The sequence below is a fragment of the Streptomyces sp. MspMP-M5 genome, from assembly GCF_000373585.1.
In the GTDB taxonomy this organism is placed as follows: Bacteria; Actinomycetota; Actinomycetes; order Streptomycetales; family Streptomycetaceae; genus Streptomyces.
In genome coordinates this window covers 57,672-115,342 of the sequence record NZ_KB891866.1, presented here as the reverse complement: position 1 = coordinate 115,342, position 57,671 = coordinate 57,672, and the positions used below count along the sequence as shown (strand labels likewise).

The 57,671-nt window shown below is 71.3% G+C and carries 44 protein-coding genes and 2 pseudogenes (2 of these 46 cut by a window edge); 21 read left to right on the top strand and 25 right to left on the bottom strand.

The genetic code is table 11. From position 1 onward, the window contains the following. The 5 genes and pseudogenes from B073_RS39305 to B073_RS0106740 all read left to right on the top strand — a co-directional run. Positions 1 to 1,864: pseudogene (locus B073_RS39305) on the top strand (FAD-binding and (Fe-S)-binding domain-containing protein); it begins 1,264 nt to the left of the window's first position. A gap of 51 nt (positions 1,865 to 1,915) precedes the next feature. Continuing rightward, a complete protein-coding gene (locus tag B073_RS0106755; protein ID WP_018537325.1) occupies positions 1,916 to 3,709 on the top strand; it encodes a thiamine pyrophosphate-requiring protein in 1,794 nt (597 codons plus the stop codon). A gap of 13 nt (positions 3,710 to 3,722) precedes the next feature. Next, positions 3,723 to 4,913: an enolase C-terminal domain-like protein gene (locus tag B073_RS0106750; RefSeq protein WP_018537324.1), complete on the top strand. Its 1,191-nt coding sequence runs from the start codon at positions 3,723 to 3,725 to the stop codon at positions 4,911 to 4,913. A gap of 227 nt (positions 4,914 to 5,140) precedes the next feature. Then, positions 5,141 to 5,467: a hypothetical protein gene (locus tag B073_RS0106745; protein WP_018537323.1), complete on the top strand. Its 327-nt coding sequence runs from the start codon at positions 5,141 to 5,143 to the stop codon at positions 5,465 to 5,467. 140 nt (positions 5,468 to 5,607) lie between these two features. Next, a complete protein-coding gene (locus B073_RS0106740; protein WP_018537322.1) occupies positions 5,608 to 7,251 on the top strand; it encodes a cytochrome b in 1,644 nt (547 codons plus the stop codon). 25 nt (positions 7,252 to 7,276) lie between these two features. Here B073_RS0106740 and B073_RS0106735 read toward each other — a convergent pair whose 3' ends face one another. Both B073_RS0106735 and ctaD read right to left on the bottom strand, forming a co-directional pair. After that, positions 7,277 to 7,666, bottom strand: a complete 390-nt coding sequence (locus B073_RS0106735) for a cytochrome c oxidase subunit 4 (RefSeq protein ID WP_018537321.1) — start codon at positions 7,664 to 7,666, stop codon at positions 7,277 to 7,279. Further along, positions 7,663 to 9,381, bottom strand: coding sequence for a cytochrome c oxidase subunit I (gene ctaD / locus B073_RS0106730; protein ID WP_018537320.1), 1,719 nt, complete (start codon positions 9,379 to 9,381; stop codon positions 7,663 to 7,665). The genes B073_RS0106735 and ctaD overlap by 4 nt, the downstream gene beginning before the upstream one ends. A gap of 201 nt (positions 9,382 to 9,582) precedes the next feature. Between ctaD and B073_RS0106725 the strand changes: the two genes are divergently transcribed. Together B073_RS0106725 and B073_RS0106720 are read left to right on the top strand one after the other, a co-directional pair. Then, complete coding sequence (locus B073_RS0106725; RefSeq protein ID WP_018537319.1) at positions 9,583 to 11,382, top strand: glycoside hydrolase family 15 protein; 1,800 nt, start codon at positions 9,583 to 9,585, stop codon at positions 11,380 to 11,382. A 47-nt stretch (positions 11,383 to 11,429) separates the two neighbouring features. Then, positions 11,430 to 12,476 carry an SDR family oxidoreductase gene (locus B073_RS0106720; RefSeq protein ID WP_018537318.1) on the top strand — a complete coding sequence of 349 codons (1,047 nt, stop codon included), beginning with the start codon at positions 11,430 to 11,432 and terminating at the stop codon, positions 12,474 to 12,476. A 287-nt stretch (positions 12,477 to 12,763) separates the two neighbouring features. On the opposite strand, the gene bla is transcribed toward B073_RS0106720, so the two are convergent. Then, complete coding sequence (gene bla, locus B073_RS0106715) at positions 12,764 to 13,687, bottom strand: class A beta-lactamase (RefSeq protein ID WP_018537317.1); 924 nt, start codon at positions 13,685 to 13,687, stop codon at positions 12,764 to 12,766. A 180-nt stretch (positions 13,688 to 13,867) separates the two neighbouring features. On the opposite strand from bla, the pseudogene B073_RS47580 reads away from it, so the two are divergent. Both B073_RS47580 and B073_RS0106705 read left to right on the top strand, forming a co-directional pair. Then, a pseudogene (locus B073_RS47580) lies at positions 13,868 to 13,993 on the top strand (helix-turn-helix domain-containing protein); the annotation flags it as partial. Positions 13,994 to 14,871: 878 nt separating this feature from the next. Then, on the top strand, positions 14,872 to 15,843 hold the full coding sequence (locus B073_RS0106705) for a serine hydrolase (RefSeq protein WP_018537315.1): 972 nt from the start codon (positions 14,872 to 14,874) through the stop codon (positions 15,841 to 15,843). 151 nt (positions 15,844 to 15,994) lie between these two features. Here the strand turns inward: B073_RS0106705 and B073_RS0106700 are convergent, their stop codons facing one another. The 7 genes from B073_RS0106700 to B073_RS0106670 form a co-directional block, all read right to left on the bottom strand. Then, a complete protein-coding gene (locus B073_RS0106700) occupies positions 15,995 to 16,291 on the bottom strand; it encodes a hypothetical protein (protein ID WP_026247130.1) in 297 nt (98 codons plus the stop codon). 156 nt (positions 16,292 to 16,447) lie between these two features. Further along, on the bottom strand, positions 16,448 to 17,530 hold the full coding sequence (locus tag B073_RS0106695) for an LCP family protein (RefSeq protein ID WP_106731781.1): 1,083 nt from the start codon (positions 17,528 to 17,530) through the stop codon (positions 16,448 to 16,450). 100 nt (positions 17,531 to 17,630) lie between these two features. Further along, positions 17,631 to 19,727, bottom strand: a complete 2,097-nt coding sequence (locus B073_RS0106690; RefSeq protein WP_051093941.1) for a bifunctional polysaccharide deacetylase/glycosyltransferase family 2 protein — start codon at positions 19,725 to 19,727, stop codon at positions 17,631 to 17,633. A gap of 223 nt (positions 19,728 to 19,950) precedes the next feature. Continuing rightward, a complete protein-coding gene (locus tag B073_RS0106685) occupies positions 19,951 to 20,190 on the bottom strand; it encodes a hypothetical protein (protein ID WP_026247129.1) in 240 nt (79 codons plus the stop codon). A gap of 336 nt (positions 20,191 to 20,526) precedes the next feature. Continuing rightward, positions 20,527 to 21,936, bottom strand: coding sequence for an MFS transporter (locus B073_RS39300; protein WP_018537310.1), 1,410 nt, complete (start codon positions 21,934 to 21,936; stop codon positions 20,527 to 20,529). Beyond that, positions 21,933 to 23,981 carry a PEP/pyruvate-binding domain-containing protein gene (locus B073_RS0106675; RefSeq protein WP_018537309.1) on the bottom strand — a complete coding sequence of 683 codons (2,049 nt, stop codon included), beginning with the start codon at positions 23,979 to 23,981 and terminating at the stop codon, positions 21,933 to 21,935. The genes B073_RS39300 and B073_RS0106675 overlap by 4 nt, the downstream gene beginning before the upstream one ends. Further along, on the bottom strand, positions 23,978 to 25,363 hold the full coding sequence (locus B073_RS0106670) for an ATP-grasp domain-containing protein (RefSeq protein ID WP_018537308.1): 1,386 nt from the start codon (positions 25,361 to 25,363) through the stop codon (positions 23,978 to 23,980). The genes B073_RS0106675 and B073_RS0106670 overlap by 4 nt, the downstream gene beginning before the upstream one ends. Positions 25,364 to 25,702: 339 nt before the next feature. Between B073_RS0106670 and B073_RS0106665 the strand changes: the two genes are divergently transcribed. Then, positions 25,703 to 26,986, top strand: a complete 1,284-nt coding sequence (locus B073_RS0106665) for a PAS domain S-box protein (RefSeq protein ID WP_026247127.1) — start codon at positions 25,703 to 25,705, stop codon at positions 26,984 to 26,986. A gap of 79 nt (positions 26,987 to 27,065) precedes the next feature. Here B073_RS0106665 and B073_RS0106660 read toward each other — a convergent pair whose 3' ends face one another. Genes B073_RS0106660 through B073_RS0106630 form a run of 7 tightly spaced genes read right to left on the bottom strand, consistent with a single transcriptional unit; the run spans position 27,066 to position 35,446 of the window. Continuing rightward, a complete protein-coding gene (locus tag B073_RS0106660) occupies positions 27,066 to 28,073 on the bottom strand; it encodes a lysylphosphatidylglycerol synthase transmembrane domain-containing protein (protein WP_018537307.1) in 1,008 nt (335 codons plus the stop codon). After that, complete coding sequence (locus B073_RS0106655) at positions 28,070 to 28,681, bottom strand: hypothetical protein (protein ID WP_018537306.1); 612 nt, start codon at positions 28,679 to 28,681, stop codon at positions 28,070 to 28,072. Before B073_RS0106655 ends, B073_RS0106660 begins: the two co-directional genes overlap by 4 nt. 12 nt (positions 28,682 to 28,693) lie before the next feature. Beyond that, on the bottom strand, positions 28,694 to 31,312 hold the full coding sequence (locus B073_RS0106650) for a PEP/pyruvate-binding domain-containing protein (protein ID WP_037811077.1): 2,619 nt from the start codon (positions 31,310 to 31,312) through the stop codon (positions 28,694 to 28,696). After that, positions 31,305 to 32,357, bottom strand: a complete 1,053-nt coding sequence (locus B073_RS0106645) for a Rieske 2Fe-2S domain-containing protein (RefSeq protein ID WP_018537305.1) — start codon at positions 32,355 to 32,357, stop codon at positions 31,305 to 31,307. The genes B073_RS0106650 and B073_RS0106645 overlap by 8 nt, the downstream gene beginning before the upstream one ends. Continuing rightward, a complete protein-coding gene (locus B073_RS0106640; RefSeq protein WP_018537304.1) occupies positions 32,354 to 33,415 on the bottom strand; it encodes a Rieske 2Fe-2S domain-containing protein in 1,062 nt (353 codons plus the stop codon). Before B073_RS0106640 ends, B073_RS0106645 begins: the two co-directional genes overlap by 4 nt. Continuing rightward, positions 33,412 to 34,506, bottom strand: a complete 1,095-nt coding sequence (locus tag B073_RS0106635) for a Rieske 2Fe-2S domain-containing protein (RefSeq protein WP_018537303.1) — start codon at positions 34,504 to 34,506, stop codon at positions 33,412 to 33,414. Before B073_RS0106635 ends, B073_RS0106640 begins: the two co-directional genes overlap by 4 nt. Before the next feature lie 4 nt (positions 34,507 to 34,510). Continuing rightward, positions 34,511 to 35,446, bottom strand: a complete 936-nt coding sequence (locus tag B073_RS0106630) for a polyprenyl synthetase family protein (RefSeq protein ID WP_051093936.1) — start codon at positions 35,444 to 35,446, stop codon at positions 34,511 to 34,513. Positions 35,447 to 35,812: 366 nt separating this feature from the next. Here B073_RS0106630 and B073_RS0106625 point away from each other — a divergent pair, with 366 nt between their 5' ends. The 5 genes from B073_RS0106625 to B073_RS0106605 all read left to right on the top strand — a co-directional run bounded on the left by B073_RS0106625 (position 35,813) and on the right by B073_RS0106605 (position 40,488). Further along, positions 35,813 to 36,664, top strand: coding sequence for a hypothetical protein (locus B073_RS0106625; protein WP_026247125.1), 852 nt, complete (start codon positions 35,813 to 35,815; stop codon positions 36,662 to 36,664). Beyond that, positions 36,661 to 37,389 carry a hypothetical protein gene (locus tag B073_RS0106620; protein WP_018537300.1) on the top strand — a complete coding sequence of 243 codons (729 nt, stop codon included), beginning with the start codon at positions 36,661 to 36,663 and terminating at the stop codon, positions 37,387 to 37,389. The genes B073_RS0106625 and B073_RS0106620 overlap by 4 nt, the downstream gene beginning before the upstream one ends. Before the next feature lie 35 nt (positions 37,390 to 37,424). Beyond that, positions 37,425 to 38,654 carry a cytochrome P450 family protein gene (locus B073_RS0106615; protein ID WP_018537299.1) on the top strand — a complete coding sequence of 410 codons (1,230 nt, stop codon included), beginning with the start codon at positions 37,425 to 37,427 and terminating at the stop codon, positions 38,652 to 38,654. Positions 38,655 to 38,766: 112 nt separating this feature from the next. Beyond that, a complete protein-coding gene (locus B073_RS0106610) occupies positions 38,767 to 39,192 on the top strand; it encodes a protein-tyrosine phosphatase family protein (protein ID WP_026247124.1) in 426 nt (141 codons plus the stop codon). A gap of 684 nt (positions 39,193 to 39,876) precedes the next feature. Continuing rightward, complete coding sequence (locus tag B073_RS0106605) at positions 39,877 to 40,488, top strand: CAP domain-containing protein (protein ID WP_018537297.1); 612 nt, start codon at positions 39,877 to 39,879, stop codon at positions 40,486 to 40,488. An 89-nt stretch (positions 40,489 to 40,577) separates the two neighbouring features. On the opposite strand, the gene B073_RS42690 is transcribed toward B073_RS0106605, so the two are convergent. Further along, on the bottom strand, positions 40,578 to 42,587 hold the full coding sequence (locus tag B073_RS42690) for a bifunctional serine/threonine-protein kinase/transporter substrate-binding domain-containing protein (RefSeq protein WP_158690096.1): 2,010 nt from the start codon (positions 42,585 to 42,587) through the stop codon (positions 40,578 to 40,580). 181 nt (positions 42,588 to 42,768) lie between these two features. On the opposite strand from B073_RS42690, the gene B073_RS0106595 reads away from it, so the two are divergent. Then, the gene (locus B073_RS0106595; protein WP_037811101.1) at positions 42,769 to 44,430 is read left to right on the top strand and encodes an amidase; all 1,662 of its coding nucleotides are present in this window, start codon (positions 42,769 to 42,771) and stop codon (positions 44,428 to 44,430) included. A 45-nt stretch (positions 44,431 to 44,475) separates the two neighbouring features. On the opposite strand, the gene B073_RS0106590 is transcribed toward B073_RS0106595, so the two are convergent. Further along, entirely contained in the window at positions 44,476 to 45,018 is a 543-nt protein-coding gene (locus tag B073_RS0106590; RefSeq protein ID WP_018537295.1) for a GNAT family N-acetyltransferase, read from the bottom strand. Between the two features lie 205 nt (positions 45,019 to 45,223). Here B073_RS0106590 and B073_RS0106585 point away from each other — a divergent pair, with 205 nt between their 5' ends. From B073_RS0106585 to B073_RS0106565, 5 genes are all read left to right on the top strand, one after another. Then, entirely contained in the window at positions 45,224 to 46,000 is a 777-nt protein-coding gene (locus B073_RS0106585) for a methyltransferase domain-containing protein (protein ID WP_018537294.1), read from the top strand. A gap of 143 nt (positions 46,001 to 46,143) precedes the next feature. Continuing rightward, positions 46,144 to 46,605, top strand: coding sequence for an SPW repeat protein (locus tag B073_RS0106580; protein WP_018537293.1), 462 nt, complete (start codon positions 46,144 to 46,146; stop codon positions 46,603 to 46,605). A gap of 37 nt (positions 46,606 to 46,642) precedes the next feature. Then, on the top strand, positions 46,643 to 46,990 hold the full coding sequence (locus B073_RS39290) for a DUF3040 domain-containing protein (protein ID WP_037811075.1): 348 nt from the start codon (positions 46,643 to 46,645) through the stop codon (positions 46,988 to 46,990). A gap of 244 nt (positions 46,991 to 47,234) precedes the next feature. Then, positions 47,235 to 47,471: a DUF2180 family protein gene (locus B073_RS0106570; RefSeq protein ID WP_018537291.1), complete on the top strand. Its 237-nt coding sequence runs from the start codon at positions 47,235 to 47,237 to the stop codon at positions 47,469 to 47,471. A gap of 284 nt (positions 47,472 to 47,755) precedes the next feature. Beyond that, the gene (locus B073_RS0106565) at positions 47,756 to 49,567 is read left to right on the top strand and encodes a chloride channel protein (RefSeq protein ID WP_037811073.1); all 1,812 of its coding nucleotides are present in this window, start codon (positions 47,756 to 47,758) and stop codon (positions 49,565 to 49,567) included. A 113-nt stretch (positions 49,568 to 49,680) separates the two neighbouring features. Here B073_RS0106565 and B073_RS39285 read toward each other — a convergent pair whose 3' ends face one another. The 6 genes from B073_RS39285 to B073_RS0106535 all read right to left on the bottom strand — a co-directional run. Further along, a complete protein-coding gene (locus B073_RS39285) occupies positions 49,681 to 50,205 on the bottom strand; it encodes a MarR family winged helix-turn-helix transcriptional regulator (RefSeq protein WP_051093934.1) in 525 nt (174 codons plus the stop codon). A 179-nt stretch (positions 50,206 to 50,384) separates the two neighbouring features. Further along, the gene (locus tag B073_RS0106555) at positions 50,385 to 50,861 is read right to left on the bottom strand and encodes a (2Fe-2S)-binding protein (RefSeq protein ID WP_018537288.1); all 477 of its coding nucleotides are present in this window, start codon (positions 50,859 to 50,861) and stop codon (positions 50,385 to 50,387) included. Positions 50,862 to 50,922: 61 nt separating this feature from the next. After that, the gene (locus B073_RS0106550) at positions 50,923 to 53,313 is read right to left on the bottom strand and encodes a molybdopterin cofactor-binding domain-containing protein (protein WP_018537287.1); all 2,391 of its coding nucleotides are present in this window, start codon (positions 53,311 to 53,313) and stop codon (positions 50,923 to 50,925) included. A 90-nt stretch (positions 53,314 to 53,403) separates the two neighbouring features. Further along, complete coding sequence (locus tag B073_RS0106545; RefSeq protein WP_018537286.1) at positions 53,404 to 56,331, bottom strand: ATP-binding protein; 2,928 nt, start codon at positions 56,329 to 56,331, stop codon at positions 53,404 to 53,406. A 100-nt stretch (positions 56,332 to 56,431) separates the two neighbouring features. Next, positions 56,432 to 57,196, bottom strand: a complete 765-nt coding sequence (locus B073_RS0106540) for an SDR family NAD(P)-dependent oxidoreductase (protein ID WP_018537285.1) — start codon at positions 57,194 to 57,196, stop codon at positions 56,432 to 56,434. Between the two features lie 122 nt (positions 57,197 to 57,318). Beyond that, positions 57,319 to 57,671: the 3' portion of a TetR/AcrR family transcriptional regulator gene (locus B073_RS0106535; protein ID WP_037811099.1), read on the bottom strand. It continues 139 nt past the right edge of the window; only the last 353 of its 492 coding nucleotides appear in the window; its start codon lies off the right edge, out of view; its stop codon occupies positions 57,319 to 57,321.

Below are 57,671 nucleotides of genomic sequence, written 5' to 3'. Positions count from 1 at the left end.
GCGACTATCTGCGGGATCTGAAGGAGCTGTTCGCGGAGTTCGACTACGATCACCCGTCCCTGTACGGGCACTTCGGTCAGGGGTGTGTGCACACCCGTATCCCGTTCGCCCTCAAGCAGGCGGAGGGGGTTGCGGAGTTCCGCAGGTTTCTGTCCCGGGCGGCCGACCTGGTCGTCTCGTACGGCGGTTCGCTCTCCGGTGAGCACGGGGACGGGCAGGCGCGCGGCGAGCTGCTGCCGAAGATGTTCAGCGGTGAAATCATCGCGGCGTTCGGTGAGTTGAAGGCGCTGTTCGATCCGGACAACCGGATGAACCCGGGCAAGGTCGTCGCGCCGCACCGGGCCGACGAGCACCTCCGGCTCGGCTCGCGCTGGCGCCCGTTCGCCGGCCCGACGCACTTCGGGTTCCCGCAGGACGACCACTCGTTCCGGCGGGCCGTGCTGCGCTGTGTCGGCATCGGCAACTGCCGCTCCCACACCGGCGGGGTGATGTGCCCGTCCTATCGCGCCACGAAGGAGGAGGAGCACTCGACGCGGGGCCGTGCCAGGCTGCTGTCGAGATGCTCGACGGTCACGCCGACGCGACGGTCACCGGCGGCTGGCGGTCCCCCGAGGTCCGTGACGCGCTCGATCTGTGCCTGGCGTGCAAGGGCTGCAAGTCCGACTGCCCCACCGGTGTCGACATGGCGACGTACAAGGCGGAGTTCCTGGCGCACCACTACGCCGGCCGGCTCCGGCCCGCGGCCCACTACTCGATGGGCTGGCTGCCGCTCTGGGCGAGCCTGGCCCAGGCGGCCCCCCGCCCGGTCAACGCCCTTCTGCACGCACCGGTGTGGGGGCGGTTGGGCAAGCGGCTGGCGGGGGTGGCCACCGAGCGCGACGCGCCTCCGTTCGCCGAGGAGTCGTTCACGCAGTGGTGGTCGGCCAGGGACGGCACTCCGCCGGACCCCGGGGACGAACGGGCGGTGCTGCTCTGGCCCGACACGTTCACCAACCACTTCCACCCGGGCATCGCACGGGCGGCGGTGCGGCTGCTGGAGGACGCCGGGTTCCGGGTGGCGGTCCCCGCCCGCCCCGTGTGCTGCGCACTGACCTGGATCTCGACGGGCCAACTCGCCACCGCCGCCCGTGTATTGCAACGGACGGTGGATGTGCTGCGGCCCTGGATCGCGGCCGGTACGCCGGTCATCGGGCTGGAGCCGTCCTGTGCGGCGGTGTTCCGGTCCGACGCGCCGGAGCTGTTCCCCGAGGACCTGGACGTCGAGCGACTGGCCGGGCTGTTCCGGACGCTGGCCGAGCAGCTCGTCGGGCACGCCCCGGAGGGCTGGCGCCCGCCGGTGCTGAACCGGCGGGCAATGGTGCAGACGCACTGCCATCAGCACGCGGTGCTCAAGGACGACGCCGACCGGGAGCTGATGCGGCGGGCCGCCCTGGACGCCGGGGTGCTCGACGCCGGATGCTGCGGCCTGGCCGGCAACTTCGGCTTTGAACGGGGTCATCACGAACTGTCCATGGATATCGGCGAGTTGGGTGTCCTGCCCGCCGTCCGCCGGGCCTCGCCACCGGACCTGGTGCTGGCCGACGGCTTCAGCTGCCGCACCCAGATCGACGCCGGCGGGACCGGCCGGACCGCGATGCACCTGGCCGAGGCCCTGGCCCTGGGGCTGGACGGGCCGCTGCCGGCGGAACACCCGGAGCGTGCCGTCGAGCGGCCGGCGGTACCGGCCCGCGATGCCCGGCTGGCCGGCGGTGCCGTGGCCGCGCTGGGCGTCCTGGGCGGCGCCACCGCCGGCGCCGTACTGCGTCATCGACGTTCCGCGGTCCGCGGTCCGGCAGGAAAGGACCGTGCCATGCGCTGCCCCTGACCACTCTCCCTGCACAGGAAAGCTTCACAGGAAAGAGGAAGCACCGTGTCGATGAAGGTCTCCGACTACATGCTCCGGCGCCTGCGCGACTGGGGCGTCGAGCACGTCTTCGCCTACCCCGGCGACGGCATCAACGGGCTGCTCGCCGCCTGGGAGCGGGCCGCCGACAACCCACGGTTCATCCAGGCCAGGCACGAGGAGATGGCCGCGTTCCAGGCGGTCGGGTACGCCAAGTTCTCCGGCCGGGTCGGGGTCTGTGCGGCGACGTCCGGGCCCGGCGCGATCCATCTGCTCAACGGCCTCTACGACGCCAAGCTGGACCATGTGCCCGTGGTGGCGATCGTCGGCCAGACCAACCGCAGCGCCATGGGCGGCTCCTACCAGCAGGAGGTCGATCTGCAGAGCCTGTACAAGGACGTCGCCTCGGACTTCTGCGACACGGTGATGGTGCCCGAGCAGTTGCCGAACGCCATCGACCGCGCCATGCGCACCGCGTACGGGCGGCGTTCGGTCACCGCGGTCATCGTCCCCGCGGACGTCCAGGAGCTGGACTACGCGCCGCCGACGCACGCGTTCAAGATGGTCCCCTCCAGTCTGGGCCTGTGCTCCTACGCGCCGGTGCCGACGGACCGCGAGCTCTCCCGCGCGGCGGAGGTCCTCAACGCGGGCGACAAGGTGGCCATGCTGATCGGCCAGGGCGCGCGCGGCGCCCGCGACCAGGTCGAGGAGGCCGCGGACCTGCTCGGCGCCGGTGTCGCCAAGGCACTGCTGGGCAAGGACGTCCTGCCCGACGACCTGCCGTATGTCACCGGGGCGATCGGCCTGCTGGGGACCCGGCCCTCGTACGAGATGATGCGGGACTGCGACACCCTGCTCGTGGTGGGTTCCAACTTCCCCTACACGCAGTTCCTGCCGGATCTGGACCAGGCAAGGGCAGTGCAGATCGACATCGATCCGCACATGGTGGGGATGCGCTACCCGTTCGAGGTCAATCTCGTCGGGGACGCCGCCCAGACCCTCAAGCACCTGCTGCCGCTGATCAGGCACAAGAAGCACGGCAGTTGGCGTAAGAAGATCGAGAAGGACACCGCGCGGTGGTGGGAGGTGATGGAGCGCCGGGCCGCCGTCGAGGCGGATCCGATCAACCCCGAGTACGTGGCGCATGCGCTCGACGCGCTGCTGCCGGACGACGTCATCCTGACCGCGGACTCCGGGTCGGCCGCGAACTGGTACGCCCGCCATCTGCGGATGCGCGGCCGGATGCGCGGTTCGCTGTCCGGGACGCTGGCGACGATGGGCCCGGGGGTGCCGTATGCGATCGGGGCGAAGTTCGCCCACCCGGGCCGGCCGGCGCTGGCGCTGGTCGGGGACGGCGCGATGCAGATGAACGGCATGGCGGAGCTCGTCACGGTGGCCAAGTACTGGCAGGAGTGGGAGGACCCCAGGCTGATCGTCGCGGTCCTGAACAACCTCGATCTCAACCAGGTGACGTGGGAGATGCGGGCCATGTCCGGCGCTCCCCAGTTCCTGGCCTCCCAGTCACTGCCCGACGTGCCCTACGCCGACTTCGCGCGGTCCATCGGCCTGGACGGCGTCCGGGTGGAGGAACCGGGCGGGGTGGAGTCCGCCTGGCGCCAGGCGCTGCACGCCGACCGGCCGTTCGTGATCGACTTCCGTACCGATCCCGCCGTCCCGCCCATCCCGCCGCACGCCAGTCTCGACCAGATCGAGGCCGCGGCGGCCTCCGTCCTCAAGGGGGACAGCGACCGCGCCGCGATGATCCGGCAGGGATTCAAGGCAAAGGTGCAGGAGATGCTGCCCGGACACCACCACCGCGGCTCCTGACCGGGAATCCGGCATGCCCGCTTCCCCGGCCGGGGCCTCGGGGCCGCTGGTGGACGAGGTGACCACCGCCGCCTACACCGTCCCCACCGACGCCCCGGAGGCCGACGGCACCCTTGCCTGGGACTCCACCACCCTGGTGGTGGTGCACGTCCGCTCCGGCACCACCACCGGGCTGGGCTACACCTACGGCGCACCGGTCACGGCACACGTCGTCGACGACCAGCTGTCCGCCGTGGTCGTCGGCCGGTGCGCGCTCGACGTCCCGGCGGCCAACGAGGCGATGAACCGCGCGGTGCGCAACGCCGGCCGCCCCGGCCTGGTCGCCGGTGCGCTGAACGAGGCGATGAACCGCGCGGTGCGCAACGCCGGCCGCCCCGGCCTGGTCGCCGGTGCGCTGTCCGCCGTCGACACCGCGCTGTGGGACCTCAAGGCCAGGCTGCTGGAGCTGCCCCTGGTCCGGCTGCTCGGCGCCGCCCGCCCTGAGGTACCGGTGTACGGCAGCGGCGGCTTCACCACCTACGACGTCCGGCGCCAGGATCACCAACTGCGGGGCTGGGTGGCCGATCAGGGCATTCCGCGCGTCAAGATCAAGATCGCCGAGTCCTGGGGAACGGCGGAGTCCCGGGACCGGCGGCGGATCGCCCAGGCACGACACAGCATCGGCGAGGCGGCCGAGCTGTACGTCGACGCCAACGGCGGCTACACCCGGAAACAGGCGATCCGGCTCGACAGCTACCTGATGGAGCATCAGGTGACCTGGTTCGAGGAACCGGTCTCCTCCGACGACCTCACGGGCCTCGCCCAGATCCGCGCGGCGACCGCCGTCGACGTGGCCGCCGGGGAATACGGCTACACCCTGCCGTACTTCCGGCAGCTGCTGGGCGCGGAGGCGGTCGACTGCGTCCAGGCCGACATCACCCGCTGCGGCGGCCTCACGGTCTGGCTGCGCGTCGCCGCGCTGGCCCAGGCGTCCGGGATGGAGATCTCCGGTCACTGCGCCCCACATCTGCACGCGCACGCCGCGGCCGCGGTCCCGAACCTGCGGCACCTGGAGTGGTTCCACGACCACGTCCGCATCGAGAACCGCCTCTTCCACGGCACCCTCGATCCGACGGGCGGAGCCGTCCGGCCGGGCACCGACGGCGCCCCGGGGCACGGCCTGTCGCTCCGCGACGAGGAAGCCGAGCCGTACCGGGTGGGCTGAGCCCGAGTCACCGTGAGCACCCGCCGGCCGGCCGCCGGGCCCGGTACACGCCGCCAGCCCCACGGACCACTCCGGGTAGCGCCACCCGGGCACCCGAGCTCAACTGAAACGGGCGGGCGACTCCCGGGCAGTCGGCCTCCCCCACGGCCGACGGCCCCGACATCCGGCCCGGCAGCCGCGTCGTCAACCACCCCAGACAACACCCCCAACAGACCGAGGAGGTCCCCGTGCCCGCAGGTTCCAGCAGGAAGCGTGAGCGCCAGTACGAGCACATCAAGGAGGGCGCAGAGAAGCGGGGCGAGTCCACCGAGCGAGCCAAGGAGATCGCCGCCCGGACCGTGAACAAGGAGCGGGCCCGCTCCGGCGAGTCCCGCACGGCGAGCCGGGTCTCCCTCCAGGACCCCAAGTCCGCCCCGCAGCGCGGCGGCGAACGCTCGCACCGCGGCGCCCAGGGACCGACCAAGGACCAGCTCTACGAGGAGGCGAAGAAGCGCCACGTCGAAGGCCGCTCGTCGATGAACAAGGACGAACTGCGCAGGGCCCTCGGCCGCTGATCCCCTGGGGGCGTCTTCCGTCCGGCCGTGCCTTGCCCCCGTTCTGCGTAATGCCCGGCGTCCGGCGAACGGCCAGGCAGGGTGCGATGCAGCGAGCACCACCGGTGTGCCATGGACCGCATCGCCGAGGAGGGCCGGACATGCTGTTCCGGAGGACGACGGAAAGGGCGGAACGGAAGGCCCGCCAGGTCACCCTTTCCGCCTACACCGCGGTGGACGGCCGCGCCCCGGTCTCGGAGGCCGCGCGGGCCCTGTTGCGCAAGGCGTTCCCCGACCACTGGTCGTTCCTCCTGGGCGAGATCGCCCTGTACAGCCTGGTGGTGCTGGTGCTGACCGGCAGCTACCTGACCATGTACTTCGAGCCGAGCATGTCCCGGAGCGTCTACCACGGCTCGTACGGGCCGCTGCGCGGACTGACGGTGTCGGACGCCTACAGGTCGACGGTGCACATCAGCTTCGACGTCCGGGGCGGCCTGCTGATCCGCCAGATCCACCACTGGGGGGCCCTGGTCTTCGTCGCCGCGCTCGGGGTGCACATGCTGCGGGTCTTCTTCACCGGCGCGTTCCGCAGGCCGCGCGAGGGCAACTGGGTGATCGGCGTGACGCTGTTCATGCTGGCCCTGCTGGAGGGGTTCGGCGGCTACTCCCTCCCCGACGACCTGCTGTCCGGCACCGGCCTGCGGACGGCGAACACCATCGTGCTGTCGCTGCCGATCGTCGGCACGTACCTGAGCTATTTCCTCTGGGGCGGCACCTATCCCGGGCACATCCTGCTGCCCCGGCTCTACACCGTGCATGTGCTGTTCGTCCCGGGGTTGCTGATCGCGCTGATCGGGCTGCATCTGCTGCTGGTGGTGTACCTCAAGCACACCCACTGGCCGGCGCCCGGGCACACCAACCGCAACGCCGTCGGGCAGCCGATGTTCCCGCACTTCATCGCCAAGTCCACCGGGCTGTTCCTGATGGTCTCCGCGGTGCTCACCCTGCTCGGCGGGCTGGCCCAGATCAACCCGGTCTGGGACTTCGGGCCGTACCACAGCGACCAGGACTCCACGAACGCCCAGCCCGACTGGTACGTGGGTTTCCTCGAAGGGGCGCTGCGCCTGATGCCCGCCTGGGAGACCAACGTGGCGGGCCACACCTTCATGTGGAACGTCCTGATCCCGGCCGTCATCCTGCCCGGCCTGCTGTTCCTGATGCTCTACGCCTATCCGTTCTTCGAGCGGTGGGTCACCGGCGATCTGGCCGAACACCATCTCTGCGACCGGCCCCGCGACTTCCCCACCCGTACGGCGCTGGGCGTGGCCGCCATCGTCGGCTACGCCGTGCTGCTGGCGGCCGGTGGCAACGATGTGTTCGCCAGTCTCTTCCGGGTCTCGGTGGAGGCCCTGACCTGGATCTTCCGGGTGGCGCTGGTCGTCGGGCCGGTCGTCGCGTTCCTGGCGACCAAGAGGATCTGCCTGGCCTTGCAGGACCGCGACCGGCAACTGCTGACGGAGGGCCGCGAGACGGGTCATGTGGTGCAGAGCGTGTACGGCGGGCTGCGCGAGACCCATGAGCCGGTGGCGGCCGGCCGGCGCTACCGCATGCTGGCCAGGGACGTGCCCGCGCCACTGCCGGCCGCCGGCGACCGGGCGCCGCGGCGGGCCCGGCTGCGCGCCGCGCTCAGCGCGTGGTACTTCCGCGACCGGGTCGAGATGCCGATGGCCCTGGAGGAGCAGCGCCGGATCGAGGAAACGGTGGCGGGCCCGGCTCTCAGCGCCGGCGAGAAAGGCGAGGGATAGCGCGCCGGGACGTGGCCGGTCCGTCTCAGTGGTCGCGCTGCGCGAACTCGAAGACCATGCCGAACACCGACCCGCCCGTGACACCCGCCCCGATCAGGAAGACCCACAGTCCGTAGACGAGTCCCAGGGCGAGCAGGGTCACGCCGAAGGCCACCGCGATCGGGTAACCGCTGCGCGGCGGGAAGAAGTCGACCTCTCCGGCGCGCTCGTGGATCGCCGAGTCCTCGGTGTCCTCGGGGCGTTCTCCTTTGCGGCGGTAGTTCATGGCGCAGAAGAACGAGATGACCGATGCCATGCCGAAGGAGACGGCGAGCGCGGCGGCGCCGGCCGGCTCCCGGGCCAGCCAGATGTAGAAGGCGTCGGTGACGAAGAAGAAGGCGGCCACGCCCGCGAAGAGATACGACTCCGCTTTCATGTGCTCTGCTCTCCGAGGGTGTCGGGGGTGGGTTCGACATTTCCGCGCTCGCCTTCCGGCAGCGCCCGCACCTGGGGGTGGTGCAGATCGAACGCGGGCGAATCGGAACGGACGCGGGGCAGCGCCTCGAAGTTGTGCCGGGGCGGCGGACAGCTGGTCGCCCACTCCAGCGAACGCCCGAAGCCCCAGGGGTCGTCGACGTCGACCGTGGGCGCGTGCCGGGAGGTTTTCCAGACGTTGTAGAGGAACGGCAGGGTGGAAAGGCCCAGCAGCAGCGCGCCGCTCGACGAGACGGTGTTGAGCACGGTGAAACCGTCGGCGGCGAGGTAGTCGGCATAGCGCCGCGGCATTCCGCTCTCGCCCAGCCAGTGCTGGACGAGGAAGGTGGTCTGGAAGCCGAGGAAAAGGGTCCAGAAGTGCAGCTTCCCCAGCCGCTCGTCCAGCATCTTGCCGGTGAACTTCGGCCACCAGAAGTGGAAACCGGCGAACATCGCGAACACGACCGTGCCGAACACCACGTAGTGGAAGTGGGCCACGACGAAGTACGAGTCGGAGATGTGGAAGTCCATCGGCGGCGACGCCAGGATGACACCCGTCAGACCACCGAAGGTGAACGTGATCAGGAAGCCGATCGCCCACAGCATCGGCGTCTCGAAGGACAGCGAGCCCTTCCACATCGTGCCGATCCAGTTGAAGAACTTCACGCCGGTCGGCGCGGCGATGAGGAAGGACATCAGGGAGAAGAAGGGCAGCAGCACCCCGCCGGTGGCGAACATGTGATGCGCCCACACCGACGCCGACAACATCGTGATGGCGATCGTCGCGCCGACCATCCCCACGTAACCGAAGACCGGTTTCCGACTGAACACCGGAATGATCTCGCTCACCACCCCGAAGAACGGCAGCGCGACGATATAGACCTCCGGATGACCGAAGAACCAGAACAGGTGCTGCCACAGCAACGCGCCGCCGAAAGCCGGGTCGTAGACATGGGCCCCGAGTTTGCGGTCGGCGAGCAGGGCCAGCAGCGCGGCGGTCAGGACCGGAAAGGCCAGCAGGGCCAGGATGGAGGTGAAGAGGATGTTCCAGGTGAAGATGGGCATGCGGAACATCGTCATGCCCGGGGCGCGCAGCGTGATGATGGTGGCGATGAAATTCACCGCGCCCAGCGTGGTGCTCAGACCGGCCACGACGAGTCCGGCCGCCCACAGGCTGCCGCCGGCGCCCGGAGTGTGGTCCGCGCGGTTCAGCGGCGCATAGGCGAACCAGCCGAAGGAGGCGGCGCCGCCCGGCACGACGAGCCCGGAGACCACGGTCAGGCCACCGAAGAGAAAGAACCAGTACGTCAGGGCGTTGAGGCGGGGAAAGGCGACATCGGGCGCCCCGATCTGCAGGGGCATGACGGCATTGGCGAAACCGGCGAAGGTGGGCGTCGCGAAGAGCAGCATCATCACCGTGCCGTGGATGGTGAACAGCTGGTTGTACTGCTCGTGGCTGAAAAACTGGAGGCCGGGCCGGGCCAGTTCCGCGCGCATCAGCAGCGCCAGCAGACCCGCGAAGAGGAAGAATCCGAAAGCCGTCGCGAGGTACATGTTCCCGATCACCTTGTGATCGGTGGTCGTCAGGTATTTCATGATCCGGCGGCCCGCCCTGACCCGCGGATTACCGGACCCGTCGAGCAGTTCGCGGTGAACGGTCTGGCCTACGTGTGACATGGCTCCTCCGGAGCACGGTGACCGGGTACGGATTCCGGCGCGACGGCCCGATTCGTGTGTAGCCGGTCGCCGCCCCCGCCCCCGCCGCGCCACACCGGCAGCGCCGGTTGTTGCTCCGTACAGCCCGTTTGGGCGCAGCGGGCAACGGTTATGCGACTCCCGAAGACCCGCAGGCACCGAGCGAGGGCGGTGAGGCGACGCATGACCGACCGGCGGTCGCGGCCCGGCGCGACGGCAGCTCGCGCCGACGCGGTGAGCGGACCGCACCCCTTGCGGAACTACGCACTGCTGGCCGACGGCGAACGGGGCGTCCTGGTCGGCCAACGCGGCGACTATGCCTGGCTGTGCGCACCGCACTGGGACTCCGACGCGGTCTTCACCACACTGATCGGCGGCGGCAGCAGCTACGTCGTCACGCCCACCGGCCGCTTCGTGTGGGGCGGCCACTACGAACCGGGCTCTCTGATCTGGCGCAGCCGCTGGGTCACCGACGACGGCATCGTCGAGTGCCGCGAGGCGCTGGCCTTCCCCGCTGAGCCGGGGCGCGCCGTGATGCTGCGCCGGGTCCTCGCCCGGGAGGCCACCACCCGGCTGTCGGTCGTGCTGACGCCCGGTGCCGGTTTCGACGCCCATCCGCTGCGCGAGGTGGCGCGCGACTCCGGCGGTGTCTGGCGCGGGCGTACCGGTGACCTGTGGCTGCGCTGGTCGGGCGCGCGGACGGCGCAGCCGACCGGGCCGGGCGGCTGCCGGCTGGCCATGGAGCTGACCGTCGAGGCGGGCACCCCGCACGACCTGGTGCTGGAACTGGCGGACCGTCCGCTCACCGACGCCCCGCCCGATCCGGATGCCTGCTGGCGGGCGACGGAGGATGCCTGGCGGGATGCCGTTCCCGACCTGGCGCGGACGGTCGCGCCGGCGGACGCCCGGCAGGCGGCCGCGGTGCTCCGCGGGTTGACAGGCAGTACCGGCGGCATGGTCGCGGCGGCGACGACCAGTCTCCCGGAGCGCGCCGAGGAGGGCCGCAACTACGACTACCGCTACGTGTGGATCCGGGACCAGTGCTACGCCGGCCAGGCAGCGGCCGCCGCGGGCATCCCCGTGCTGCTGGACGACGCGGTCCGGTTCGCGACCGCGCGGCTGCACGAGGACGGTCCCCGGCTCGCGCCCGCCTACCGCATGGACGGCCGCCGCCTCCCCAGCCCCCGCCGGCTCGACCTGCCGGGCTACCCGGGCGGCTTCGACCGCGTCGGCAACCAGGTCAACGAACAGTTCCAACTCGACGCCTTCGGCGAGGCGTTGCTGCTGCTGGCCGCCGCTGCCGGGCACGACCGGCTGGACGCGGACGGCCGGCGGGCCGTGGAGATCGCCGCGGAGGCGATCGGCCGGCGCCGTCACGACGCCGACGCCGGCATCTGGGAGCTGGCGCCGCGCAGTTGGGCGCACAGCCGGCTGATCTGCGCCGCCGGGCTGCGGGCCGCCGTCCGCAGCGGCGTGGCACCGCGGCGGTCCGGGGCGTGGACGGCGCTGGCCGACGCCCTCGTCGCGGAGACCACCGCGGACAGCCTGCACCCCTCCGGCCGGTGGCAGCGCGCGCCCGACGATCCCGGGCTGGACGGCTCACTGCTCCTCCCGGCGATCCGGGGCGCGCTGCCCGCCGACGATCCGCGTTCGGTCGCCACCCTGGACGCCTACATCGAGGACCTGTCGGTGGAGCACTTCGCCTACCGCTTCCGCCATGACGACCGCCCCCTGGGGGACGCCGAAGGCGCGTTCCTGCTGTGCGGTTTCGTCACCGCGCTCGCCGAGCACCAACTGGGCCGGGAGGTGAGCGCGTTCCGCTGGTTCGAGCGCAACCGCGGCACCTGCGGCCCGTCGGGCCTGTTCTCCGAGGAGTACGACGTCACCCAGCGGCAGCTGCGCGGCAATCTGCCCCAGGCATTCGTCCACGCGCTGATGCTGGAGTGCGCCGTACGCCTGGCCGGCCCCTGGGCGGACCGCTGACCGAACCCGCCCGCGCCCCACTCCCCGCACCCCGAAAGGCACGTCCCATGCAGCAAACGGTCGTCATCACCGGTGCCAGTGGCGGCATCGGCCGCGCCACCGCCCGCGCGTTCGCCAGGCGCGGCGCCCGCATCGGTCTGCTGGCCCGCGGCCGGAAGGGGCTGGACGCGGCGGCCCGGGACATCGTCGCGGCCGGCGGTCAGGCACTGGTGCTGCCCACGGATGTCGCCGACCCCGAAGAGGTCGAGGCCGCCGCCAATGCGGTGGAGGCCGCGTTCGGACCGATCGACGTCTGGGTCAACAACGCCTTCACCTCGGTCTTCGCGCAGTTCACCGACATCGGGCCGGACGAGTACCGCCGCGTCACGGACGTGGCCTACCTCGGCTTCGTCCACGGCACCCGCAGTGCCCTGACGCGGATGCTGCCCCGCGACGCCGGCACGATCGTGCAGGTCGGCTCGGCCCTCGGCGAGCGTTCCCTCCCACTCCAGTCCGCGTACTGCGGTGCCAAGCACGCGGTGAACGGATTCACCTCCTCGGTCCGCACCGAACTCCTGCACCACCGGAGCAAGGTACGGCTCACCGTCGTCCAGATGCCCGCCGTCAACACCCCGCAGTTCTCCTGGGTCCGTTCGCGCCTGCCGCACCACCCGCAGCCGGTACCGCCCATCTACCAGCCCGAGGTGGCCGCCCGCGCCGTGCTCCACGCCGCCGACCATCCGCGCCGCAAGCAGTACTACGTCGGCGGCTCGACCGTGGCCACGCTCCTCGCCAACCGCGCCGCGGGCGCCCTGCTCGACCGCTACCTGGCCCGCACCGGCTACGACTCACAGCAGACGGACCAGCAGGTGCCCCCCGGCCGGCCCGACAACCTGTGGCTGCCGCTCGACGGCGAGGACGGCCACGACTTCGGCGCCCACGGCATCTTCGGCGACCGCGCCCACGAACGCGCCCCGCAGCAGTGGGCGGCCCGCAACCTCTGGACGCTGCTCGGCGGCCTCACCGCCGCCGGCGCGCTGGCGGCCACCCTGCCACGGTGCGGGCGAGCCTGCCTGCGCCGGAAGCCCACCATGGGACGAAGGAGGACGACATGACCGTGCCCCAACCACCCGGTCCGCCCGGGCCCACCCGGCCGGACCCGGTTCCGCCCACACCGGGCCCGACCCCCGGTCCGCTCGGCCCCGAACCGGGTCCCGCCCCCGGACCGGTCCCCGCGCCGGGCCCCGACCCCGTACCCACGCCCCCGCCGGGCCCCGAACCCGACCCGGTGCCGCCCGCCCCGACACCGCCGACCCCCGGCCCCGAACCGGGCCCGGCCCCCGACCCACGCCCCGCCTGACACATCGTCACGTGTGGGCACGGCCCGGCCCGGGACGGGACGTCACTCGCCGGGTGCCAGGGTGCGAGCGACGATGCGTGCCGCATCCGCGATCAGGGCGTCGTCCACGGGTGCGTCCTTGCTGGTCTTCGACGTCAGTACGGCCAGCACGATCGGGGTCTTCCTGGTGGTCCAGGCAACGCCGACGTCGTTGGCGGACGCGTAGTCCCCGGTGCCTGTCTTGTCGCCGACGACCCAGCGGTGCGGCAGACCGGCGCGGAACCGTTGCGCGCTGGTGGTGTTGCCCCTGAGCCAGTCGACCAGTCGCTCGCGGTCGTCGGCGGCCAGGGCCCGGCCCACCGTCAGCTGCCCGTAGCTCCTGCCGATCGCCTCCGGGGTGGTGGTGTCGCGCAGGTCGCCGGGCCGGGCGGAGTTCAGGTCGGGCTCCCAGCGGTCGAGCCGGCTGACCGGGTCGCCGATCGACCGGAAGAACCGGGTGAGGCCGGCGGGGCCGCCGATCTGGCGCAGCAGGAGGTTCCCCGCCGTGTTGTCGCTGTACTGGATCGCGGCGGCGCACAGGTCGCCCACCGTCATCCCGGAGTCCACGTGCTCCTTGGTCTTCGGGGAGTACGGCACGAGGTCCGCAGCCGGGTAGTGGATCACCTTGTCCAGCGGTGCGCAGTGTGCCTGGTCGCGCAGGACCGCGGCGGCCGCGACCGTCTTGAACGTCGAGCACATCGCGAACCGCTCCTGCGCGCGGTGGGCGACGGTCTGCCCGGTGCGTACGTTGTGCGCGTACACGCCCAGGCGAGCCCCGTACCGGCGCTCAAGGGCCCGCAACTCATCCAACTCGCCTGCTGCCCACCGGAGTTGCCGCGATGCGACGGCGTCCGCCGGCGACCCGGCGGAGGCGAGCAGGGCGGTGGTGGACGCGGCGAGGCCGGCCCTGAGCAGGCGGCGGCGCGGCAGAGGGGTGGCGCTGGTCATGTGCAGAGGTCTCCCGGTTCGTCGGTCGGTCGTCCGTGGCTCGTAGGTCGCTCGTCCGTGGTTGCGGTCCGCGCAGCCCGACCGTGCGCGGCTTCGACGAGGCACAGCGAAGCAGCCGTCCCGCACCCATGTCCAAGAGTGAACTTTGAAGGGCCCATAACTTCTTGATATGACTCCAGGGTGGACCTACTCGCGCACCTCGAGGCATACGTCGCGGCCGTCGACGAGGCGAGCTTCTCGCGCGCCGCCGAGCGGCTCGGAATCGCCCAGCCGCTCCTGAGCCGTCGCATCAAGACGCTGGAGGCACACTTCGACGGCCCGCTGTTCGACCGCTCCCGGCGCCAGGTCGCGACCACCGAACTGGGCGTGCTGCTCCTGCCGTACGCCCGGGACGTGCTGGACCGGGCGCAACGGCTGCGGCGCGTCGCCCGGTCGGCCCGCCGGTCGGCGGTGCGGGCCGTCGGGGTCCCGGCGGACTGCGGTCCGGATGCGCTGGCCCGGGTCATCCGCGCCGGCGCCGAGCACGGCACCACGTTCGGCGTGCGGGAGCTGCCGCCGGCGGAGCGCCTGGCGGGCCTGGCCGACGCCTCGCTGGCGTATGCGCTGGTACGCGTCCCACCGGAGAACGCCGCGCTACGCGTACCGCTCGGCCTGGCCTCCGCCCCCTCGGACGCGCCGGAGGCACCGGACGACGCCGGCCCGACGCCGGCCGCCGGTCGGTCGCGGACGCGCCGTCGCGCGATCCACCTGGAGGACCTACGCCCGCGGCGTGGCAGCGGCACGCGACCCGGGCGGGCGGCTGCCACGCCCATCCTGACGATGACGGAGGATCACATTCCGGACGCACAGGGCAGGTTGCTGCGTGCCATGGCGCGCGCCGGACTGCCGGAGGGCACGGTGCGCCCGGCCGGGCCCGTGGCGACGGCCCTCGCGGAGACCCTCGCCGGACAGGCCATGCTGCTGTGCGCCGAGCCGTTCGCCCGTCGGCACGGCGCACGGTGGGCACCGCTGGCCGACACCACTCTGCACCGCGGGTACGACCTGCGCGCGGCGGACTCGGCGGAGGTGCCGCACCGGCTGGCGGCGCTGTTGGCCGCCGCGGTCGGTGCCGTGGCGGCCGAGGCGGCCACGGCGGCCGCCCGGAGTGCGGGCGGCGACGCCCCGTCCCGACTGGCGGCCCACGGATGGACACCCGGCATACACCCCAGGCATCCCAGACACCCCAGGCACCGCAGACACCCCGTCCAGTCTGCATCGCCGATGACGCGGACCTCTTCGACGTCGCCGAGGCGGTGGCCGCGGAGTGGGCGGCCGTCGGTGTCCGCGGCGCGTTCCTGGCCAGGAACCTCGACACCGGCGAACAACTCGGCTTCGACGTCGAGGAGTTGGTGCCGCTCGCCTCGGTCGCCAAGGTCCCGCTCGCGCTCGTCGCACTGGACCGGATCGCGACCGGGGAACTCGACGCGGCACGTCCCGTGGTCGTCGACCCGGCCACCAGCAGCGTCGGGCCCACCGGACTGGCGGCGTTCCGGCATCCGGCGACCGTCGCCGTCGGCGACCTGCTCCTGCTGATGCTCTCGGTGAGCGACAACGCCGCCGCCGACGCGCTGTTCGGTCTCGTACCGGCGGCGGAGGTCGACGCACGCCTGCGCGCATGGGGATGCCGGGGCCTCCGCCTGCGCCACCGGCTGAACCGCATGTACGAGTGCGCCGCCGGCGCCGCCGGCAACGACTTCTCGCTCGCTCTGGAGCTGGCCATCCGCGACGACCACACGGGGCGGCACGCCATCGAGACCCTGGACCCGGCGCACGCCAACGTCGGCACCGCCACCGGCCTGGTCGACCTGCTGGACCGGGTCTGGCGGGACGACATCGCCCATCCCGACGCCTGCGCGGAACTGCGCCGGCTGATGGGACTGCAGGTGTTCACCCACCGCCTGGCGGGCGAACTGCGGGCGGACACCCTCAAGGTGAGCGGCAAGACAGGCACGTTCCTGCACCTGCGGCACGAGATCGGCGTGGTGGAATCCGAGGCCGGCGACCGCATCGCGATGGCCGCCCTCACCCGCTCCGACCGCCGCGCCAACCTCGCCCCGGACATCGACCTCACCATAGCCACCAGCGCCCGCCTGGCCTTCGAAGCCCTGCGCCACTGAGACCGCTCGGCGGAGGCACGCGCCCCGGAGCTTCACTTCGACCGGACGGAGCGAACTGCCGCCCGCACGCCGGATGAGCGCTGAGCCGTGCGCCGTTCGGGTCGGCCGGGTGTAGCGCGCGCCCGGGCGACCCGAACGACCGTGGTAGCGGTCACAGGTTGGGGTAGTCGGGCACGGGTGAGGCCGCGATGGCGTCGTCCAGGATCTTCTCCCGTGCCTCGTTGATCAGGTGGTTGAGGCTGGTGGCGACGGAGAGGATCTCGCCGGAACTCTCCCAGCCGACGATCGGGTCGGTCGACTCCTCCAAGAAGGCCATCGCCTTGCGCATGAGGCCGCGGGCTTCCGGGGTGGTGGGAAGCGCGTCTGCCTTGATCAGGTTGAGCATGGTCTCCAGTGCGTCGGCCAACGCCCGGACCGCTTCCCGCATCTCGGTTTCTTCGGAAGTCATACTCCCTACGATCGCGGACCCGGGCCGAGCCCGCCACGTCGTCGCCGGCCGGACACACGACCGTGCGACTCCTGGACGGCCCTCGGCCGCCAGGCAGCATGTCCGCGTCGGTCGAAATCGGCCGGGGCCGTCGGAAATCGCCAGGGGAAGGTGTGCTCACCGGATCGTGCCGCCCTTGACGTCCACCGGGCGGTCGTCGTGGAGCTCGCGGAACAGGCGCCTGGCCCGTGCCTGGTCCCACCGTACGGTGCTGCCCTCGGCGGTGGGGACACCGATGCCGGACACCGGGACGTTGAGCTGGGTGCCGTGGCCGCCGGTGACGCCCCGGACCGCCTGGAACATCGCGGTGAGGTCCAGCAGACCGGTGTTGCGGTCGACGAGGAGGGTGTCCAGGCCGGCGTCGAGGGCGGAGTAGACGGCGAGCGGGTTGAGCACCGTGCCGGGCTCCGCCGCCCGGTGGGCGAGGGCGGAGAGGAACTTCTGCTGGTTGCGGGTGCGGCCCAGATCGCCCTGAGCCTCCTGGTGGCGCTGGCGGACGAAGGCGAGCGCCGCGGTGCCGTTGAGGGTGTGGCAGCCCTTGGTGAAGTCGGCGCCGGACTTCTCGTCCCTGAGGTCCCGGTCCAGGCAGATCGGGACGCCGCCGACGGCGTCGACCAGGTTGACGAAGCCCGCGAAGCCCACCTCCACGTAGTGGTCGATCGTCAGGCCGGTGTTGTGTTCGACGGTGTTGACCAGCATCTTCGGGCCGCCGATCGCGAAGGAGGCGTTCAGCTTGTGCGGGGCCGGGGGGTGCCGCTTGCCGGTCATCGGGCTGGTGTAGGCCGGGACGGTCAGCCATGAGTCGCGCGGCAGACTCACCATCGTGGTGCCGGCCGCACCGGTGTGCAGCAGGATCATCGAGTCCGTGCGCCGGCCGTCGGCCGAGCCGGTGTGCAGCTGCTGCTTCTCCCGGTCGGTGAGGCCCTCCCGGCTGTCGGAGCCGACGAGGAGGTAGTTGGTGCCCTTGCCGGTCCGTTCGTCCCGGTCGTCCTGGCCGGAGGTTCCGAGGTCGACGGTGTTCTGGAGCTTGCCGTCCGCCCAGGCGAAGGCGCCGGCGGGGGCGGCGAGGAGGACGACCAGCAGTCCGACGGCCAGGCGGCGCACCGGCCGTCTGCGGCGGGAGCGGTGCGCGCGGCGCCGGGGCACGGGTCCGCTCGCCGTGGACGTCTCGCCGTCCCAGTCACCCCTCGTGCTGCTCATCTGCTCACTCTCCTCGGTCACTTCGGTGGTCTCGTCGGCGCTCACGTCGGCAGTCGTTTTGTGATCACTTCGGCGGTCAACTCTGGTCGTCTTCCGGTGGTCACTTCGTCGACAGGGGGCTCGGTTGGCGGACCGGGTCGCCGAGCAGGTGCTGGTTGGCGGTGCCGGAGCGGTGCATGCGGTGCCAGGTGAGGCGGGTGCCGAGCAGCGCGGTGACCACGGACTGGATCACGACGAGGTACAGCAGTTGCCGGTAGAAGAACAGCTGGAGCGGCAGGGCCCACAGCACGCCGAGCCGTTCGTGGTCCAGGCGCAGCGCGTACGCCGCGGTGACCATCTGGACGGCGAGGAATCCGAGCCAGACACCGAGGGCCTGCGGGGTGTTGCCGAAGCACACCCCGTAGAGGGCGAAGACGTCGACGACCGGGGCGAACAGCGGCAGCACGATCTGGAACAGCGCCAGGTAGGTCAGTCCGCGGCGGCCGAAGCGGCCGGCCGGCCCGACCTCGATCAGGGCGTGGCGGTGCTTCCACATCGACTGCAGCGTGCCGTAGCACCAGCGGTAGCGCTGGCTCCACAACTGGCGGAAGCTGCTGGGAACTTCGGTCCAGGCGACGGCCCGCTCCTCGTAGACCACGCGGCGGCCCGCGCGCCACAGGGCCATGGTGAGGTCGGTGTCCTCGGCCAGGGTGTCCTCGCTGATGCCGCCGATCGCGGTGAGCGCGTCGCGGCGGAACGCCCCGATGGCACCGGGGACCGTCGGCATGCACTCCAGCACCTCGAACATCCGCCGGTCCAGGTTGAAGCCGAGGACGTACTCCAGGTGCTGCCATTTGCCCAGCAGGCCGTCCCGGTTGCCGACCTTGGTGTTGCCGCTGACCGCGCCGATCGTCGGGTCGGCCAGTGGCTGGATCAGCTGGTGGAGGGCGTCCGGTTCAAAGACCGTGTCGGCGTCGATCACGACGATGATCTCATGACGCGCGTAGCGCAAGCCGGTACTGAGGGCCCTGGGCTTACCGGAGTTGGGCTGTTGCACCACGGTCACCCTCGGGTCGCCGATGGACCGGGCGAGCGCCGCGGTCCGGTCCGTCGACCCGTCGTCGATGACGACGATCTGCAGGTCCCGGTGGGTGGAGGCGAGCAGCGAGCGCACGGTGGACTCGATGCCCGCCTCCTCGTTGTACGCCGGGACCAGCACCGTCACGGGGTCGGTCACCTTGCGCAGCCAGGGTGCGCCGGACCGGTGCCGGTGCCGGCGCCGCACATGGACGCGGGCGAGGAAGGCGACCACCACCAGCCGGAGCACACCGAGCGCGCCGGCGATGCCCAGCGCCCAGGTCATCGCGCCCGCGAAGGTGTGCCCGAGGGACTGGATCCGGATCAGTGCACGGCCCTGAATACGCTCCAGAAGGGGGGCCGGGGCGACCAGTGAGGGCCGTCCGAGCCCGTCGGTGATCGTGGTGAAGCGGCCCACTTCCGGGTCGGCCAGCAGCTTCGCCGCCTCCTGGTACCCGAGCGCGGTCTGGCTGTACTGGCGCACCACGCCGAAAGGCGGTTTGCGGGCGGACGAGGTGGCCGCGACCAGCAGATACCCCTGGTCGGTGGCGCGTTGCGCGGCCTGCCACTCCGCGCCGCACATCGTGTCGGCGGTGGTGGTGTGCGGCATCCGCAGCAGCCGGGTGCTGACGCCGGCGGCGCCGGCCAGCGCGGTCCGGGTGAGGGAGAGTTCCCACCGGGCGCGGAGCGGCGAGGCGCTGCCCAGGTCGCCGCCGGTGTAGGTGTACGAGCCGATCTCGTGGCCGGCCTGGTGGATCCGCCGGACCAGGTCGGGGTGGCGCGCCGCCTGGTTCCCGTAGAGGAAGAAGGTGGCGTGCGCGTGGTGCGTGCGCAGCAGGTCGAGCAGGCGCGGGGTCCATACCGGATCCGGTCCCCCGTCGAAGGTGAGCGCGGCGGTGCGGAACGGCATCTGTGCGGTCTGGGCGGATCCGGCGCCGGTGACCCGCAGTACCGGCGCACCGTCGTCGGCGGATCTGGGTATCGGGCTGGTGCAGGCGCGCCGGGTACGCGCGCCGTCGACCTCGTGGGTGGTCCAGCCTTCGAAGAGCAGGGAAGCCGCAACTATGGGGAGGATCAGCAGCAGCAACAACCAGTGCCGGTGCGGGGGGTGGCGCAGCGCGTGCCGCCCCTGCCCTGACATCGCCACAAGGGGCCCTTTCTGTCGAGGAGTTGCCCGGTGGAAGGACGGCGGACGCCCGCGCGGGCACGCCGGGGCGGGCGGACGCGGGCGACGACGCCGGGGAGCAGTACCGGGGAGCGCCTGGAGGCCCGGCGGCGGTGCCCAGGAAGGCTTCACGCCACCTCGGCGGGTGTGCCTGGTGGACGTCGCATCCGCCGGGGGCGGCTCGCCGGTGCTGCCTCCCTTACGGGGCGGGGACGGTGGCGTCCGCGGGGACGGCGGACGGGGTGATGCGCTGCCCTCCGGGCGCGGTGGGTCCGGGCGTGCCGGAAGGCGCGGGGCGGCGGGGGCCGTCGGGGCCGTGGGGCTGCTGATGTCTGGCGCGTTCGGGGAGTTGGACGGCCGTGTCCGGTGCGGGTTTCCCGGCCGATTGCAGAAAGCCGCCGAACACGACGACGAGAAGCACGAGATATCCGGTGCACATGCACCCTAGGGTCAACGCCACGCGTCCCAGTAAGCGTCGGCGCCTGCCTGAGGTGTCGACAAATACGGGACGATTGCGCTGTTTACCGGGGCGAATGCTGTGGGGGGTAGCGGTTCGCATGGGGGGTGAGTGTATCCAGCTGCGCGCAATGGGGAACAGAAAGATCGGCCAGTGCTTCCCCGCCGGTGAAGCCGGCCGGGAAGCCGCCGTCGACAGGGGCGGCCACTTCTACCCAGCCCTGCCGTACTCATTCATCGCCAGACGGAATTCCAACGGCCGGTGTCCCATTCGTCCGGCCGTTCCCGATGGTCCTTCACACCCCGTTCGCAAAGGGGATCACGATGTGAAGTCACTCACGTCGCCCGGCGATAGCGCCGGACACTTGCGCTGTTCAATACGGGTGGTGGCAGCGTTTTGTGGGGTATTCGCCGTCACCCTCGGGGTATGTCCCTGGTTCGCCCTCGGAGTATGTGCCTGGGCGACTTCGCCGGTGCGGCGCAGCAGCGGGTGGAGTACGGCCAGCAGGGCTGCGGTGGCCAGTGCGCTGTGCCAGAGGAGGGCGTCCAGGCGACCGGCCGAGAGGTAGCCGCCCGCGGCGACGGCCACCAGGGCGCACACCGCCCGGTCGACGATGCTCTCCAGGGAGAGCAGGGTGGCGCGGGGCGCCCCGGCGGGGATGGCGTCGTTCACCAGCTTCCGCTGCAGCGGGTAGCCGAGGCCGGTGGCGGCCGCGAACAGGCACAGCAGGGCGACGACGGTCCAGGGGCCGCCGAGCGTGCTGCCCGCCAGGGCCGCCGCCATCACCAGGCTGAGCAGCGACACCCAAGTCACCGGGGACAGCCGGCCGCTGAGCCAGTGCGGCCGGGCCGAGCCCACCGCTTCGGCGACGGTCATGGCGGCCAGCGCCGCGCCGTGCGCGCTGGTGGGGACGGCGTGGGCGAGCAGGACCGGCTGGAAGAGGTTCACCTGGCAGATGCGGGCCAGGGTGAAGAGCGCGACGCCCTGCACCATCACCAGCGCGAGCCAGGGCCTGGCGCGGACGATCCGCAGCGCGGCCGCCGCCTCGTGGCGGACGGTGCCGGCGGCGCGGGGGCCGGAACTGCCGTTCCGCGCCCGGCCGTCGGGGGCGTACTGGTGCGGCAGCAGGACGGCGCACACCAGCGAGCCGCCCGCGCTCGCCGCGCTCAGGACGTACGGCGCACCGTGCGCGAGGTCCATCAGCGGGCCGACCAGCGGCCAGCACAGCACCTTCGCGGCCAGGCCCCACGCCCGTGCCTGGCCCTCGGCCTTGAGGTAGTGGCCCGATGCGTCCTCGGCCTGCAGGCCGTCGTAGAGGTAGGCGCTGGCGGCGCCCGAGGTCAGCGAGCGTCCGGCGGCGATGAGCAGGAAGTGGACCAGGAATCCGGAGTAGTGCGGGGTGAGCACCGGGACGAGGTTGGCCGCGGTCATCACGACCGCGCCGGCCCGCAGGCAGTTGCGGGTGCCGATGCGGTCGGCGATCAGTCCGGTGGGGATCTCGAAGAGGCAGAAGGCGAGGTAGTAGATGCTCTGGATGCCGAAGATCTGGCCGTCGGTCAGGCCGGCCTGCCGCTGGTACTCGTAGAACACCGGCATCCACCACAGCAGGTTGAACAGCAGCTGGAAGCCGTTGTTGAGGCGGATGATGCGGCGGGCCCCCGGCGAGAGGGGCGCGCCGTCGGGGGTGCGGGGCGTGCGGGTACGGCTGCCGCCGGGGCGGCCGGTCACCGGGCGTACGGGCGGATCTGGACCAGGTGGCAGGCGCCCTGATCGGTCATCAGCCATTCGATGTCCAGCGGCCGGTCCACGTCCTCGTCGCTGAAGTGCGACTGGAGGAGCCGGCCGGCCAGCGCCAGTCGGGCCAGTCGCTGCCTGGTCGCGGCGGGCAGGTCGTCGGCGCAGGAGCCCAGGGACACGGTGCGGCCGCCGCCCTCGACCGTGTTGTAGAGGTACTGCAGCGGCAGCGCGGTCCCGTCGACGACGGACTCGGGCGAGCCGGGCGAGCAGTTGAGGTAGACGTTGCGGAAGTCCGCGCGCCGGGTCGGGTTGCAGGTCACCAGCACACCGCCGAGGTCCGCCGGGCGATAGCGCTGGATGATCACCCCCATCCAGGCGTCGTCGAGCGGGATGCCCGCCTGGTGGCGCAGCCGCACGCTGCGGGGCGAGAACAGGGACGCCCACACCCGCCGTACCGCGTCCAGGAGCTGGTCCGTGCCGTGCACGTCGGTGACCGAGTCGTAGACGCCGGCGGCGGAGAAGCCCGGCAGGTCCTCGGCGTTGGAGGAGGAGCGCACCACCAGGCGGCCGGCGCCGTCCGGGCCGGCGGGCAGCGCCGCGGTGATACGGCGGGCCAGTCCGTCGGGTATCGGGGTGTGCCGGATCAGGTGTTGCAGGGTGCGGCAGAGCGGGTCGAGCGCGCCCGTCTCGTCGCGCCCCAACGCGGTCCTCAGCTCGCCGATGCCCTGTTGGACGGCGGGACTGGCGGCGAGGAAGCGGTGTTGCAGGGCGAACGGGAGGGCGACGCCGTCGGGGGCCGTGACGGTGGCACGGGTGAACGCGGAGACGGCGGCCCGCAGTTCGGCGCCGCGGGTGGTCGGGGCGACGCCCAGGCGCGCCGTGAGGTGGCTGAGGAGGTCCGTCCGCGGCGGCCGGGGACGGCCGTGGAACGCGGTCAGGTCGACGTCGTGATCACCGAGGACGTGGTGCAGTTCCCCGAGGTTGGCCGCCTTGGTGCCGTAGCGGTCCTGGTCGGTCCGGCGCAGCCGGTGCAGCGGCAGCGCCGGCAGGTCCGCCAGCCGCGGTGGCCGGACGCTGATCCGCTGCCGGTGCCACGCCGGCGCCGTGAGCGTCGGTGCCTGGGCCAGGCGCAGCAGGGTGATGTCGTCGTCGCATACCTCGTAGCGGACCCATGCGCCGTCCAGTCCGTCCGCCGTGATCAGCTGGTCCAGGTCGCGGACGATGGCGTTGGGGATGCCCCAGCCGGAGGCGAGGACGTTGGTGTGCGAGAGCGGGGTGGTGGGGGCGGTGTTGATGAAGCCGGCGACCCGCGGCACGTCGTCGGGCAGGCGGGGCATGGCAACGATGTCGGTCCAGCCGAGGGAGTCCGCCGCGGCCGCGTAGGCGGCGACGGTCCGGAAGTGGCGCAGCCGGCCGACGGCCGTACCGGGGTTCAGCGGGGTCCGGGTGCGGCTGCCGAAGAGCTGGTGACTGTGGATGCGCGGCACCCGGACGTCGCTGATCGTGGCGAGTTCGTGTTCCTGGCCGTGGTTGGCGGGCTTCAGCAGCAGCGGGAGCCGGGCGTCCAAGCGGTGGCGGACGGAGGTGTAGAACTCCTCCAGCAGCGGGCCGGACATGGTGTCGGCCTCGGTCGTCTCCAGGACGAGGAAGGGCCGCTCCCGGCCGTCGGTCCCGGGGTCGGTGTGCAGGGAGAGCACGCCGAGCAGGAACCGGCGCTCGGGGTCCGTGTAGACCGAGGCGTTGACGGCGTCCAGCCGGGCGTCGAGTTCCGCCGGCCGCATACCGAGGATGCGGGTGGCGAGGTAGTCCACGTGGAAGGGGTGGACCGCGGTGTCCAGGAGGTGCCAGGTGTTCTCGGCGCGGTCCACCACGACCTTGAGGTACGGGTGTCCGGCGAGGGTTCCGGCCAGGGTGTGGAAGAGGGGGAGGGAGAGCTGCTCCCCGACGGCCGCGCGGTCGGTGGCGGGGCGCGGCACGCCGGCGGGCCCGTCGGGACGGGCCGCGGGGGCGGCGGGGGCGGTCACGACACTGCTCATGAGTGTGCCTCCATGGGCTCGGTCGCGTCCCCGGCCGCGGGAAGGAGGTGCGGCAGGGCGTCGACCAGGGTGCGGAAGTCGTGCAGCACGGTCTCGGGGTCGGCGGCGGACAGCAGGCACAGCGCGGCCATGGTGTTGGCGCCGGCGGCCGGGTCGTAGACCGGTACCGGCGTCCCGTCCGGCAGCGAGTTCTCGGCCACCACGGACAGCGTGCTGCCGGGGCTCAAGGGGGCCGCGTCCCGTACGGCCGGGAAGTCCCAGCGCCGGCGGTCCGCCCAGGCGGCACCGGCGCCGTCCACGGCCAGTACGACGAGGGAACCGGCCGCCCCGCGCGCCTCCCGTGCCGGTCGGGCCTCGGCGGGCCAGTTCACCGGGCGGCCAAGCAACTGGTCGACCAGCATGCCGATGAGGTCCAGGCCGAAGACCTCCTCGATCTGCGGGACGGTCATCGCCCCGCCGAACCGGGCGGCGGTCTCGATCACCCACATCCGGCCGTCGGCACCGAGCTTGATCTCGGTGTGGGTACCGCAGTTCTCCAGGCCGAGCGCGTCCACGGCCCGCCGCGCCAGGGCGACGAGGCGCTGCTGGGCGTCGGTCGGCAGCGCGGCCGGGGTGATGCCGGCGCGCTCGGTGAACGGCTCCACGGTCGGCATCCGGCCACTGAGGCAGACGGGGTGGAAGACCCCGTCGACGACGGCGCCCTCGACGCTGACGTAGTCGCCCCAGCCGGGCTGCGCGAACCATCCCTCGGCGGTGCCCGGCACGATCTCCTCGACGAGGAAGTCGGCGTCGGCACCGGCCACATGCAGCTCGGCGTAGCCCAGTCCGGCGGATTCGGCCATCACCTCGCGTGCCCGGTGCCAGGCCGCCGGCACCTCGTCGGCGGCGCGGATGATCCGGTGCGCGGTGGAGCCGGCGCTCCAGGCGGCCTTCAGCAGCAGCGGGGCGCGGAGTTCGGCGGCCGCCTCGTGCAGCTCCCGCTCGTCGGCCACCGGCCGGAACCGCGGCTGGGGGATGCCCTGTTGGGCCCAGACGCGGCGCATCAGCCGCTTGTCGCGGGCGAGCGCGCAGGAGCGGCCGGCCCCGGCCAGGCCGAGCTTGGCGCACGCCTCCGCGACCGCGACGACCGCGTACTCGGAGAAGGTGACGACCGCGTCCGCGGCCACCTCCTGGGCCCGGTCGACGATCAGGGACACCAGGTCGCCCCGTTCGGGCCCGGTGGCGGTCGTCACGGAGGCGCACCGGTGCCCGGCGGTCGCGGCGACCGCGGGCGGCAGCGGGCTGAGCGCCAGCAGGTGCACCGTCGCTCGTGCGGCGACCCGCGACAGGGCATACCCCAAGGGCGGTCCGCCCTTGGCATACACGAACAGCACCGTGCTCACTGGAATCCGACTCCTTCACAGAGGGGTTGGGGCCGTCTGGCGGCGGTTCGGCGTCCGCGGTCCTGCCCGGACGCCCTGACTCCAGCGAACCAGTCGGACGGCCGCTGCCGGGCCGTCACGGGCCCCGACCCCTCAGGCAAATGCCAGAGTTGAGGGCTTCGTAGGGCGACTGTGAAGGTTCCGTGATGCCGTAGGAGGATCTCGGCCCGTGACAAGGCGCGCCAGATCGGCCGAGAACCGGGCGTACGCCGTGCGGGCCGGGGATACGGATGCCCGTGCGAGCGGCCAGGGACGGCCGCGCCGCGCACCGCGCCAACTCCTGTGCACAGAGAGGCCGTCGTGGACGAGACCGGTCTGAAGACACTGCTTGCACACCTCCCGGTGTCCTGGTGGGAGGCCGACCGCGACCTTCGGGTGATCGACAGCGGTGGCGGGGCCTTCGACGACACCGGCACCGCCCAGCGCTTCCTGGACACCCTGCGCCGGGAACCGCCCGCGCCCTCCGCCGCGCCGGGTGACCGGCACCGCCAGGCACGGTTCGACGGCCGGCTCTTCGACGTGAACTGGCCCCTGGACGCACCCCGTCCGGACCGCACCCGCGGAGTGGCCGTCGAGGTCGGCCCGGCCGAGTCCGCCGCCCGCCGCTACGACGCCTTCGCCGACCTCGCCCCCGCCGCCGCCTTCATCCGGGACGCCGCCGGCCGCTACCGCTGGGCCAACCACGCCTACGCCCACCTCTACGGCACCACGCCCGAACACGTCATCGGCAAGTACGTCCGCGACGTCGACGCCCCGGTCGACGCCGACCGGGTGCTGGCACTCGACCAGGACGTGCTCGCCCGCGGCACCCCGGTCCGGCACACCCTCACCTACCACCGCGCCGACGGCACCAGCGGCCACGCGGCCGGGCACCGCTTCCCGGTCCGCGAGGGCACCGAGACCTGTGTGGCCGGAATCTATGTCGACATCAGCGACTACACCCGCGCCCTGCACCAGCGCCGGGAGGCCGAGGACAGCCTCTGCGCACTGCGCGACCACAGCGGACTGCCGTGCGCCCTGCTCTCCGCCGGTGGACGGATCGTGCAGGCGAGCGCGGCCGCCGCCGAACTGCTGGGCACCCGGCTCTCGGAACTCGTCGGCCGCCGGGCCGACACCCTGCTCGCCCCCGACACCCAACTACCGGTGCTGGCACGGGACTGGCGCGCCCTGATCACCCGCCGCCACCGCCGCCTGCAGACCTCCGCCGTCCTCCTCGACGGCCGCGGCCGGCAGCGCCGCGCCCGTCTGCACCTGACGACGGTGGGCCGCGGCAGGTCCCGCGCCGTCGGTGTCTGGGCCGTGGTCACCCACCAGGCCCTCGCCCACGAGCCGCACCCCCCGCTCACCGCCAGCCAGGTCCGCATCCTCTCCCTGCTCGCGGCCGGCCGCAGCAACGCCGAGATCGCCACCCAGCTGCACCTGTCCCGGCAGACCGTCGACTACCACCTCAGCCGCCTCCGGGACCTGCTGGACGCCCCCACCCGCTGTGCCCTGGTCGCCCGCGCCTACGTCCTGGGCATCCTCGCCCCCCAGGCATGGCCACCCCGCTCGGCGACGGCGACATACCCGCACAGCGCCACCTGAACACGCCCCACCCGGCGGGCCGCCCCACCCGGCACACCCGTCGGCGTCGCCGCCCTGCTCCCCGGACCAGTTGCCGCCGTCAGCGGTCGGGCGGGCTGTGTTCGACGGTCTCGGGTCCGTGCCTCACCGGGGTGTCGGCGACCTCGCGAACGCGTCGGCGGCCGACGAGCAGCGGCAGTTCGAGGGGAAGGCCGACGACGACCTGCGGCAGGTTCTGCTGCAGATGGAAGAGGAGGGCGAACGCCAGCGCGGAGCTGGGCAGTACGTGCATGAGGTTGAGCGCGTAGAGGGCGCCGACCTCGAAGGTGCCGAAATGGCCGGGGGCGACCGGCAGCATGTTGGCGAAGTCGATCAGGAACAGGGTGAGGATCGCGGCGGTGACCGGCAGCGGTATCCCGAGCGCCTGGAGTACGACCGCCGCGCCCGCGGCGTCGGCCGTCTCCCCCACCAGCATCACCGCGAGCAAGGCGCACACCCTGCGCGGTTCCCGCAAGGAGTACATGCCGCCGACCACGCCGCTGAGGAACTTCGGCAGCCTTTCGGTTCTGCCGCGGCGCGCGATGACGATCAGCACGCCCAACTGCACCACCATGAAGGCCGCGAACACGGCGATGCAGCCGCTCACCACACCGGGGACGCCGTCGAGAAGCCACGGCACCGGGGTCACCAAGGCCGCCAGTCCGACGGCGCCGAACACCTTCTCCAGCCAGATGAGGGCGCCCGTGGTGGTGACCGGGACGCCGTCCTGCTTCAGGAACCACAGGCGGATCAACTCACCTGCCCGTCCCGGGCTGATGGCCGAGGCGGCCTGTGCCGAGAACTCGTAGCGCAGCAGCCGCCCCCGGGGAACCGGGTGCCGGGAACCCAACATGATGCGCCAGCCTTCGGCGCTGACGTACTGGCTGAACACGTTCAGCAGGAGCGCCACCACGAGCAGCCACGGCGTGGCGCGTTCGAGGGCCCGGCCCAGGGCCGTCACGTCGATCCCGCGCAGGAACCACCACAGTGCCCCGATGATCGCCGCGACGTTCAGGACGCGGAACGCGATGCCGCCCAGACGCCTCGCCCGGCTCCTGCGGTCGTTCACCGGTTGTATCCGACGGAGGCGTCCTGATCGCGTGCAGGGCGGGGCGACGGGCCGCGCGGGAGCCGGCGCGAGGCCGCGCTGGCCGGCCAGCGGGCGCGCTCTCGCTCGTAGGCCGCGGTCAAAGCACGGGTGTCGATCCCCGCCGCCGCGCGGAGCCGGCCGAGGCGCCGGTTCATGAGGTCCCGCCACGGCAGGGTGTGCAGGGGCCTGATCCCCGTCTCCCTGGCGAAGTCGACGGCGGTGCGGAACACCTCCAGGTCGGTGCGGGAGAAGCGGAAACCGCCGCGGTAGAGGTACCGCGCGCCGAGGGTGAACAGCTTCTCCTGCCAGGCGCCCAGTTCTCCGCTGGCGCCCATGGTGACGCCGATCACGAACGCCTCGTCCGGGGGCAGGGTGCCGCGGCCGAGCAGGATGTGGATGCAGTCGTGCCCCAACAGGTCGATGGCGCCCGGCAGGGCGACCGGGCTGGCGGGGTTCTCCAGCAGCCTGATGTACCACGGGATCGCTGCGGAGTCGTCACCCGGCATCGCGTCGTAGGCGGTGCGCAGCGTCACCGTGTCGTCGAGCCCGGGATTCCATTCGGCGAGCGATCCTCGCGCCGGCACCATGCGTCCTCCCCGTCAGTAGACCCGGCCGTGGTCGCCGTCGACGGTGACGAGCTGGCCGTCCTGGATCAGCTTGGTGGCGTTGTTCGTGCCCATGACGGCCGGGATTCCGTACTCGCGCGCCACGATGGAGCCGTGCGACAGCGCGCCGCCGGTGTCGGTGACGACGCCGCCGGCGATGGCCAGCAGTGGTGACCAGGCCGGGGTGATGTAGGGCGCGACCAGCACGTCGCCGGCCTGGAACGTCGGGAAGTCCCGCACCGAGAAGACGCGTCGTGCGGGAGCCGTCACCCGGCCCGGACTGACCGGCGAGCCGTGCAGTCCCGCCCCCTCCTCGGCCTTGGTCTGGTGCCCCACGAGGGCGACCGAGGTGACGTCCACCTTGCCCATGAAGATCCGGGCGTCCGCCGGCACCTGCGGGGGTGGGCTGAGGAGCTTCTGCTCCTCGCGGTGGGCGCGCCGCTGGTGGACCACGTCGTCCCAGCTCTTGGGAGGCTGCCCGCGGCCGATCTTCCGGAGTTCACCGTGCAGTTCGTCGCCGGTGAGGAAGAAGACGTCGTCCGGGGAGCGCAGCCCGCCGGCCGTGGTGAGCCTGCGCCCCAGTTCCAGGTAGGCGCGCCGCATGATCGGCCAGCCGCGGGTGAAGTGGAACAGTGCCTGGTCGCGGACCTGTCCGTAGCGGCGGTTCCAGCTCAGCAGGGCGGTGAGGACGCCGCGCCGGAGCGGGAAGGCGCGCAGTGCTGCCGCCACCTGGGCCCGTGCGGTGGTGCGGCGTTGCGCCAGTGAACGCATCCGCTCGCGCGGGTCGGCGGCGCGGCCTTCGCGGTACGCCGCGATGGTGGTGCGGAACGTCGACGGGTCCTCGGCGGGCGTGGGCTCGACGAAGTCGAGGTGGTAGACCTGATGCCCGTACCGGTCGAGGAACTTCTCGAACTCGCGCTCCGCCTCGCCGTCGTCCCCTTCGGTGCGCGCGATGTCGTGGAGTGCGAAGGTGGTCTCCGAGGTCATGCTCGGATATCCCTGCAACAGGGCTCCGTGGCCGGGGAGTTCGGTTCCGCTGTCCTTCAGTGGCTTGGCGATGCGGGGGTAGACGGTGGCCAGGAGCCATTCGCCGATGTTCCAGTACCACGCGAGGCCGCCGAGGATGGCCCAGTACTTGCCGCTCAGTTCCTGCGCCTCGGCTATGAGGCGGAGGAGGTCGTCGGTGGCCAGTGCGGTCAGGTCCGTGCGGCGCATCGCCTCCAGCCGCGCGACGTGCCGCGGAAGGATCACCGTGCGCCACCGCCGCTCCAGCGGGCCGAGGTGGAAGCGGTAGCAGTTGAGCGCCAGTTTCACGGTCCTGAGCGGGTACTTGTTCATGGGGTAGTCGAGGCGCAGGTAGGCGAAGCCGTTGATGGTGCCGGACATCGGTTTGGGCAGCAACGGGTTGGTGAGCTGCTCGGCCTCGGGCCCGGCCCAGTTCTGTGACCAGTGGGTGACCAGGCAGGGGAAGAGCGTGGTGGCGAAGAGCGGGGACAGCGGCTCCGGCAGCCAGGAGTCGCAGATGCTGATCCGCGCCCACCACGCCCCGTCGACCGGGCTCTGCCAGCGTACGTCGGCCGGAGCGGTCCGCGCCGGCTCCCGCTGTGTCAGGGGCCGTGCCTGCAGGATCGCGATCCGGCCCGCGCGGACGGCCCACTCCACGTCCTGGGGAGCGCCGAAGTGCTCCTCGATCGTGCGGCCGTAGCGGGCGAGTGCGACGGCCTGGTCCGCGGTGAGCGAGGCCGCGTCCCGCCGGTCGGACGGCACGTCGACGACGGCGGTGCCCGTCCCGGCGCCGGCTGCCTCGTATCCCCCTTCGCCGGCCGTGGCCGCGGGCACCACCATCCGCAGCTTGTGCGCGACCTGCGTGTGTGCCACCCGTGCGTCGGCACGGGACACTTCGAAGCGATCCGGGGTGACGAGGCCGCCGACGACCGCCTCGCCGTATCCCCAGCTCGACTCGATGACGGTCCGTCCGGCGGGCGGCGGATCCCCCGCCCCGTCGGTGACCGTGGTGGCGCGCGGGTCGACGGTGAACATCACGCCGGCCGACTCCGCGGGCACCATGGCCTGTACGACGACCGCCATACCGGCCGCCGAGTGCGGCAGGTGTTGGCGCTCCCGGTAGCGGATCGCGTGGACCTGCCACAGTGAGGCCCAGCACCGTCGGACCGCGGTCACGACGTCCTCGGGGGAATCCACGGCGAGTTCGGTGTGGTATTGCCCGGCAAAGCTCGCGGTCGCGGAGTCCTCGGATGTGCCCGAGGAGCGGACGGCGACCCCGCCCCCGTCCGGGCGGACGGCCTGGTATGCCTGTGCCAGCTCGTCCAGCAGCGGTTCGGGGAACTCCACGGTCAGGATCGTGGTGCGCAACAGGCGGGCGCAGTCCTCGATTTCACGGTCCTGGGAGCCGTCGGCGAGGAGTGTGGTGAGATGGTCGAGCTGCGGCCCGAGGGCTGCTGCCGTCGTGGTCCGGTACACGGAGAGGGGCAGGCAGAATCCGTCCGGGACGGGAATCCCCGCGGACATGAGCTCGCCGAGGTTCGCGGCCTTCGCGCCCACCCGGGTGGCATCGCCTGCCCGCAGGTCTCGCAGCATCACGACGTCATGCATGGTCGGCCACCCGGTCCACCCACTGTTGGTAGTGCTTGCGGAACCTCAGCACGCCCTTGTCGCGTTCGAGGTAGATGCCATGGCGGTCGCCGGGCTCCATCGTGTTGAAGACCGGCAGGTCCTGGTTGGAGGCGAAGGTGATCTCCAGCCGGTTCGCCAGGTAGTGCCTGAGGTCCCGCCAGCGCCGGCCGGTCGTGCTGACGGCCGCCGTGATGTGCTGGATCGTCCGGTTGGGGGCGATCGGTGTGGTGGCCAGCAGCAGCCGGTACTGCGGGACCCCGTCGGCCCAGTAGGAGATCCGCTGGCCCGCGGGCCAGCCGTCGACCCGCAGGACGAACTCCTCGGCGTTGGTCCCCAGCAGCCTGGTGACCGCGCCGAGCCTGCCGGTGTAGCCGGGCCACGTCAGTTCGGCGCCCAGCCACGCCTCCGGGTCGATGGGCGGGCCGTGGTCGGGGGTCTGCTGCTGGTCGGTGAGCAGCCGCAGTCTGCACGGCCCCGCCACTTCGAGTCCGTGGAGTGCGACGAGGTGGTCGGGGTCGTAGGTGTTCTCGAGGATGCGCCGGACCGTCGCCCCGGTGCTGTCGGCGAGTCGGAACCTGCGGTAGCCCGGATGGTCCTCGTCGAGCGCAGGCATCTCGGGCAGCGGGAACAGGGGTTCTTCGCTGCCGTACCAGGCCCAGACATAGCCGTAGCGTTCCACCGTCGGATACGGCCGCAGGCGTGCCTTCGACGGGATCCGTACCGTTCCCGGAACGTCGACACACGCCCCGGACCGGTCGAAACGCCAGTGGTGAAAGGGGCATCGCAGCCCACCGTCGACGACCTTGCCGTCGGCCAGGCTGGCCCCCATGTGCGGGCAGTGGCGCGGCATCACCACCGGTTGGCCGGTACCGTCGCGCCAGGCCACCAGCGGTTCGCCGAACAGGTGGAGCGCCCTGGGCTGCTTCGCCAACTGTGCGGAGGGGAAGGCGACGTACCAGCTCGCCGCGAGGTTGAGGCCGGCGGATACGCGTGCGTCCGCCGTGGTGTTCGTGTGGCGTTTCATGTTCCTGCCGCCCCGTCGTGCTCGGCGCACCGTGCGCGCTCCACCCATGACTGGTAGAGCCTGCGGAACTTGAGCACGCCGTGGTCGTGTTTGACCGGTACCCCGGAATGCGTGTCCTGGGCGTGCCGGTAGATCATGAGGTCCTCCCGGGTGCCGAGCAGGTGCTGGGCCCGGTACGCCAGGTAGGTCGGTGAGTCCCGCCAGATGCGGCCCGATCGGCGTACGAGCGACCAGCCCTGGAAGACGGTCCTGCCGCTGGAGACCGGTGTGATGCCGAGGAGTTCCTTCGCGATGATCTCGCCGTCGAGGAAGAACGTCAGCCGTTGGCCGCCGGTCCACCCGTCCACGAGGAGGGCGAAGCTCTTCCCCTCGATCCCCAGGGCCGTCAGCACCCGCGGCATCCGCAGCTCCCGCGATGCGAGCAGCGCGCCCGCCCACACCTCGCTGTCGATGGGCGGACCGTTCTCGGCCGCGGCCCCGGGGTCGCTGAGCATGGTCAGCTTCAGGGACTCAGCCGATTTCACGCCGTGCAGCGTCATGAAGTGGGAGAAGTCGAAGGCGTTCTCCAGCACCCGCCGTGGGGAGGCCGGGGTCGTGTGGGAGAAGCGATACGTCAGGTAGCGGTCGCGCTGGGACTCCAGTGCGGGGAAGACCGGCAGCGGGTACATCGGTTCGTCACCGCCGTACCACGCCCAGACGAACCCGTACCGCTCGATCACCGGGTACGTCCTGCGGTGCGCGGTCTCCGGGATCCGCCGCACACCGGGGACCTGGGTGCAGGTTCCCGATCCGTCGAAGCGCCAGTGGTGGAACCGGCAGCGCAGGTCGCCGTCGACCACCTTCCCCAGCGCCAGACTGGCACTGAGGTGCGGGCAGTAGCGGGGCATCACGACGGCGCGGCCCTCGCCGTCCCGCCAGGCGACGAGTTCCCGCCCGAACAGGTCGAGTGCCCGTGGCTTGGAGAGCGCGGCGGACGGCAGCGCGATGTACCAGCCGGCGGCCAGTTCGGGTGCGGCGGACGGTGTCGGCCGTGCCTGCGGCGTTCGGCCCGGCTTCATGTCGCCTCCCCGGAAGCCTTCGGGGCGAGGGCGGCACGGTCCACCCATGACTGGTAGTACCTGCGGTACTTGATCAGGACGTTGTCGTATCTGACGTAGGTGCTGGCCCGTCCGGTCGCGGTGGTGTTGTAGATGGGGATGTCCTGTGCGGTGCCGCCGCGGTTCTGCGCGTAGAAGAGGAGGAAGTACAGGAAGGTCTTCCAGTGTTTGTTGGCTTTCCTGACCCCGGCCCAGCCCCGCTGGACGGTCCGGTACTCACCGGTCGGTGTGATGCCCATCAGCACCTTGGAGATCTCTTCTCCCTCGATGTACGTGGTGAAGCGCTGGCCGCCGGGCCATCCGTCGATCAGGAGCCGGAAGTGGGGTCCCGAGCCGAAGGTCGTGACCATCTGATGCACCCACCGGACGGGGTTCTCCAGGAGGCTCCACGTCCTCAGGGTGCCGTCGACCTCGACGCCGAACCACGCGTCGTCGGCGATCGCCGGCCCGTTGTCCCGGGCGTCCGTCTGGTCGTGCAGTTGCCGGAACGTCACCGGGTCCAGCGACATGCTGTGCAGGGCCATGAAGTGGAAGTAGTCGATGGCGTTCTCCAGCAACTGGCGGGCCGTACCGGTGGTCGGGTCCGAGAACCGGAAGCCCACATAGTCGCCGCGGTCCTCCTCCATCGCCGGGAAGTCCGGCAGGGCGAACTCCGGTTCCGAGCCGCCGTACCAGACCCAGACATAGCCGTAGCGTTCGACCGTGGGGTACGGGGTCCGGCGGGCGGTGCCCGGGATCCGGTCGACTCCCGGGATCGCCACGCAGGTCCCCGACGCGTCGAAGCTCCAGTGGTGGAACGGGCAGCGCAGCGCGCCGTCGACGACCCGGCCGAGCGCCAGGCTCGCCCCCATGTGCGGGCAGTGGCGCGGCATGACCACCGGCCGGCCGGCACCGTCGCGCCAGGCCACCAGCGGCTCGCCGAACAACTCGACGGCACGCGGCCGGGCACCCAGCTCCCGCGACGAGAGCGCGATGTACCAACTCGCCGCAAGATTCAGGCCGTTGGGGTTCGGAGGCAGTCCTGTCCGCATGTGGTCCTGCTCGTAGGTCATGCGATCAACTCGTGCGGGTGCAGACGAACTCGGCCATCGCCAGCAGCGGAACCGCCTGGTGACCGAAGGGTGCGATCTCTTTCTTGGCCGAGTCGACGAGTTCACGGGCACGTTGCATGGACCCCTCGACACCGAAGAGCCTGGGGTATGTGGCCTTGCGGGACTTCTCGTCCTTGTTCGGCGTCTTGCCGAGTTCCTGGCGGGTCCCGATCACGTCGAGGACGTCGTCGACGATCTGGAAGGCGACCCCGACCTTGCGCGCGTAGCGGGAGAGCCGGGCAATGGTGTCGTCGCCGGCGCCGGCCAGCGTGGCCCCGGTCACCATGGCCGCGTCGATCAGCGAGCCGGTCTTGCGGGTGTGGATGAACTCCACGGTCTCCAGGTCGATGTCGTCGCGGCCCTCGCACTCGATGTCCACGGCCTGGCCGCCGACGAGCCCGGAGATCCCGACCCGGTTGATCAGTGTGTGCATCACCCGCAGGAGCCGTTCGGCGGGCACCTGGTGCGTGTTGAGCAGGATGAACTCCAGCGCGTACGCCAGCAGGGCGTCGCCGGCGAGCAGGGCGATGCCCTCCCCGAACACCTTGTGGTTCGCCGGTTTGCCCCGGCGGTAGTCGTCATCGTCCATCGCGGGCAGGTCGTCGTGGATCAGTGACGCGACGTGCAGCATTTCCAGGGCGCAGGCGGTGGGGATCGCCACCTCCGGATCGCCGCCGCTCAGGGAACAGCCCGCCAGGCAGAGGATGGGTCGTAAGCGTTTCCCGTCAGAGGACAGGGAATACCACATCGACTCGAAGAGCCTCTCGGGATACCGAGGTTCGAGCGCGCTTTCCAGATGACTCGCAACAATCGCCTGCTGCGAAAGCAGATAAGCCGGGAGGTCGAACTTCGCCACGACATCGGCGCTGACTATATCGTTCGCTATATCGATGTCCCCCATGGCCGCAACGTACCACCCGCCAATTCTCTAGATCTACGGTTCGAACCAGCCGACCGGGCCCGGCCTTGACGATCTTTTCGGTCATGCCGCACACCCTTCCGTCACCGCAGGCGAGGACGGGTATTCCCGTGATCCACCACCGCATCCGAGAGCACCTGGCGGGCGCACTTTTCAGCCACCACCGGGAAACCGGAATGATCAATTTCACTCTTCGATCCAGGCAAACTCGGACCAAACGGAAGATTAATTACCGGTGGACATCACCATGCGCCCGGCGTTCTGAACCATGTACGCTGGCCGCCTGATCCAACTCACCGCCACGGGACTGCAATTCTGGAAAGCGGACCGCTACGCGAAGGATCCTGGATGGCTACCCACTCGATACGCGCAAAGGAATTACCAAGAGAACGCGCCCTGGCCGAGGCCGCCGCCCGAACTCTCCACCGGCGCCTGCAGCGGGCGTTGGAGGTTCCGAGCAAGGCGGCACGCATCTTCAAGGACTACGCCGTCAACCTGTACTTCCCGGCGAACCGCATGTCCGCGCTCCAACGCCTGCGGTGCACACCACCGCTTCTCCTGGTCGAGTACCTGGTCTACCGGGTCGACTCCGTCACCGAGGGCGCCAAGGACGTCGATCTCGACGTCGCCAGGAACGCCGACTACGACAAACTCCACGCGTACAAGGCCCGGTTCGAGAGCCTGCTGCGCCGCGCCCACGCCTACAACGGGGTGGTCGCCCGGGAGATCGGGAACGGCGAGCGCTACGTCCGGCTGGAGAACAAGGTCACCTCAAGCCGGACGGTCGACCACGCGGACGTGTTGCGCCTGGCCGAACTACGGCCTTCGGACGTGCGCCTGCTGCACGGCATGACCTTCGCCCTCCTCGGCCGGCCCGCCGACACCGCCCTGCTGAAGCTGCTGTGGCCCGTCGAGGTGCTCGCCGACATCGGCAACGACCTGACCGACTACCACAAGGACGTCGCCGGCGGCCAGTTCAACACCTACGACGCCTTCGTCAAGCTCTACGGCCCCGCCGCCCCGGAACGGCTCCGCACCGAAATCGCCCGCTACGAGCAGATGTTCCTCGACGAACTCGCAGAATTCCCCCGCGCGCGGCAAGCCGAGCTCCGAGCCCTGGGCACCCGACGCTACCGTCCCCTGACCGCGGTCATCCCCGAAGCCCTTCCGGCCCATCCCACGCCTGCGGAACGCCCGTGATCAAGGACCCGCCCATCGTCGTCCTCACCGGTGTGCTGTGCGTGCTCTTCTGGATGGTCGCCTATGTCGCGATCATCTACCGGGGATTCCGGGACAAGACGTACGGCATGCCGCTCGCCGCCCTCGGCGCCAACCTCTCCTGGGAGGCGATCTACTCGTTCTTCCTGGACCCCATGGGCGACCACATCCACGCCCTCAGCATCCCCTGCTTCTTCATGGACCTGGTCATCGCCTGGCAGGTCTTCAAATACGGCACGCACGACCGCACGGCAACTTCCTTCGCCCGCAAGTACTTCAAGGCGCTCTTCTGCGCCGCGGTCGCCATCGCCTTCCCGATCGTGTACCTGGCCTTCTACGAGTTCCACGACCCGCTCGGCGAGTACACCGGCTTCGGTATCAACTTCATGATGTCGTTCCTCTTCGTCGCCATGCTGACGCGACGCGAGGGCGTCGCCGGCCAGTCCCTGTACATCGCCGTGTCCAAGTGGCTGGGGACGCTCTTCGCCTACATCGCGACCGCACTGACGGTGACCACCAGCAACGCCCACCCGATGCCCGACAGCCTGTGGTCGTTCGTGACCGGCACCGTCACCAGCACGTCCTATCCGCTGACTCCGCTGATCAGCGTGCTGTACCTGGTCGTTTTCCTCGTCGACATCCTCTACATCGCACTGCTGCGCGCCCGGCTCAAGGAATCCGGCATCTCCCCGTGGCGACGCTTCTGACGCCGGCCGGTCCGCCGTGAGAATGGAGCACACCGATGACCACCCCGCCCTCCGGGCCGAACATCATGGACCCGGCGCTCATCGCCGACCCCTACGGGGGCTTCGACCGCCTCAGGGAGGAAGCGCCCCTGGTACTCGGACAGAGCGCGGACTCCACCCCGACCTGGTACGCGACACGCTACGAGGACGTACGCGCGGTACTCGGCGACCCCCGCTTCGTCGTCGACCCCGAACTGACACCGGGCACCGAAGCGGTGGACAACCGCAACAGGATGCTCGAAATGCTGGAACTCCCCAAGGAGTTCCACCCTTACCTCAGCGAGTCCATCCTCGACGTCGACGGCGACCGCCACACCCGACTCCGCGGCCTGGCAACCCGCGCCTTCACCGCCCGCCGCGTCAACGCGCTACGCCCCCGGGTCGAGGCGATCACCGCATCACTCCTCGACTCATTCGGCGAATCCGTCGACCTCATCTCGGAATTCGCCTATCCCCTCCCCATCACGGTGATCTGCGAACTCGTCGGAATACCGGAGGAGGACCGAAGCCTGTGGCGTACCGCGGGCTCGGCGCTCACCTCGATCGCACCCGGCTCCAAAGGGGCCGCGGCCCGAGAACTGATCGAGTACACCCACACCCTGGTCGACAAACGCCGCACCGCACCCACCGATGACCTGATCTCCGACCTCGTCAAGGTGCAGGACGAGGACGGCGACCGGCTCTCCGACGTGGAGCTGGTGACGATGCTCCTGGGCCTGGCAACGGCCGGCCACGAAACCACGGCGAACCTCATCGGCAACGGGGCACTCGCCCTCCTCAGCCACCCCGACCAGCTCGAAGCGCTCCGCCGCAATCCTGAACTGTGGCCGACAGCAGTGGACGAACTCGTCCGTTGGTGCGGTTCGATCCTCATCACACAGCTACGCTACGCAACCGAGGACATCGACGTCGGAGGGCAGACCATCAAGGCAGGCGAGGCCGTCCAGCCAGTGGTGGTATCGGCCAACCGCGACCCACGCGAATTCGACCGACCGGAATGCTTCGACGTGACACGCCGATCCACCAAGCCCGGTGACGGGCACATCGGCTTCGGCCTCGGCCCCCACTACTGCCTGGGAGCCGCACTCGCCAGACAAGAGTGCGAGGTCGCCCTCCGCAGTCTCTTCGACCGCTTTCCCCGCATAGCCCTGACAACCCACGAGCACACCTGGGTCCCCGTACCGGGCCTGCGCCAACTGGCGGCGCTCCCATTGAAGTTGCTCTAGCCAAGGGGACATACTCGTATACGCGTTCAAAAACCCCAGTCGAATTCAGACAGCGGCGTTTGACTACGAAAAACCTCGCCACCACAGAAAATCCGAAGGATATGCTGGAGCCATGACTGCCACATGGGAGCCCACAGAAGGCGTCTTACAACTGCCATCAGGACGACTCATCCGCGGTCGCGGCCTGCGGAAGCCGCTTCCCCCCGGACCGCAACCCCACTTCGCTCTCTACCTGCGCGGCCGTCAACCCCCGCCGGTCGACTGGGAAAGCCACTGGGTGCGCTGGCCCGACTTCTGGCTGCCCACCGATCGGGCAGCATTCGCCGAATCGCTCCGCGAGCTGCTGGAACGATCCAAAACCCAACGCGTGGAAGTCGCCTGCGGCGGCGGCTTCGGACGCACCGGAACCGCTCTGGCATGCCTCGCCGTACTCGACGGAATCCCCAACGACAAAGCCGTGGCATACGTACGCGAGCATTACTCCCACCGCGCCGTGGAAACCCCATGGCAACGCCGCTTCGTCGCACGCTTCGGCTAGATGAGTGAGTCCGAAGTCCCGTCGTCCGCCCGAAGGGCGGGCCCGGCGGCGTCTGCTGGTGGGGGTACCTCCCATGCCCGTTCAGGGCATGGGGGAGCATCGCAAGGCGCCGGAGCGTCTTGGGTGGGGGCACCTCCCATGCCCTTCAGGCATGGGGGAGGAGCTATCGGGACCGTGCCTCAGGTCGCTTGTGCTGCGCTCAGCTCTTCGTTGACCGCTACTGGGTCCTGCTGAGGCGAGCGAAGCCGGCGAGGAGCCCCCGGGGGCGAGGAGCCGGGGCTCCTCTGTACCTCCATCGTCGGATCCCGGCCGATTCCGGCCCGTCCCGGGCGCCGCAACCCGCCCCGTGACATCCCTCATACCGGCGCACGCCGGAACTAAGGCGCCTAGTAGTCACCACCGCGCCGACAAATGAGACTTTGTCCGTCTTGATCTGGCGATGAGGCACACCCGCGACGCCGAAGGCCGACTCATCGGCCCTCTCGGCCAAGCATCGGCCCAGCTCACACCCCTGACGACATGCCAGGCACCGAGACAGTCCGGGGGAACGGGACAGCACGCCCACCCGCCCACCGCAAGGGGTAAGGGCTCAACTACCCCGCTTAGTAGTAATGCCCCATTGCCCGCCCTACCAGCACTTCCCAGAATGTCGGCCATCGACGCAACGAGCGAGTGAGGTCAGGCATGAAGAAGCACCGCAGGAAGAGCAACCACCGGCGGCTGACGGTTGCCGCCCTCGCCGTAGCCGCCCTGGGTGTCCCCTCGGTCGCCATGGCCTGCCGGGGCGGGGCCGACGAGGGGAGCCCTTCCCGCCACGCCTGGACGAGCGCTTCGTCGGCAGCGCCCGCGGCACCGGCGACGGCCGGGACGCTCGCCGCCGCACCGGGCGCCGCCGCACCCGCCTCCGCCGCACCCGCTTCCGGCGACACCGCCCTCGTCGTGGAACTCGTCAACAAGGAACGCAGCAAGGCCGGCTGCGCCCCGCTGACAGTCAACGCAAAGCTGACAAAAACCGCTGAAGAGCACAGCAAGGACATGGCAGACCACCGCCATATGTCGCATACCGGATCCGACGGCTCCGACCCGGGCGCCCGGATCAAGAACGCCGGCTACAACTGGAGCAGCTACGGCGAGAACGTCGCCTACGGATACGCCACCCCGGCGAGCGTGATGGCCGGCTGGATGTCCAGCCCCGGACACAAGCGCAACATCCTCGACTGCTCGTTCAAGGAGATCGGCGTCGGCGTCGCACAGCCCGGGGACTACTGGACGCAGGATTTCGCCACCGCCCAATAGCCCCGTGGGAGCCCGCCAGGCGCCAGGTGTCGTGCCTGGCGCCAGGCACATCCCGACCCGGCGCACCGTGAGGGGCGTGTACGGACGCCCTACCGCCCGCCGTTGACGACGGCCCGCTCCACCGCGCCGTCCTGGAGGTACCAGCGCTGGAGGATCTTCGCGTAGGCGCCGGTCCGGATGAGGCCGTCGAGTGCCTCGCGCACGGCGTCGCGCAGTGCCGTATCGGCCTTGGCGACGGCGATGCCGTAGGGGACGGAATCGATCTGTCCGCCGACGAGTTGGAAGGTGCCGCCGCCCGCCTGGGTCGCCGCGGTGTAGGCCGCGACCGGGAAGTCGTCCAGGCAGGCGAGGGACCGGCGCTGGGCCACATCGTCGTAGACCTCGGCCGTCGAGTCGAACTTCCGGAGCGTCGGCTTCGCGGGGAGCCGCCGGCTCAGCTCGTCGAGGTAGCCCTCGGCCGCGGAGCCGCGCTGGACCGCGACCGGCTTGCCCGACACGTCCTCCAGTTTGCCGAGGCGGTCCGGATTGCCCTTGCGCACGACGAGCGACAGCCCCGCCTGGAAGTAGTCGATCAGGTCGACCCCTCCCCCGGTCTTCGTCCCGCTCGCCTGCCCGCCCTCGCGGTCCTTGGTGTCGACCATCGCCGAGATGACCAGGTCGAACCGGCCCTGGTCGAGGCCGGCGAACAGGGAGTCGAAGGTCGCGTTCTGGAACGTGCAGCGGACGCCCAGCTCGCGGCCGAGGGCGTTGGCCAGGTCGACGTCGAGGCCGGCGGGCTTGCCGTCGCTGAGGAACTCCATCGGCGCATAGGTGATGTCGGAGCCGACGGTGAGGATGCCCTTGTCCGCTATCGCCTGCGGCAAGCGGCCGGACGGTTTCGCGGCTCCGCCGGTCCCGCCCGTGGCGCCCGTGGCGCCCACACCACCGGTGCCCGGCTTCCCACCCTCCGGCCACAGCGTCCAGGCCAGCGCCCCGCCACCGGCCGCGACGCCGGCGAGGGACAGTGCCGCAAGCACACGGCGACGGCTCGGCCCCGGGGGCGCGGGCGGGCCGTACGTCCCAGGCGTCGGACCGGTGCGAGAGGAGTCCTGGGGTGGAGCGGCGGGCGGCGGGGGCTTCGGGGGCTCCGCCATGGTGCGGGTCGGCAGCGCGCCGATGCCGGCGGTGGCGCCGGTGGGCTGTGCGGCCGGCGGGCCCGAGGGGGAGGTGCCGAGGGTTCTGGGGTCGCCGAGCTGTGCGGACAGGCGGTGGAGTTGCCCGGCGAGAGAGGCCGGCAACCAGTCGTCGTACGGGCCCGGTGCGCCGACCCGCGCGACGAGCTCGGGGAGGGCCGGCCGCCGTGCCGGGTCCTTCTCCAGACAGGATGCCGCCAACTCACCGAGTTTCCGCGGAACTTGACCGACCTGCGGCTGTTCGTGCACGGTGCGGTACATCAGGACCTGCGGCTCGGCGTTGCCGTACGGGCCGTCGCCGGTCGCCGCGTAGACGATCACGCCACCGAGCGCGAAGACATCCGCGGCGCCCGTGATGTCGGGTCCGGTCATCACGAGCTGTTCGGGGGCCATGAAGCCGGGGGTACCGAGGGCGGTGCCGGTCGCCGTCAGCGCGGTGTCCGCGGCGGAGTGTGCGATGCCGAAGTCGATGACGCGGGGGCCGGTGGCGGTGAGCAGGATGTTGGACGGCTTGAGATCGCGGTGCACCAGGCCGTGCGCATGCACCGCCGACAGTGCCTGGAGCAGACCGGCCGCCAGCAGCCACACGGTGCGCTCGGCCAGCGGCCCCAGGTCGTGTACGGCGGAACTCAACGGGACGCCCGGCACGTACTCGGTCGCCATCCACGGCACGTCGTCCTGCGGCGCGGCATCGACCACCGGCGCCACGAACGGTCCCCCGACCCGTCCGGCCGCTGCCACCTCACGCGCGAAGCGCTTGCGGAAGCCAGGGTCGTCGGCGAGTTCGGAGCGTGCGGTCTTCACCGCTACCGTCCGCCCGTCACCCGCGCGGCCGAGATAGACCCGCCCCATTCCGCCGCCGCCGAGCAGCCCAATGATCCTGAACGGCCCGATCCGTCGCGGATCGTCCTTCGCCAGCGGTCGCACCCGCACCCCCACCCGTGCCAGCAATTACGGGGAACACTATCCCGCACCCGTCCGCCCGGGCGATCGCCGGACGGGGCCATCGCGGCAGGGCCGGCCGCCATGCAGCCGCTGCGGCGTGAAAGTCCCTTGTGCCGGCCCGCCGGCCCGTAGTGCGCTGCCCTTCATGAGGAGCATGAAGACCATGAGGAAGCGGAGTGTTGCCGGGTTGGTTGCCGTCCTGGTCATGGACTCGCTGTGTGCGGCCGCGCCGGATTCGTCCGCGGCTGCGACCGGAGCCGGTGCCAGTGCCGGAGCCGGAGCCGGAGCCGACAGTCCACCACCGGTGGGCGGCACCCCCACAAGTCCGTTGTCGACGCGTGCGGAGTCCACGCGCCTGGGCGTCGATCTCGACACCGTGACGATTCCGGAACTCCAGGCGCGCATGGCGCGCGGAGCGCTGACCTCCCGGGCACTGACCGCCGCCTATCTGCGGCGGATCCAGGCCGTCGATCCGACGGTCCATGCGGTGCTGCGCACCGACCCGACGGCGCTGCACCAGGCCGCCGCCAGCGATGCCAGGCACCGGCACGGTACGGCCCGCAGCCCACTCGACGGCATCCCCGTCCTGCTCAAGGACAACGTGGACACCCGTGACCTGCCCACCACAGCCGGGTCGCTGGCACTGGCCGGCCGCCCGCCGCACCACGACGCGGCGCTGGTGACCCGGCTGCGCGCGGCGGGCGCGGTGATCCTCGGCAAGACCAACCTGTCCGAATGGGCGAACTTCCGCTCCACAAAACCGACTTCGGGATGGTCGGCGGTGGGCGGGCAGACCCACAACCCGTACGTACTGGACCGCAATCCATGCGGCTCCTCCGCCGGTTCGGCCGCCGCACTGGCCGCGTCGTTGGCGCAGGTGGCGATCGGCACCGAGACGGACGGCTCCATCGTCTGTGCGGCCGGGATGAACGGGGTGGTGGGCCACAAACCCAGTCTGGGACTGGTCGGTCAGGCCGGTGTGGTCCCGATCTCGGCGCAGCAGGACACCGCGGGCCCCATGGCGCGCAATGTGACCGATACCGCGCTCACCCTGGCGGTGCTCAGCGGCGACGACTCCGCACGCCCAGGCACGCCCGCCGGGCTCCCGGACGCACCGACCCGCGCCGGCGGACTGCACGGCAAACGGATCGGCCTGTGGCGGCTGCCCGAACTGGGGCCGGGGGTGGACGCGGTGCTGACCCGCACCGCGGAGCGGCTACGGAGCGCGGGAGCCACCGTCGTCGAGGTGACGCCCCCGTACCAGAAGCGCATCGCGGAACTGGAAATCCCCACGCTGCTCAGCGAGTTCCACCGGGACATCGATGCCTATCTCACCACCCGCGACGGACCGCGGAACCTCGCCGGACTGATCGCGTTCACCCGCGCCCACCCGGCGGAACGGACCTGCTTCGCCGGACAGGAGCTCTTCGAGCGGGCCCTCGCCGCGCCACCCACCACCGATCCCCAATACCGTGCGGCACGCGCCGAGTTGACGAACCTGGCCCGCCGTTCAGTCGACGAGACCATGGCCGCCCATCGACTGGACGCGATCGCCGCACCCACCAACCCCCCTGCCTGGACGACCGACTGCGCACGGGGCGACAACGACATCATCCCGTCCTCGACCCCCGCGGCCGTGGCCGGCTACCCGTCGCTGTCGGTACCCGCCGGGTTCGTCCACGAGCTGCCTGTGGGCCTGCTCCTGATGGCCGGCAACCGCCAGGACGCCGCGCTCCTGTCCCTGGGAGCCGCGGTGGAGCACCGTCTGCACGCCTGGCGGGCGCCGCGCTACCTCCCCACGGTGGGCCGCGACGCCGTCCGCTGAACCGGCCGCCACAGACACCGTCCGGCGCCGCACGGCCGGTGCGCCTCAGTCCGCCCACTCCTCGGCGAGGACGGACCAGACCTCGGTGTCATGGCGAACTCCCCGGTACGGGAACTGCCTGCGCAGCACTCCGTCGCGCCGCATGCCGAGCCGGCGGGCCGCCTCGACACTGCGCTTGTTGGCCGGGGTGGTCCGCCATTCCACGCGGCTCATCCCGCGCTCGCGGAAGGCCCAGTCGATCAGTGCCCGGCTCGCCCGGTGCACCAGCCCGCGCCCCTCCCCCGCCGATTCCAGCCAGCATCCGATCTCACAGACACCCAGGGCGGCATCGAACTGCGTGAACATCACGCCGCCGACCAGCACGCCCTCCAACCAGATGCCGTAGATCCGCGACCCGTCCTTTGCCTGGCCGTCCGCATAGCCCTGGAGGACCTGGATCGCGGACTCCAGGTCGGTGGTCCGGGTCGCCCACGGAATCCAGGGGTCCACCGTGGACCGGGCGCGGTCCATGTGAGCGAGGAATTCCGGTGCCTGCCAGGGCTCCAAGGGCCGCAGCTCGGCACCGTCATCAAGCGGCAGGACAAACACGGGGGCCTCCGTCAGTCGGTCGGTCAGTCAGGAACGAGTGCGCAACAAACATCCGCTACGAACTGTAAGGCCACTCCTGGCGCCCCTAGCGCCCCGCCCGCTCCCGTCGACCATGAGCAGCGCGGCGTGGGGCACCTGACGCCCGCGATGCGCTACGCCGCCGAACAGGCCACCGCCTGAGGGATCTTCTGCTTGACTGGCCGTCATGACCTCTTCCCCCTTCGAGACCACCAGGCCCGACCAGATCGCTTATCTCGACCGCCTGGCCGCGAGCGATGTCGGTCGCTCCTACAAGCAGCGCATGCTCGACGCGCTCGATGTCCGCGCCGGCCAGACCGTACTCGACCTCGGCTGCGGCCCTGGGACCGATTTGGCGACCCTGGCCGGCGCGGCCACCACCACGGGTTCGGTGATCGGCATCGACCGCGACCCGGCCATGGTCGACGCGGCTCGGGCACGCACCGCCGACCACCCCGTGGTGGACGTCCGCCTGAGCGACCTCCACGACCTGGCGCTGCCCGACCGCTCCGCCGACCGTGCACGCACCGACCGGGTGTTGCAGCATGTCGCCGATCCCCTTCAGGCCCTCGGCGAGATCCGCCGGGTCCTGCGGCCGGGCGGGCGGCTGGTCATGGGCGAGCCCGACTGGGAGACGCTGACCATCGACCACCCGGACCGCGAGCTGACACGTGCCTACACCCACCACCTCGCCGACGAGGTGGTACGCAACGCGGCCATCGGCAGGCAGCTCCCCCGCCTGGCGACCGAGTGCGGTTTCGCGGTGCCGGCAGTCGTTCCCGTCACCTCGGTCTTCCGGGACGCTCACGTCGCCGACAAGATCCTCGGACTGGAACGCACCACCCGGCGCGCCGTAACCGCCGGCTACTTCGACGAGGAGCAGGCCGACCGCTGGTTGGCGCACCTGGCCCACGGCCCCTTCCTCGCCGCGGTGACCGTCTACCTCGTCGTGGCCCAGGCATAGCCTCCCGAGCCCGAAGCCTGGAGCGGAGAAAGGGCCGTCTCCAACTTCTCCGAGTCGGTGCGAGCTTCGACCCGCATCATTGCAGAATGCAATGGTATTCTTGAGTTGAGGTCATTCGAGGCATCTGAGAGGAAGCGATTCGAATGTCGGACCTCTCGCATCACACCACCACGGACATCACCAGCCACCCCGACGTAGCCGAGATGCGCGAGCGCTACGCACGCATGCTCTCCGGACGCCAGGCAACCGCCCTCGACGGGCTGATCCTCCTCACCGGTATGTACGCGGCGATCTCGCCCTGGGTGGTCCACTTCCGCGCAACGAGCCCGGAACTCACGGTGAACAACCTCATCATCGGCATCGTGCTGGCGGTGGTCGGTCTCGGGCTGACCCGGGCGCCGGAACGCATGTACCGGCTCAGCTGGACCTGCGCGGTGATCGGTGTCTGGCTGGTCATCTCGCCCTGGGTCGTGACCGCAGGCCACAGCGCCAGTGCCGGACTGATCTGGAACAACGTCTGGATCGGCGCCGTGACCTTGGCTCTTGGACTGGCCGCCACACGCCTGGCCATGGCAACCGAGTCGCAACGGAAGCCGGCCACGTAGCCCGGCGGGGAGTGCCTGACTTCGGGAAGAGGCGATCATGAGTCTCCCCATGCGTGACCGCCGGGTCCTCGCCCAGATCGAGGAGTACTTTCTGGCCGACGACCCCGAGCTGGCCTTGCTGCTGAGCACGTTCGGGGAGAGCCCCCAAAGGCGCCGTCGGCTCCTCCGGGGCATCCGGCGCCGAGCCGGTGCGGCGCTGGCGTACACGGCGGTGGCGGTGGGTGCCGTGCTGCTCGTCGCGGCCTGCCTGGCACGGAGTGCGGCGGTGCTGTGGGCGGCGGGCGCGATGGCGCTGGTGTCCGCGGCGCCGTTCCTCACGTCGCGGTTCCACCACTCGCCCGGCCGTCGGGCCCCGAGCGATCACCGCCGGGGTGTCCACGACTGAACCGAGGGGTGCCCCGCCCGCGTCGCCGCAACGCGGGCGGGGCGCTGGCGATCAGCGCACTGGCGGCCGGCGGGCGATCCGGTGCTCCGCTCGGCCCGCGCCCGCGCCCACGTCGCCCGCGTCGCCCGCGTCGCCCGGGACGGTCACCACCGTCCAGGCCGTCGATCCTGAAACATTGCCTACCGCAATACTTTCCTGTCGATAGAATGGGATCGGGTAGGCGCACTGGAGGCGGGTGAATCTCATGAAGTGCTTCGACTGCGCGTGGGCCGAGCAGGTCGTCGACGCCGTGGGCGTATGCCATCACTGCGGCGTGGGTGTCTGCTTGCGGCACTGCCATGTGGCCTTGGAGCCCGGGCATCGGATCGCCGGGGTCGGCCAGTCCACACTTTCCCGCCCGGCGCGCGAACTCACGTGCCTGACCTGCCATTTCGCGATGGCGCCGACGCCCCAGGCAGAGGTGAAGCGCAGCATGCGTTAGCGCGCAGCCAGGCGTGGGCGAGGCAACCCCAGCCGGTCACCCCGACCGCCCCCGAACGGCGGGAAAGGGGGCACTCGGGCGCGCTTCCCGACGGCGTCCGCCCCCTGGAGCCAACCGTCACTCCGTCCAGGTTCTGGACACCACCTGACTGCAAGTCTTGCACACTGCAATACTTGCATTGTGGAAAACATACAAAGGTGCCTGTGGCCAGGCGAAGGGCGAGCGCTGTGCACAGGCGCTCCGCGACGTAGTGGAGCGCCGCGGTGAGCGGGGCGCGCAAGGGAATGACAAGGCACCGGGGTGCCCATCTCGGCGACTTCACGGTGCAGCCGAGAATGCTGGTGATCTGCGGCTGGGCGTTGCTCGTGGGCGCCGCCGGCGCGGTGGCGGCACTGGCGTTGCTGCGGTTGATCGGGCTGGTCACCAATGTGGTGTTCTACCAGCGGTGGTCGACGGCGCTGGTCGCGCCCGGCTTGGAGCATCGGCCGTGGTGGCTGGTGCTGGGCGCACCGGTGGTGGGCGGCCTGGTGATCGGTGCGATGGCGCGCTACGGGTCGGAGAAGATCCGCGGGCACGGTATGCCCGAGGCGATCGAGGCGATCCTGACCGGCGGCAGCCGGGTCGCGCCGCGGGTGGCGGTGCTCAAGCCGGTGTCGGCGGCGATCAGTATCGGAACCGGCGGCCCGTTCGGCGCCGAGGGGCCGATCATCATGACCGGTGGTGCGATCGGCTCGATCCTGGCGCAGGGCCTGCGGCTCAGCGCGGATGAACGCAAGACCCTGCTGGTCTCCGGCGCGGCGGCCGGTATGGCGGCCACCTTCAACTCGCCGCTGGCGGCCGTGCTGCTCGCTGTGGAACTGCTGCTCTTCGAGTGGCGGCCGCGCAGCTTCGTCCCGGTGGTCGCGGCGGTCGGCGTCAGCACGGTGGTGCGCGGCTTCCTGCTGGGCACCGCTCCCATCTTCCCGGTGTCCACCACCGGACTGCACGTCGCGCCCACGGTCGATGTGCTCTGTCTGGCGGCCGGGCTGCTGGGCGGTGCGCTGGCGGTCGTGGCGACCTGGCTGGTGTACCGGGCCGAGGACGGCTTCGCCCGGCTGCCGTTCCACTGGATGTGGTGGCCCGCCATCGGTGGACTGGTCATCGGCCTGGGCGGACTGGTCGAACCGCGTGCCCTCGGTGTCGGCTACGACGTCATCGAGCAGCTGCTGACCGGGCACGCCACGGTGTCGCTCATCGTCGGCATCCTCGTCGTGAAGACCCTGATCTGGTCGCTCTCGCTCGGCTCGGGCACCTCCGGTGGGGTGCTCGCTCCGGTCTTCATGATCGGCGGGGCGGTCGGCGCGGCCGAGGGCCTGGTCTTCCCCCAGGTCATCCCGGGCTTCTGGGCGATGATGGGACTGGCCGCAGTGGTGGGCGGGGTGATGCGGTCACCGCTGACCGGCGTGATCTTCACCCTCGAACTGACCCATGCCTGGGGCACGGTGCTGCCGTTGCTGATCTCGTCCACCGCCGCCTACGCGCTGTCGGCGCTGCTGCTCAAGCGCTCGGTGCTCACCGAGAAGATCGCCCGCCGCGGACTACACCTGACCAGGGAGTACTCCACCGATCCGCTGGAGACGTTCTTCGTGGAGGAGGTCATGGACCGCCGGCCGCTGCTCCTCCAGGGCGCGGAGAGCGTGGCGGCCGCGCTCAAGCTCACCAGGGAGGCGAAGATCTCCGCCGACGACGGGCGGCGGCTGGTGCCCGTGGTCACCGGCGAGGGTGCGACAGGCATGGTCACGACCCAGGACCTGTTGCTGGACGCGGCCGCCGAGGACGTCGGCCGGCCGGGAAACAGCACGGTGGCGGATGTCTGTATGCCGTCCCCGGTGACCCTGCGGCCCGATGACACCCTGCGCCGGGCGGCCTACCTCTTCGCCGAACACGGCGTCACCCAGGCCCCGGTCGTCGGTCACGGCCCCGACGAACGTGTGGTGGGAACGGTCACCCTGCACCACCTGCTGCATGCCCGACGGCACGATCTGACGGAGGAGCACCACCGGCAGCGCCTCATCCCGGGCGGCCGCCGGCGTGACCCGGACGTCGTCCCCACCTGAGCCCCGCGGGGCCTTCGTGGCGGCAAAGGCCCCGTCGCCCGGGCCGTGTACCGGTTGTTGTTCGGTACCGCTCCGTGTTCGGTACCGCTCCGTGTTCGGTACCGTTTTGTGTTTCAGTACCGCTCCGTCAGCGAGTCGGCGGTCTGCTCGCCGGCGGCGTCGGTCAGGGCGCGCAGTCCGCGTACCAACTCGGCGCGCCGGCCGGCCGGAAGACTGGCGACGATTGCCTGGATCTCCTGGTGGCGGTGGGCCATGACCCTCTCGACCAGGGAGCGGCCCTGTGCCTTGAGGCGCACGATGACCTCGCGGCGGTTGTCGGGATTCATCTGCCGGTCCACCAGGCCGCGGGCCTCCAACTTGTCGACCATCCGCATCGCCGTCGACGGGTTGACGTCCAGTCCCGCGGCGAGCGCGGCGAGCTTGACCGGGCCCTCGCCGTGCAGGACCACCAGGGTGCGCAGTTGTGGCAGGGTCAGGGACGGTTCGGTCTCGGCGAGCGCCCGTGCGGAGAGCGCGACGAACAACCGGGACGCCGTCATGACGGCCGCGGCGACCTCCTCCACGGTCTCGTGCAGGTCGTCCGGCGGCTGCACGGCCGGGGTCCGCCGCTGTCCGTCAGCCTGATCTTGTCGCACCATACCGCTTTTATACCGCCCCGCAGGCGGCGGCGAAGGGCGAGCCCGCCCGGCCGTCCAGCCACTGGACGACATTCACCCTTCAATCAACATTTTGTTTATGACTTGCGGTCCGCATCCGCTGCACGTGCTGGGAGCCACGGCCGTCATGGCCGCCGGGGCGGTTGGGCTGCGCCCCAGCCCTAGAAGTGCTTGGCGCCCTCCATGATGGCCTCGCGGATGCGGTGGTAGGTGCCGCAGCGGCAGACGTTGCGGATCTCGTCGAGGTCGGCCTCGGTGATCTCCTTACCGGCGGCGCGGGCCTGCTTCACCTTGGCGACCGCGGCCATGATCTGGCCGGGCTGGCAGTAGCCGCACTGGGCCACGTCGTGCGCCAACCACGCCTCCTGCATGGGGTGCAGGTCCTTGCCGACGGTGGCCGGGAGCCCCTCGATGGTGGTGACCTCGTCGTCCGGCCGGACGTCCTTGACCGGAACCGAACAGGGGTTGAACGCCTTGCCGTTGAGGTGACTGGTGCATGCCTGGCAGACACCGAGACCGCAGCCGTACTTCGGCCCGGTGACGCCCAGGACGTCGCGCAGCACCCACAGCAGACGGACGTCGTCCTCGATGTCCACCGTGACGGACTTGCCGTTGAGGATGAAGGTGTGTTGGGGCACGATCGCTCCTTGCGCTGCTGGTGGCCCTCGCGTTCCTGGTGTGCGCTGCCGGCGAGCCGGTTCAGTAGGCGCGGTCCAGGCCGTCGGTCGGCGACTGCGGGATCGGGGGGACGGTCGGCAGTGGCTCGAAGCCGAGCGGGCCGGAGTGGTTGAGGGGGAACGTGGTGGGCATGGTGCCGGTGGCCGCGCCGTAGGCGCAGGCGACTGCGGCGGACGCGGCGCCGACCGCCAACTCCCCCGCGCCGCCCGGCTTTCCGCCGGTCGGCGGCATGACCACGATCTGCAGTTCGGGCGGGGTGTTCCACTGCCGGGTGTAGAAGTAGTTGTCCCAGCTGCCTTCCAGGAACGCGCCGTCCTTGAGGTGCAGGCCCGAGGTGAGCGTGATCGCGATGCCGTCCATGATGCCGCCCATCATCTGGGCCTCCAGGCCCTTAGGGTTGACGGCCAGGCCGACGTCCACGGCGCAGACGACCTTGGTGACGCGGGGTCCCGTACAGGCGTCGGGGATGTGCCGTCCGGTGGTCTCCGGGCGGCAGTCGATTTCGGCGAGTACCGCGACGACGCCGTGGTACTCGGGGTGGACGGCGATTCCCTGAGCCGTGCCGGCCGGCATCTTCCTTCCCCAGTCGCCGAGTTCGGCGACCTTGTCCAGAACGGCCCGGGCCCGGTCGTCCTTGACGAGCTGCCGGCGGAAGGCCAGGCGGTCCTTGCCCATCTCGTCCGCCAGCCGGTCGATGACGAGTTCCTGGGCGCACCGGACGTTGGGCGAATAGATGTTGCGCATACTGCCGGTGTTGAAGCCCTTGTCCACCTCGTTGAGGAACTGGGTGGTGAGGCCGAGGTCGTAGGGCGTCTGCTGGCTGAGCGTGAAGATCGTCTCGGAGAAGGTGAGGTCTCCCACCGGGAGCTTGGCGGCCGTGGCGGTGATGATCTCCCCCAGGCCGTGCCCGAAGTCGGTGGAGACGGAGGTGTGCCGCTGTTCGTAGGTGAGCACCTTGCCCAGCGCATACGTCGCCCGTATGCGCGAGGTGGCCATCGGGTGCGTACGTCCCTGCCGGAACTCGTCGGTGCGGTGCCACATCAGCTTGACCGGCTTGCCCATCGCCTTGGACGCCTCGGCGGCTTCCAGTGCGGCGTCGGAGAACAGCTTGCGGCCGAACGAACCACCGCCCTCGGCGACATGCACCGTGACCGCGCTCTGCGGCAGTCCCAGCTTGGCCGCGATCGCCTGCTGGGCGGCGATCGGCGACTTCAGGGCCGCCCAGATCTCGGCCCGGTCGGACCGTACGTCGGCGGCCGCACAGTTGGGCTCCAGCGCGCTGTTGCTGGCGAAGTGGAAGGTGAAGGAGCCCTCGACGGTCTTGGCCAGGTGGCTCAACTTCGGTACGGCGAGCGGGAGTTCGGCCGCCTTCAGCTCGCGCAGGACCGTGTCGTCGGACGCCCGTTCCGCGGTCCCCGGGCCCCAGGTCACCCGCAAGGCACGCACCGCGTCGATGCACTGCCCGAAGGTCCGGGCGCGTACCGCGACGCCGGTGGAGAGGGTCGCGACATCGGTGACGCCGGGCATCGCCCGTACCGCCGCGAGGTTCTGCACGGAGCGCACCGTACCGTTGATCGTGGGCGGCCGGCACACCATGGTCGGCGCGGCACCAGGCACGTGCAGGTCCATGGCGAACTGCTTGCGGCCCGTCACGCTCGCCCGCGCGTCGACGCGGTTGCGTGCGGTGCCGATGACCGAGAACGCGGACCGCGGTTTGAGGTCGGTGGCCACGCGTACGGTCTTCAGGCTGGCGGCCTTCTCGGCGAGCGAACCGTAGGTCGTGCTCCGGCCGTTCGGGGCGCTGATCACCCCGGCCTTGCTGGTCAGTGTGGAGAGCTCGGCGCCGAGCAGATCGGCGGCGGCCGCCAGCAGCCGCTTCCTGGCTATCGCCGCGGCGACCCGGATCGGCGTGTAGGTGGAGATGGTGGTGTTGGAACCGCCGGTGAGCTGGTTGAACAGCAGCTCCGGGCGCGCGTCCGCGAGGGTGACGTGGACCTTCTCCAGCGGCAGGTCGAGTTCCTCGGCGATCAGCATCGCGGTGGAGGTGGTGATGCCCTGGCCGACCTCGGCACGCGGCAACGCGAACGAGGCGGTGCCGTCGGCGTGGACATGAATGGTGATGAGGCCGGCCGTCGGCAGCGCGGCGTCGGTGAGCATGTCGTTGAGGTCGAACAGTTTCGTCAGCTCGGGCAGCGAACCGACCGCGGCGTGTGCCGGCGTGGATCCTGCTGCGGCTTCGCCCAGTTGGGCCGCCACGGCCAGTGTTGGCGCCGCCAGGACGTAGCCGAGGAACCTGCGGCGCTCGATCCCCTCCGCGGCGTTCCCGGTATCCGAGGCGCCCTGGTCGACCGGGTCGACGGCCTGCGCGACCTCCGCGTGCTCCTGCGGCAGACGATCCTGAACAGCCATCATCTGTCCTCTCACGGAGCGTGGTTGATCGACCTACCGGATGGTAGCGAACGCCTGCGCACGACAGAACAACGGGGACGTGGAGACTTCTCGTCAGCGGTCCGCTGCGCCTCGGCGCACTGCCTGGACGAGGGGTTCGGGCAGGCCCATCAGGCGCAGTGCGTCCGGCAGTGGTGTGCTCGGCACGGCCCCGGAGGCGGTCGCCGACCGGGCGGCCTGCCGGTAGCGAGCCCGGGCCTCGGCCAGTTCGCCGCGCTCCTCGGCGATCCGGGCGAGGCCGGTCAGTGTGCGGATGCGGTTGGCCAGGCCCTTCACCCAGTGCGAATCCTGGTGTTCCAGTGCCTGGAGGTAGAGGTGCCGCGCCGCGGTCGGGTCGCCGTCCAGCAGGGCGAGGTCGGCGAGCCCGCGTTGTGCGGCGGCGAGGGCGGTGGCGCTGCCGGCGCGTCGGGCGCGGTCGGCGGCCCGGGTGTAGTCGGCGCGGGCCGCCGCCGGGTCGTCGGCCAGGCGATGGTCGCCCCGGTTGACCAGGAGGTCGGCGTAGTCCTCCCAGGCGCCCAACTGCTCGGCGAGGGTGAGGGCTTCGTCGGTGAGTGCGAGGGCCGCGTCCCGGTCGCCGCGCACGGCGGCCAGGGATGCGAGGGCGTCGAGGGTCAGCGCGGTGCCCCATCGTTCGCCCAGCGCCCGGAACTGCTCGGCGGCCGCCTGGAAGCCGCGTTCGGCCTCGGCGAGGTCCCCGTCGCCGAAGGGGCCGAACGCGGCCACGTACTGGGCGGCTGCCCGGGTCCAGGGCTCGGGGCGGTCCCGTTGGGCGGAGACGAGGGCGTAGGCGCCGGCCGCGTCGCCGGCGCCGGCGTTGTGGATCATCCACGGCAGGAGGGCGGCCGGCCAGCTGCCCGCCCGGCCGGCCGACCACGCCTCGGTGAGGGCCCGGTCCGCGGCGTCCCGGTGCCTGTGCCAGGCCGTACGGGCCTCGGGCGGGCCGGAGGCGGCGAGCAGTACGCAGACGGCGTACTCCTCTTCGAGTCCGGTCGGGGGCTCCTCGCCCACGGTGTGGAGCAGGGCCGCTGCCTGCGGTGCCAGAGTGCCGGACTGCCCGCGGATCCACAGGTACGAGGAGGCGGCGGCCAGCAGCTCCAGGGCCGTCGCCGGCTCGGGCGCCACCACTGCCCACTGCACGGCGGCAAGGATGTCGGGCTGCTCCGCGGTCAGTTCCGCCAGCCGGGCAAGCTGCTCACCACGGCGCAGCCACGGGTCGGCGGCACGTATGCGTGCCAGCAGTGTCCGTGCGTGGGTGCGCCGGATCGTCTCCATCTCCCCCGCGGCGTCCAGCCGTTCGGCGCCGTAGGCACGGATCGTCGCCAGCATGCGGTAGCGGCCGCCGGACCGGTCCAGCAGCGACTTGTCGGCCAGTGACTCCAGTGTCTCCTCGTCGGTGTCGCACACCTTCGTTGCGGCCTGGACGCTCGCGCCGGCCGCGAACACCGAGAAACGCCGCGCCACCCGCTGTTCCGGCTCCGAGAGCAGGTCCCAACTCCAGGCAACGGTCGAGCGCAACGTCCGGTGCCGCCCGTCGGTCGTGCGGCTGCCTCGTGCGGCGAACGCCGGCCGGTCGGACAGACCGGCGGCCAGCTCGTCCAGGCTCAGGGTGCGCAGCCGGGCCGCCACCAGCTCGATGGCCAGCGGCAGGTTGTCCAGAGCGGTACAGACACGTTGTACCGCCGCGGGGTCGGGGACGAAGGCCCGGCGCACGGCGCGCGCCCGGTCGGTGAACAGTTCCTGGGCCGCCTGGTCGTCGAGCGGCCGTACGGGGTGGAGGTGCTCGCCGATGATGCCCAGCGGTTCCCGGCTCGTCGCCAGTACCCGCAGCTGCGGGCAGGCGGCCAACAGGCGGGCCGCGAGCGGCGCGACGTCCTCGACGAGGTGCTCGCAGTTGTCCAGGACGAGCAGCAGCGTGCGGCCCGACAGCGCGGTGCGCAGCCGGTCCAGTGGGCCCTGGTCGTCGTGCGCCATGTGCAGTCCCCGCTCGCGCAGGCCGAGGGCGGCGAGCAGTGCCTGGGGAAGGTGGGCGGCGTCGGGCAGCGCGCCCAGTTCGGCGAAGCACACGTCGTCGGTGGCCGACGCGGCGACCGCCACGGCCAGCCGGGTCTTGCCGACGCCGCCGGGCCCGGTCAACGTCACCAGCCGTGCGGCCCGCAGGAGTTCGCCGACCTCGGTCACCTCGCCCGCCCGGCCGACGAGGGCGGTCAGCTCGGCGGGCGGCGGGGTGGGCGAGGGCGACGCGTCGGCGTGGAGCAGTTCCCGGTGCAGTCCGGTCAACTCGGCCGAGGGGTCGGTTCCCAGTTCGTCGGCCAGTCGCCGCCTGACCTCCTCGAACACCAGCAGTGCCGCGGCCTGGCCGCCGTCCGCGAACAGCGCCCGCATCAGCAGTCCGGCCAGGCGCTCCCGTAGTGGGTGACGGTCCAGCAACGCCCGCAACTCGGTTGCGGCGGCGCGGTGTTCGCCGATGCACAGCTCAGCCTCGTAGCGGTCCTCCAGTGCCGTCAGCCGGATTTCCTCCAGACGTGCCGCGGCTGCCTGCCCCGGCTCGCTGTCGGCGACGTCGACGAGCGCCGGCCCCCGCCAGAGTCCCAACCCCTCCCGCAACAGCTGGGCCGCCCGGCGCGGATCGCCGTCCCGCAAGGCCGCCCGGCCGTCCCGTGTCAACTCCTCGAATCGCCCGGCGTCCACCTCGTCCGGGGCGACGACCAGGCGATACCCCGCCCCGCTCCGCTCGATCACGGCCGCCCCACCCAGCGCCGAGCGCAGCCGGGACACCTGCGACTGGAGCGCATGGGCGGACGGCACCGGCGCCGCATCGCCGCCGGCGGCTCCGACGCCGTCGGCCAGTCGCTCGGCCGGGACGACCTCGCCCGGCCGGACGAGCAGCAGGGCGAGCAGGGCGCGCCGCGCGGGCCCGCCCAGCGGAACCTCCGCCCCGTCGTCGCACCACGCCTGTGTCCCGCCGAGGATTCCGAAGCGCATAGCGGTGATTATCACCGACGTGCGCTCCCACAGGGCGCGTTGGGTTACCAGGTGCCGCGACGGCTTGACCTGGCACCCGGCACCCGGCACCCGCCGTCCGTCACACCAGGGGCCCGAGATACGTTCCGCCGGAGACGTCGATGGTCCGGCCGGTGATCCAACGCCCCTGCGGCCCCGCCAGGAAGCCGACGACGTCGGCCACGTCCTCGGGCTCCCCCAGGCGCCCCAGCGCGGTGATCGCCTCAAGTCCCGCCACCACCTCGGGGATCGCGGTGTGGCCGGCGGTCAGGTCGGTCCGCACCGCCCCGGGTGCGACGGTGTTCACCGTGATGCCCCGGCGGCCGAGTTCGTTGGCCAGCGACGGCGCCAACGCCTCCAACGCCGCCTTGGTGACCGTGTATCCGATCTGCGTGGAGACCGCGAACCGACTGGCCGTCGATCCCATGTTGATGATGCGGCCGCCGTCGTTCAGGAGCGGTATCGCCCGCTGGGTGACGAAGAACGGGGCCGTGACGTTGACCGCCAGCAGCCGTTCCCACTCCCGTGGAGTCACCTCCGAGATCGCATGCCCCGACGAGATACCGGCGTTGTTGACCAGGATGTCCAGTCCGCGCCCGGCGAGCCCGGCGGTCAGCCCCTCGAACAGCCGCTCCACGGCGTCCTCTTCACCGAACCGTGCCCGCACGGCGAACGCCCGGCCCCCGGACTCCTCGATGCGTGCCACGGTCTCGTGGGCCGCCGCTTCGTTGCCGCCGTAGTGGACCGCGACCGACGCTCCCTCGCCGGCCAGTCGCAGCGCCACCGCCCGGCCGATCCCCCGCGAGCCACCCGTCACCAGTGCCGTCCTGCCCGTCAGCGAAGCCATCGTCAATTCCCTTCTCCGCGGCCGACGCTCGGTGTCCGACCTGCGAGGGCACCACGATGGCGGGCCCGGCTCACCGCACGCTCACCGCCGGCTCACCGGCCCGGGAAACGGCGGTGAGTGCGTCAGGAGTCGCCGGTGAGCGAGCGGAGCTCGTGGACCACGTCACGGCCGGACGGCGCGTGCTCCGGGTCGATCAGCCACTGCAGCATCAGTCCGCTCAGCAACGCGAGCGGTACCGAGCCGCCCAGTCCCTCGCGGCCCTGGCGCTGCCCCTCGGCGAGATGGGCGCGGACCTCGGGTGACCGCTCGGCCTGCACCGCGGCCTCCAGTTGGGCCACCCACAGCGCCCGGTGGGTGGTGAAGCTGTCGATCAGTGCCTGCCAGCGGTCCGCCGGCTCGTCCCCCGCTGCCTGTGGGCGGAGTTCGTCGTCGAGTTCGTCCACCGCCTGCACCAGTGCCTGGGTGAGCAGCGCGT

Excerpts from the sequence above, each read along its gene's own strand:
- B073_RS0106565 (WP_037811073.1), top strand. The coding sequence starts at position 47,756 with ATGACAAGGCACCGGGGTGCCCATCTCGGCGACTTCACGGTGCAGCCG.
- ctaD (WP_018537320.1), bottom strand. The coding sequence starts at position 9,381 with ATGTCACACGTAGGCCAGACCGTTCACCGCGAACTGCTCGACGGGTCC.
- B073_RS0106570 (WP_018537291.1), top strand. The coding sequence starts at position 47,235 with ATGAAGTGCTTCGACTGCGCGTGGGCCGAGCAGGTCGTCGACGCCGTG.
- B073_RS0106615 (WP_018537299.1), top strand. The coding sequence starts at position 37,425 with ATGACCACCCCGCCCTCCGGGCCGAACATCATGGACCCGGCGCTCATC.
- B073_RS0106690 (WP_051093941.1), bottom strand. The coding sequence starts at position 19,727 with ATGTCAGGGCAGGGGCGGCACGCGCTGCGCCACCCCCCGCACCGGCAC.
- B073_RS0106740 (WP_018537322.1), top strand. The coding sequence starts at position 5,608 with ATGCTGTTCCGGAGGACGACGGAAAGGGCGGAACGGAAGGCCCGCCAG.
- B073_RS0106700 (WP_026247130.1), bottom strand. The coding sequence starts at position 16,291 with ATGACTTCCGAAGAAACCGAGATGCGGGAAGCGGTCCGGGCGTTGGCC.
- B073_RS0106750 (WP_018537324.1), top strand. The coding sequence starts at position 3,723 with ATGCCCGCTTCCCCGGCCGGGGCCTCGGGGCCGCTGGTGGACGAGGTG.
- B073_RS0106585 (WP_018537294.1), top strand. The coding sequence starts at position 45,224 with ATGACCTCTTCCCCCTTCGAGACCACCAGGCCCGACCAGATCGCTTAT.
- B073_RS0106755 (WP_018537325.1), top strand. The coding sequence starts at position 1,916 with ATGAAGGTCTCCGACTACATGCTCCGGCGCCTGCGCGACTGGGGCGTC.
- B073_RS0106580 (WP_018537293.1), top strand. The coding sequence starts at position 46,144 with ATGTCGGACCTCTCGCATCACACCACCACGGACATCACCAGCCACCCC.
- B073_RS39285 (WP_051093934.1), bottom strand. The coding sequence starts at position 50,205 with ATGGTGCGACAAGATCAGGCTGACGGACAGCGGCGGACCCCGGCCGTG.
- B073_RS0106640 (WP_018537304.1), bottom strand. The coding sequence starts at position 33,415 with ATGAAGCCGGGCCGAACGCCGCAGGCACGGCCGACACCGTCCGCCGCA.
- B073_RS0106655 (WP_018537306.1), bottom strand. The coding sequence starts at position 28,681 with ATGGTGCCGGCGCGAGGATCGCTCGCCGAATGGAATCCCGGGCTCGAC.
- B073_RS0106675 (WP_018537309.1), bottom strand. The coding sequence starts at position 23,981 with ATGAGCAGTGTCGTGACCGCCCCCGCCGCCCCCGCGGCCCGTCCCGAC.
- B073_RS0106650 (WP_037811077.1), bottom strand. The coding sequence starts at position 31,312 with ATGCATGACGTCGTGATGCTGCGAGACCTGCGGGCAGGCGATGCCACC.
- bla (WP_018537317.1), bottom strand. The coding sequence starts at position 13,687 with ATGACCAGCGCCACCCCTCTGCCGCGCCGCCGCCTGCTCAGGGCCGGC.
- B073_RS0106610 (WP_026247124.1), top strand. The coding sequence starts at position 38,767 with ATGACTGCCACATGGGAGCCCACAGAAGGCGTCTTACAACTGCCATCA.
- B073_RS0106605 (WP_018537297.1), top strand. The coding sequence starts at position 39,877 with ATGAAGAAGCACCGCAGGAAGAGCAACCACCGGCGGCTGACGGTTGCC.
- B073_RS0106705 (WP_018537315.1), top strand. The coding sequence starts at position 14,872 with ATGGACACCCGGCATACACCCCAGGCATCCCAGACACCCCAGGCACCG.
- B073_RS0106695 (WP_106731781.1), bottom strand. The coding sequence starts at position 17,530 with ATGAGCAGCACGAGGGGTGACTGGGACGGCGAGACGTCCACGGCGAGC.
- B073_RS0106720 (WP_018537318.1), top strand. The coding sequence starts at position 11,430 with ATGCAGCAAACGGTCGTCATCACCGGTGCCAGTGGCGGCATCGGCCGC.
- B073_RS0106735 (WP_018537321.1), bottom strand. The coding sequence starts at position 7,666 with ATGAAAGCGGAGTCGTATCTCTTCGCGGGCGTGGCCGCCTTCTTCTTC.
- B073_RS0106625 (WP_026247125.1), top strand. The coding sequence starts at position 35,813 with ATGGCTACCCACTCGATACGCGCAAAGGAATTACCAAGAGAACGCGCC.
- B073_RS0106630 (WP_051093936.1), bottom strand. The coding sequence starts at position 35,446 with ATGGGGGACATCGATATAGCGAACGATATAGTCAGCGCCGATGTCGTG.
- B073_RS0106595 (WP_037811101.1), top strand. The coding sequence starts at position 42,769 with ATGAGGAAGCGGAGTGTTGCCGGGTTGGTTGCCGTCCTGGTCATGGAC.
- B073_RS0106685 (WP_026247129.1), bottom strand. The coding sequence starts at position 20,190 with ATGTGCACCGGATATCTCGTGCTTCTCGTCGTCGTGTTCGGCGGCTTT.
- B073_RS0106635 (WP_018537303.1), bottom strand. The coding sequence starts at position 34,506 with ATGACCTACGAGCAGGACCACATGCGGACAGGACTGCCTCCGAACCCC.
- B073_RS0106645 (WP_018537305.1), bottom strand. The coding sequence starts at position 32,357 with ATGAAACGCCACACGAACACCACGGCGGACGCACGCGTATCCGCCGGC.
- B073_RS0106540 (WP_018537285.1), bottom strand. The coding sequence starts at position 57,196 with ATGGCTTCGCTGACGGGCAGGACGGCACTGGTGACGGGTGGCTCGCGG.
- B073_RS0106550 (WP_018537287.1), bottom strand. The coding sequence starts at position 53,313 with ATGATGGCTGTTCAGGATCGTCTGCCGCAGGAGCACGCGGAGGTCGCG.
- B073_RS39290 (WP_037811075.1), top strand. The coding sequence starts at position 46,643 with ATGAGTCTCCCCATGCGTGACCGCCGGGTCCTCGCCCAGATCGAGGAG.
- B073_RS0106725 (WP_018537319.1), top strand. The coding sequence starts at position 9,583 with ATGACCGACCGGCGGTCGCGGCCCGGCGCGACGGCAGCTCGCGCCGAC.
- B073_RS0106545 (WP_018537286.1), bottom strand. The coding sequence starts at position 56,331 with ATGCGCTTCGGAATCCTCGGCGGGACACAGGCGTGGTGCGACGACGGG.